This is a genomic window from Embleya sp. NPDC056575 (assembly GCF_042793325.1).
In the GTDB taxonomy this organism is placed as follows: domain Bacteria; phylum Actinomycetota; class Actinomycetes; order Streptomycetales; family Streptomycetaceae; genus Embleya.
On the sequence record NZ_JBHTVA010000036.1, the window covers coordinates 1 to 57,001 of the forward strand.

The following is a 57,001-nucleotide window of genomic DNA, read 5'->3' on the forward strand; positions in this document are numbered from 1 at the left end:
ACATGCTTTCCGTGGTGGACGGGGTTGCGGGCCGCCCTTAACCCCGACCAACCGAACCGTGACAAATTGGACTCACTCACCCCCCCCGCCGTGGCCCGACATCCTGCGATGCCGGGCCACGGAGCGTTCGGTCCAGGCACAAAAAAGGGGCGAGGAGAGATCCCATCCCTCTCCCTGCCCTCTTCAACATATAGCGCCCCCGGGGCCTTGCGGCAAGGCCCCGGCCACGCCGCAGAATGACCCACCCGGCCGGAATCCAATCTCGTGAAATGGGCGTTGTGATGATTGACGTGATCGTGGTCGGCGGTGGACCCACCGGTCTGATGTTGGCAGCCGAACTGCGGCTGCACGATGTGTACACGGTCGTCCTGGAGCGGTCGGCCGAGCCGTCCGACCACTCCCGAGGACGCGGACTGCACACCCGGAGCGTCGAGATCATGGACCAGCGCGGCCTGCTGGACCGATTCCTCGCCGTCGGTAACAAGTTCTCGACCGGCGCTTTCTTCGGCGGCATCCACAAGAAGTGGCCGGAACGGCTCGACACAGCGCACCCGTACGGCCTCACCGTCCCGCAGCCCGTCACCGAACGTCTGCTCACCGAACACGCCCTCGCACTCGGCGCGGAGATCCGGCGCGACCACGAAGTGGTCGACGTACGCCAGGACAACGACCGAGTGACCGTCGAGACAGTCGACGGAACGTTTCTGCACGCACGCTACGTCGTCGGATGCGACGGCGGGCGCAGCACGGTACGCAAGCGACTCGGGATCGCCTTTCCCGGCGAGCCCTCCACCATCGAAACGCTGCTGGGGGACATGGAGGCAGCCGACGACCCGGCGACGATCGCCGCCATCGTCACGGAAGTCCGCAAGACGCAGTTGCGGTTCGGCGCCATCCCCGACACAGAGGGGCAAAGTGGCGTATATCGCTTCGTGGTACCCGCCGAGGGGGTGGCCGAAGACCGCAGAACACCGACCTTCGAGGAGTTCAAGCAGCGACTACGCGACGTCGCGGGCACCGACTTCGGCGTGCACTCGCCCCGCCACCTGTCCAGGATCGGCGACGCGACACGGCAGGCCGCGCACTACCGGGTCGGCCGGGTACTACTCGCCGGCGACGCGGCGCACATCCACCCGCCGACCGGCGGACAGGGGCTCAACCTCGGCATCCAGGACGCGTTCAACCTCGGATGGAAGCTGGCCGCCGAGGTCCAGGGCCGGGCACCGCGGGGGCTGCTGGACACCTACCACGCCGAACGCCACCCGGTCGGCGCGAGCGTCCTGGACAACACCCGCGCACAGATGACCCTCCTCGGGACCGAACCGGGTACCGCCGCGCTGCGGAACCTGCTCTCGAGGCTGTTGGACTGCGAGGAGGCAAACCGCTACCTGACCGGGATCACCACCGCCGTCGACATCCGCTACGACGTCGGCGAGGAGGGCCACGAACTGCTCGGCCGCCGACTGCGGGACGTCGAACTCGAACAAGGCCGCCTCTACGAACATATGCACCGAGGTCGCGGCCTACTGCTCGACCGTACCGGCCGGCTGTCCGTGACGGGCTGGACGGATCGGGTAGACCACGTCATCGACCCAGGCAAGGAACCCGACGTACCGGCAGCGCTGCTGCGCCCCGACGGCCACGTGGTGTGGGTCGGCGACGACCAACGCGAACTACTCCGCCGCCTGCCCAAGTGGTTCGGCGCAGCCACGGACTGACCAGCCCACCGGCCGGCAGGCGAAGGGAACCCGCAGCTCGGCCCACCCCGGGAAAGGCCCAGGACAGGCCAACCAACCGATGTACGGACAGCGGTATCTCGCGACGTTTCCGAAGTCGCACGCCGCCACCCGACACCGAGGAGGCAGGAGGCAGGAGACGGGAAGCGGCGGCACGCAAAGGCCCGAGCACAGTACGCCAGACGAGCACCCACCCAGCAACACGCACGCTGCCGCCGTACGACACCACACCCCACCGCCCGTGAACGACAGTCAAGACGCTTTCATCTCTCCCTCCCCCTCCCCCTCTCCCTCGCCCTCCACTTCCACCTCGACCTCCAGCGCAGCCATCACGTCCCTCTCCGAGCCCGAACCCGGCGACCAGCCCAAGCCCGCCAAGGGCGTGGTGTCGAGATACCGCACCTCATAGACCCGCTCCGCGAACTTCCACCCATCCGAGGTACGCCGGTAGCGATCGCGATAGAGGGAGTAGTTCAACCCGGACCTGCCATCACGCATACGCCCAAGCTCCTGCACGTACACACGGCCGGACGCCGCATCGCCGTCCAACTGGATCGCGCCAGGGTGCACGGTCTGCACGAAGAACTCCCACGCGCCCTGCAACCGCTCGCTCCCGGCGCGGATCTCCCGCCGACCGCGCAACTCCAGGTGGGCCTCGGGAATCCGCCACACCCCGTCGTCCGCGAACAGCGACGCCAGGCGGTCGTAGTCGCGCATCATCACGGCATCGGTGAACTCGCCCCACAACGCGGCGATTTCGATGCGATCGGCGATGCTCTCAAGCTTCCGGTCGAGGTCTCTCATCGTTCTCCTCCATAGCCCTTTCGGACTTCGCGGACGATGTGACGTTCCAACCGATATGACAAAATAAGCCGCCCAAATGTCAGGCGGCGAACGCAGCCGACGTTGCGGCACAGCGCCAACGGCAGAACCATCCCAAGGAGCCCCCGAAACCCCGTTGAGCACGATCGTCGGCCCCATCTGCCCCGACCTGCCCGGCTCGACCCAGACCCGACATGAGCCCCACGTGAGCGGATGGATCCCCGAGCCACTACCCGACGCACCTGATCCGGACCTTCCAACAGGCATGGAAAGCCACGGACTTAACCGCCGCCCTGATCACCCTCCGTCCCCCCGCCCACCACCTGCACAACCGCCGGCAACAGCCTGGTCACCATGACTGCCGCCCCAACCCAGTCCCGCAGGACGACATCCCAATCCTGCGAACCGCGCTCTACGACGACGTGCGCAACGACTCGTGAGCGCAGGGCCGACCATGGCGGCCTCTAACGCCCGATTCGCAAGATTCGTGGCTCGCGGTCAACGACAACGAGCCCGGGTTCGTCCCGTTCTCCGTGGTGGACCTCACCCTCGTCGGCCTCCTGACCCAAGACTGGAAGCCCAACTCGCAGACATAGCCCACCACCCCGAGCCGAACAGCCCACCCCACGGCCCGGCTCGGCCGGCCCCAGCAACGCAATCCGCTCCACACACCTCACACCCACAATCACCCACCGCAGGGCCAATGTCCGCAAAGGACGGAAGGCGGCAGCCAGGCGCAACTACCCCCGCCGTCCTGCCAAAACGTCATCAAGGTGAGGCAGAACATGGTGGGCCCAAGCCTCGTCATGCCGCTCGGCCGCGCCCTGGTCGTAGAAACCGATATGCGTCAGACGCAGCCGCGTCCCACCCCCCTCCACAGCGGCCGCCAACTCGACGGTGACAACGGTTTCGGCTCCTGCGGTGCCTGCGGCGCCGGTAACCCAGGTCAATTCGACTAGCCGATAGGGCTCCAGGACCAGGAACCGACCGTAGTGGGGGTGAAGTTCGCTCTCGTGCCGAGTCACGAACACGTAGGGCTCACCGACAACGGCCCGCATGCGAATCAGGCCCGGCTCAGCGAACCAGGTATCGAACCCCTCGGTCCACGCCCGATACACCACCTCCGGCGCCGCCCGCATCACACGTTCGACGGTCAGCCCATACGGACGCGCGCTGAGATCGGGGCGAGGGAGGGCGCTGCTCACGATGGGTTCTCCTCATTCGAGGTGCACTTCGAAATCATCCGGCCGCCCGGTGAAAAGCCAGTCGGCAGGGACAGCCGCCATCGGCGCACGAATCCCGCTCACATGCTCATATCACCAATCAGTCGGGCAAAAACCCACAACAACCGCCCCACGCCCACCCGACCCACGACCTCGCCGACCGGCGCACCAAGACGCATGGCAATACTGGCCGAGCACGCCGTTTGCCCCCGCCGAAGCAAGCCGCTGACCTGCACCGATGCCACAGACGGCGTTCTAACGGCCAAAAAAGATCATGTGCATCGGATCATACCGGCCAGTAAGACTTCGTGGCTTACCAGCGAATTTCTGCAAATGCCCAGGTCAGACGGGGTGCCAACAGCAACGACGGCCAAATCCCCACTCAGCGCGCCCGTGGCCGGCAACGAACGGCCCGCCACGGCGCCCGAACTCGGAGCGTCGTCCTGTCAAGGAACCTGCATCGAACACACGACGCACGACCCATCAACCGCGAGCATGGATCCGCAAAGTGATCCGAACACTCCGGCGCAGCCACCCTCGCCGAGTCCCCAGCGAAGCACCCAGCGCGCCACAGCCAAAGTTCCACACAGCAGGCTCGGTCATCCCTGGCCGGCAGAAGTCCTCACCCTGGCAGGCCCGTACAGAGACGTAGCCGACCGGCCGCACGGGGAACAACGCATCGACGCGCCCAACGACTCACCAAGTCGGACTTCTGCATCGCAGACACCTTGCCCGAGCGATTCCCTGATCCCGATGGCTCCTCCCAAAACCACACCAGCTGATTCAGGCCCGGCAGCCGCTCATTCGACCCGATCAAACAGCACTCAAGCGAACAGGTTCCGGTGGGGGAGCGGAGGCCAGAACACGAATGGCACTGCCCGGCATCCACACAACAGCCCCGGATGGCACGACAACCCAAAGCCGCCGACGCCAAGCTCACCTACCACCAGAGCGGTCCCGGACCCTCCGGGGGACCACTCTCGGCACACCACCACCCAGAGGCGTGGCCACCAAAGCCCACGTTGTCGCGCACATAGCACGCGAACCTGCTTCACCAAACCCACCCACGGCACCCGCCGAAACCACCTCTTCGGCAACCAGCTCGACGTATGAACAGCACCAGACGACGATTGATGGACCCCACACCGCCCCACGCGATCCAACGCTCGGCACCACCACGCATGACGGCAGCGAGCGTTGAGCGAAAGAGCACCTCACCATCCGAGTGCCGGCTATCAGGCCTGGGAACCACAACCGCCCTACGTCATCTCCACCCAAGGAGCGTTTCCGTAGCCGTGCCGTCGTGACGCCCCACCCGTGCCGCATCCACGGGACACGAAGTCATGGCATCCCATCAAGGCATGCTCGGCAGCCCGCACGGCTGCGAGCGTCAAGTGATCTTCTCGCTGATGGCCCCGCGAGCCGAGACGACATCTGGCCTGACCCCAAGATCATCACCGCCGACAACACGACTCAACCTTCGCTGGATCGGCGCTCCGGCGACCGCGAAGGCGGATGGGAGCCAGGGACTTCGCAACCTTGACGTCAGCTTTCCGACTAGTGTTCCACAGTGCGGCGAGCCGTTCTCATGTACCAAGTATCAGTCTCTGACCTGCGAATTTCACAAGTTCACAACTCATGCAACGCAAGATGTTCGGCATCATGTAGCACCCACTGCACGCTAACTCGCACGGGTAAGTGTCCCTTGAGATGTGCGCAAGATTGTTTCTTAGACTGCATGGAAGCAGGTTCGGAGATGTGCAACGCAACATGTGTGTTCTATCGCAACGGAAGAAGTTCGTGGACTTGCAACACTAAAACGGCGGCTGTACGGGCGGGTGTGCGGGTGTCTGTTGCGGCGGGTGTTCGGGCGTATGGATGGGCGTACCTCTGTATGGGCGGATCTACGGTCGGATCGATGGATGGCTAGCTCTATCTGCGAACGGCTCGATGGCTCTGTGTTTGTTCGTATGGATCGTTGAATGTGCGGGTGTGTCTACGGGCGCATGGCTGTACGGATGGATCAGTGCATCGATGTCGCAACGGGTGTTGGTGTGGGTGTTGCTGTGTTCGGATGACTGGGCGGATGTTGAGATGGGTGGGCGGATCTATGGGTGGACGAACGAAACGATGACTGTGTAGAGCAAACAACGGACGTGCAGATGGATCTATCGCTGGGTGCACGGCTCTGTGTACGGGTGGACAGAGCGGTGTGTGAATGGGTGGGCAGATCGATCGGCGGACGTGCAGGCGGGCGTTGCTCTGGGCGCATCGATGGGTGGTCGGCTGGATCTGCGGGTGGATCTATGGCCGGACCCGTGGGCGGAACGATGGCTGGATGGCTCTGCGGGTGGCTCGAACTACGGGCGTACCGGTGGTCGGCCGTACGTACGTGTGGAGGGGTGGACGGGTAGGCGGACAGGCGGCCGGAGCGAACGAACGGCGGGCCGGTCGGCGTGCGGAACCCTGGGTGTTCCCGTGTGCGGAACGATGCGCAGGCGTTCGGTCGGACGGAGCGATCGCTCGACGGTCGGACGGACGGGTGGTCCTGCGGGCGGGCCGTTCTACGTTCGTATCGTCAGACGGGCGGCCGGAGCAGTGGGCGTTTCGGTGCAGCGGCGGGTGGGCGGGTGGCCGATCGGCTGTGTCGGCGGGTGGGCCGATCGGTCTGTCCACGAACCGCGCGGTGGGCGGCCGAATCTCCGGGCGGGCCTGCCTTGGGGCCGGTCTGCCTGTGGTGCGCTCCGACACTCCCACACACGATCCGACCACGTTCCACCGGGCGGGCAAAGCTACGGAACGCTCAGACCACGGCACGCACGAAGGCTCCATGAACGAACGCGCAGGCGTGCGGACACGACAACGACTCGGCATGCGGTCGCAACACGCGATGCAACACTGGGTGGATCCGTGGCCGGGACAGCCTCTCAGCGGCTCTGTGACGGGATGTCCGGGCGGTAGGCACACACGATCAAACGAGCGCACGTACGGCGGCTCTCGGGGCCGACAGGGCGATCCGGCGAACATCCGGCGGCACGACGGCACATAGGACGTGCGGTCCGAACGGCGCCTTACACGCCGCTCCTCACCTGCCCTGCCCCACCGCCCTCCCACACGAGACACCCCCGATGGGCAAACACGACGCCTGGCACGCGAGTGGCCGCCCGACTTCCCGCACCTCCATCGGCGGATGCGCGCCCGCCCGTACCGCCCGGCGCACAACACCGCCCGCCACAGCGCGGACGGACCGGAGACCGACCACCCGGACGACCGAGGCCACCTGGGCCACCGGGACCGCACGGCAGGCTGCCTGACGTAGAGCGGGCCGACCGGACGGGGCGAGCGCGCAAGGTTGCGTCAGGACGGACTGGCCGAAGCTCCGGGTCGGGCCCTGTTGATACGGGTGCGTCGGACGGCCGGGTCAGGCCACGTCGCGATGGCTGGGCCCGAGCGGGCGCGGACGACTCGGCGGAGTGCGGCAGGCGGGTCCGTCTGCTCAGCCGGGCCGGGCGGACCCGACGAGCGGATGCGGTCGGCCGAATGTTGCTGGCACGGCGTGACGTGGCACGGAGCGGCGCGGTCAGCGCGGCATAGCGCCTGACGGCACTGCGCGGAACGGCGCGGCACGCGGCACCTGACGGCACGGCACGGCGCGGAACGGCGCGGCACGGCGCGGCACGGCACGCGGCGCCTGACGGCACGGCGCGGCACGGTCAGCTGGTCCTCGACGTAGCGAGTAGCGCTCGGCGAACGGCAGACAGCGGTGTGATCCGTCGCGCCGTCTGGGACAGCGATACCCCATCAGTGCGCCCGATGCGAGGCGATCAAGAGGCAGCCGGCAGGAGGGAGTTGGTGCTGACACCAGCACGCAACGGGCGTGGCCTCGTCAGGGCGAGCGGGCGACGAGGTTGGCCTGTGTCACGGCGAGCGGCCGGCGAGCAAGGGGCGGCGGCCACCCGGGCCGGCAGGCAAGCAGGCGATCCATGGGTCAGGGGCGCGTAGGCCGAGCGGGCAGGCCAGGACGCAAGAGGCGGCACACGCGGCCCAAGGGCGGGCGGCCCAAGGACACACAGGTCGGGGACACACAGGTCGGGGACACGCAAGTGCGAAGCGGCGGGTTGGGCACGGCTCGGCGAAGGCAGCAGGGCGGGCTCCGACGGGCTCAGCTCGACGGGCTCAGCGAACGCGACGGCCTCGGCCCGACGGGCCCAGCTCGGCAGAACAGGGCAGGGCGGACCCGGCTCGGCCCGGCAGGGCAAAGGCAAGGGTGAACTCCGCTCGGCGATGCAGGGCGAGGCCGGGTGTTCGTGGTCTGGGGGCTCGGTTGGCTTGGTGGGGTGGGGATGTGGGCTGCCTGGACGGGTAGATCCGAAGTTCTGCTCCGCCAAAGGGACGCGAGTGTTCAAGATCGGTTTGTGACGACCGACCTGGAGACCCCCCTGACCGCACCCTACTGAGGTTTCCGGGTCCGGTTGACGGTGTGTCAAATAGGGGCATACCCGTTTTTTAGGGAATTCGGGGATGTCCCCGGCGGAGCGGGAGCGCCGGGAGAAGTCGCGGTTGCCGGCGGCTGGTTGGTTCGCGGAGGGCGTGTCGCAGGCCGAGGTGGCACGCAAGTCGGGTGTGTCGCCGCAGGCGGTGTCGGTGTGGCATCGCGCATGGCTGGACGGTGGGGTGGACGCGTTGCGCTCGGCCGGGCCGCCGGGTACCCACCGGCGGATGTCGGACGAGGGGTTCGCCGAGGTTGCGGCGGTGCCGGAGGCCGGTCCGGAGGCGGCGGGGTTCACGGGGCAGATCCGGACGCTCGCGCGGGTCGGGCGGGTGATCACGCAGGTCACCGGGGTCGTGTACGCGTCGCCGTCCGGCGTGTGGCGACTGTTGAGAGCGCACGGTTGGTCGCGTCAGCGGCCGGCCCGGCGTGCGTTGGAACGGGACGAGGAGGCGGTGACGACCTGGAGGAGCACGGTGTGGCCCCGAGTGGAACCACCGCGGAGCGGACCGGTGTGGTGATCGTGTTCGCGGACGAGACGGCTTTGTCGCTGCCGCCGCCGGTCCGCGCGACGTGGGCCCGCACGGCCGCACCCCGACCCTGCGGGTGCGGATGGGGACCGGGAACCGGCCCGGGACAGCGACTTCCTGACCGACACCGTCTGGATCACCGGCTCCACACCCGTGCCATGCGGCATGTCGCGCCCCACCGTCCAGCGGTCCGACCTGTGGGCAGGGCCGGCTACCGCTACTGCGGCTCCCGCTCCTGGTTCTTCCGGGGCCTATGTCTGTCTGTACCCGGTGTGCACGTCGACCGGCATGCCGATCCTGTGGGCGCCGGACAACCCGAAGATCGACGGGCGCGAGGTCCTGGCCGCGATGTTCGAAGCGGACGCCGAGCTGGGCATCGAGTTGCCGAGACCGTCGTTCAAGCGCGAGAGGCAGCGGTTCGGCGAGCCGATGCTCAAGAAGGTCCGCCAACTTGTCGACTCGGTCAACGACACCCTCAAAGGCCTGCTCGACCTGGAACAACACGGCGGCCGGACCTTCGAGGGCGTCGCGAGTCAACCGCTCGCTGATCGCCTTCGACCACTGATCGGGGACGACATCGGCCTTCTCGATCACCCGGCCGGCATGCCGCCGTGGGGGCTGTTGACCACCATGGGCAACGACCCTTCAACGAGGTAAGGGTGTTCGGGGAAGTAGTCGATGTGGAGGTGACCGCCGTCCTCGGCGGTGGCCATGGCATGCAGGTTGTCCGCGAGGATTTCCCTGGCCTCGTGATCACCGCTGATCACAAGGACCCGCCGTGAGGCGTCGAGTGCGATCCGAACCCCGGGGCCGGAAGCCGGCCTGACTTCGACCCCCGCCAAGGCGTCGCCGTCCAGCGGTGACGTGGAACCGATGAAGCCGTCGCCCCCGGCCACCGCGCTCGCCAGAGCGGCCAGTTCTTGCGCAGAAGCAGTGAGATCCACTTCGCCGAACGTGGGATCGGAAACCAGTCGCACGGGCGGTAGTCCTTCGAGGTCGGGCCTCCATGATGCCGCTGGAGATCGCCTGCCCTGCTCTCACCCCCGCAAGACGATCCGACGCGACCGGGGGCATCGGAGCCACTCGTCCGGGCGGTGGAAGCAGGGGGCGGGGATTCGGGGGCGGGGGTGCTGCGGACCCGTGCGGTGAGGCCCGAGGCACTGAAGCCGGGGCGCCGGGCCGAGGCGTCGGGGTCGGAGCACCGCGACCGAGGCGCCGCGGTCGCGAGGGGGTGTCTCGATATGTCGTACAGGTGGTTCGGAGAACGAGAGGTTAGGGGGAATTGGTGCGCCAAAAGAGTCTGTTGGGGTCGTAGATCGGGCCGACCAAACGGGTTAACCGGGACATACGGGTGGGTTTTCCGAGTGTCACAGTGAATTTTGGGATTCCGCTGCTAACCTGACAGACAAAACTTAGGTCGGACCCCTCAAGGACACCTTGGAGGTTCTGCCCGCTAGATCCTGGTTCGTTGCGCTTTCGGGCTTCCGGCGGAAGTATCGAGCAGCTATCCCGGAGGTACGTCGTCTTCCCTGTCAGGTTCAGTGGACGGCTCTGACAGGCCACCGGGCGGGACCCCGGCTCACGCAGGCGTTCGGCCGCTCTACTCCGAGAGGACGCGCGATGGGTGCAGTTGTGGCGGTGGCCAGCCAGAAGGGGGGTCCCGGGAAGACGACGACGACGGTGAACCTCGCGAGCGCTCTGGCCATCAACGGCTTTCACGCCCTGGTGGTCGACCTCGAGCCGCAGGCGCAGGCCGGGGTCGCCCTCGGTGTGGTGCCACAGCCTCAGCGCTCGGTCGGTTTCGCGCTCTACGCCCAGCTGAACGGCATGACGCCCGACGTGCCGGAGATGATCTTCGACCGCAGCGAACTGCTCAAGTCGTTCGAGACAACCGGCAGCCTCAGCCTCTTCGGCTCGGTGCAGAGCACGATGGTCGACGCCGAGCGCAAGATCGCCGGGATGGACTTCTCCACCACCGGGATCCTCCGCCGCATCCTCGAGCCGATCCGCCGGACTCCGACGATCATCCTGATCGACACGCCGCCCAGCGTGAGCGCCCTGTCCGCCGTCGCGCTCGCCGCCGCCGACTTCGTGGTCGCGGTGTGCGAACCGCTGTACGCGACCGTCCAGGGCGCCGCCGTGATCAAGGGGCTGACCGCCGCCACCTCCGAGCGCACCCTCGGCGAGTGTGAGCCGCGCTTCCTCGGCACCGTGATCAACAAGGCCAACGCCCCGTCCCGGCGCACCAGCGAGGACGACCAGGTCGAGCAGCGGCTGGCCGACTACGGCCTCGATCCCTTCCAGACGCAGATCCGCCGGGACAGCCGGATCTCGCAGGCGTACGAGATCGGGCGCCCCGTCTGCATAGAGCAACCGAACATCGCCGCGAGCGTTGCCTATACCGAGCTGGCCATCGAACTGTTCGACCGTGTGAAGCAGGCCGTCTGATGACCGACGAGAAGCCCGTGCCCAAGTCCAAGGCAAAAGCGAGGAAGGCACCCGCCGTTCAGTCGTCCGTCCTGGCGGCGGCGCTGCAGGACGCCATGAACGGCAGCTTCCTGAACTCGGGCACCGACTCGACGGCCGCGCTGCTGGCCCAGATGGGCGGCGGCAGTGGCGGTGGTTCCGGGACCACGTCCTCGGGGCCGCCGTTCAAGACCGCCGCGGCGGCTGTACCGGCACCGGCGGCCGAGCCCGAGCCCGAGCCGGAGCCGGTCCCCGAGGAGGCGGCGGCCCCTGCCGCGGCCGACGCGGCACCCGACTCCGCGACGGCGCCCGAGCCCGAGCCGGCGGTTGAGCCCGAGCCGGCGGTTGAGCCCGAGCCGGTACACGCCGCTGCCGCGCCCGTCGTCGAGGCCGCGCCGGCGAGCGCGGAGCCGGCTCCGGTGGTGGAGCACGTGGCGGACCCGAAGCCGGTGGTGGCTTCGGAATCGGTGCAGGCGTCGACTCCGGAACCGGAATTCGCGCGCGTGGCGGCGCCCACGGCTGCGGCCTCGGTTTCGGTCTCCTCCGTGCCTGCCGAAGTGTCGACTCCCCGACCTCGGCGGGAAGTCGAACCCGACGAGGAGCCCCTGCTCGTGCAGTTGGCGCGGCTCGAGGTGGCCCGCGAGGAGTCGGCCGCAGCGCCGACGCCGCGGTCCGCGCCGCGGTCGGAGCCGGCCTCGACCCCGGCTCAGGCTCCGGCCGCGCAGGCGGAGCGGACGTCGGACCGGGCCGCCGAGCCCGCGCCCCGAGCGGCCGCTCCGGCTCGGGCCGCCTCGTCCGCCCAGCCCGCGAAGGCGTCCGCGCCCGCGAAGGCCGCCTCGGCTCCGCGTGCTTCCCGGCGCAGCGCTCCCGCGCCCGCCGCGCCGGCTCCGGTCGCCGCCGGCTCCGCCGACGAGCAGTCGGCGCATGCCGCGCTCCTGGAGAGCTTTCTCGACGCGCGGATAAACTCCAAGGGTTGGGAAACCTGGGGATTCCGGCTCCTGCCCGACGTGAAGGCGCGTCTGGGCAAGCGGCTCACCGCCGACAAACGTTCGTCGCAGAATCGACGTCTGGCGCTGGGGCACTACCTCAACGCCGCGTTGCTGGAGCTTCCCGAGGACAACGACGAGCAGATCGAGATGATCCGCTCGTTCCTGCGGGCCAGGGGCGGTATCACCGACCCCAGCCAGTCCTCCAGCTACCGGGTCAGCCCGGCCGTGTACGAACTCGCCCGCGATCTCGACACCGAGTTGACGGCGACGGAGAAGCGCGGTCTGGTCGTGTACCTGTTCTCGGCCGCCGTCGAACTGTTCCTCGAACGCCTCGACGCCGAGGGCGCCCTCGGCCGCCCCGAGATCTTCTCGCCCCAGCAGTAATCCGCCGCCGGCGGGCGTGGAGGACTTCCGGTCCCCCGCGCCCGCCGGCGGCGTTTTCGCGTACGGGGCCGGGGGGTCGGGGCGGAGTCGAGGGACGCGGCAGGCCGATCCCCATCCGGCGACGGTCGAACTTCGCTCCCGGTGACGGCCGTACCCGTACCCGAGTCCGCGTGGCCTGCCCGTCGCCCGCGCGTTGCCGGGGCATGTTGCCGCCGCGTCGGCCCCGAACACCCCGTCCGATTCGTTCTGTTCGCCGGAATTTCAGGTGGGCCCGCCAGTCGCCGAGTCGCTGAGCGGCCTTCCTGCGGCCTCGCCGTCCGCCGGCCATCGATCAACCCGCCGGCGGCTCCACGGGCGCTCAGAACGCCCTCCGAAGCGCTCCGGAGGCCCGTTCGGCGGCCTTGGCGGCGGCCTCCCGATCCTCGCGGCAGTCGGCGCACACCCCGTCGGCCCGCAGGCCCCGGACCGCCCGGTCGCAGTCGTCGCAGGTCCCGATCGGCGCCGGCGCGGCCACCCGGTGGGCCGTCGTACCGACCGCCGCCATCGCCGTGCTCGGCTCCCGCCCCGTCCGGGCCCGGTGCGCCGCCCGCCGGTCCGCGCCGAACCGCTCGTCCGCCGCGGCCCGCCGATCCTGGTCCCGCCGGGCGCAGTTGCGGCAGGCGAAGGGGTCGCCCGCCACGCCCGCCCCGGGACCGGCCGTGGGCAGCCACAGGCGGCCGTCCTCGCAGTTCGGATCGGCGCACCCGCGCCGGGCCAGTCCGCGGCCGCCCAGCCAGCCCATCGGGCTGCGTACGGGGCCTTCCTGGGTCCGCCAGCGATCCGCCAGCCGGGCGAAGACCCGGTCCGCGTCGCCGACTTCGGCCACGGCGCGATCCACCAGCGCCGCCGCCACGACCCGCTGGCCGGTGCTCATCCGGTCCACCAGCGGCCCGATTCCGGCGAACGCCCGCGCAGCGGTCGGGGAGATGGTGGTCCGCCGGTTCGGGACCGTCACGTGTCGCGATCGACGGGGTTCCGCCGCAGGCGCCTCGTTCGCCGGGGGTGTCGTGGAGCCGGTTCGGGCGTTGTTCGCGGGCTCGGGCACGTCTACCGACGGGAGCGCCCTGCGGGCGGAACCCCCTCGGGAAGCCGCGTTCGTCTGTAGGTCAATCGGAGTGTCTTCCTTATACGTGACGGAGGTCCGAACCCCCTGCGGACCCGACGTCCATTGACCCTCCGCACCTGGGTTTTGAGCTGCCGAAATGCCGTTCTCCGACGGCTCGAACGAGGTTCGGACGACGGTTCGCGAGGCACCCTCGGACGGTGGCCCGGCAGGCGTTTCGACAACCCTGTTGACGGTTGATCCGAGGGTCGGGAACACCCCTGTTCCGCCGCCCACGTGGAAGACCGCCCCGAGGACGACCGGACGGTCGGACCGCGAGTCCGCCGAGGTCTCCCCCACCGCTCCCACCGCTCCCAGCACTCCCGCCGAGTCGGTCTCGTCCGTCCCCTCGTCCGCCTCGTCCGCCTCGGTCGCCGCACCGGCCGCACCGGCCTCGGCGATCGACTCGTCGTCGCTCCCGGGTTCGAACGGCCGGAGCGGGACCATCATGTTCCGCCCCTGCCACCCCTCCCGGCGGCCCACCTCGACCCAGCCCCATCGCTCCAGGTCGGACACCACGGCGCGGGCGGCGCGCACACTCACCGGCTCACCGATCCGGCGGCCCGACTGGTGGCGCAGCACGTCGGCGAGTTCGGCGTAGGTCAGGTGGTGGCCGCGGGCGCGGGCGTAGCTGATGACGGCGTACGCCCGGGCATGCCGGTGTGGCACCGCGCCCAGGAGCGCGACGGGCACCATCACCCACGGCTCGCCCTTTTCCGGGGCGCGCAGGCGGCGTACGGCCGAGGTTCCGGTGCCGGAGGGCTTGGTGCGGCGGACCACGGTCAGTTCCTCGCCGGCGGTGAGCTGCTTCTGCGCGGCGTACAGGGACGACGGGGCCTTGAGCGCGATGCGGCCGTCGGCCTGGGTGACCGAGCGTACGGTCAGGCCCAGGTAGCGGGCGATGGTGGTCAGGTCGGCGATGCAGCCGGGCTGGTTCGGGCCGGCGGCCAGGTGGCCGACCTTGGCGGCGAAGACGAAGGCCAGGTCGCTGTACGCCTCGCCGGTCACCACACGCAGCGGGACCTTGACCGAGGCGCGGCGGACCGAGTCCGGCATGGTCGGGTCGATGCCGCGGGCGCCGCTGACCCGAACTCGGGCCGCACGCAAGGCGGCACGCACCCGAGCCTGCATCGTGAATCCAGAGGATTCGGGCACACTTGAAGAGGGCAAGGACCTGGCTGAAGACAGCACTGGGCCTGCCTCGGGGATCGCAGGTATGATCTGCTCCTGAAGCTGGTGAAGAGAAAGAGGTATGGGCGACCCGACCGTTCGGCGCGTGGAAGTACCGGAACGGCTGGGTCTCACTGTTCGGTTGTGTAAGCGGCCGGCAGGCCTCCTTTCTCCGACGGCGCCCCTAGGGGCGCTGAGCTGCGAGCGAGTGGACTAGGGCTGGACTCCTAGGCCACTCGCTCTGCTTTTGCGGACTTTTGACGGCGTTGCCCGGCGCTCAGGCCGCACCATGCCGTCGTCCGACCTGTTCCTGTTCGGCCGCCAGGGCGCGCAGGGCCTGCTGAGCCCACGCGCCGAGGGTGAGGTACTGGTACGGCGTGTTCTCCTCGACGAACCGCAGTGCGAGTGCGGCGTGTTCACTGGGTCGAACGGCCAGGTCGGCGCCCGAGGGGTGGACGTAGAGGCCGGTCATCGGGTCGACGTCGGCGAGGTCGCCGACGCGTGAGTGTTCGATGGCCAGGTGCTCCCAGAGGCGCAGGCGTTGTGGCGTGTTGCGCGCATAGTTCTCACCCGGCCAGCTGATCCTTCGCAGGGCCTCGAAGGTGAGCAGGGGCAATACATCGCTGGGCGAGAGCACCGTCGGGTGCAGCACGTTTCGGTCCCGTGCCTCGTAGCCCACCTTGCTGGGCAGACCCGCGATGGCCGCGAGCCTTGCCACGGTCCAACGCTCCCGGGAAGTGGCCATGACCGTCCTTTCGTGTCAACGACCGAAGCCTATCGCGATCTCCGGCAAATAACTTCCTGTCAGGAGAGTCGGCGTGTCGCTCGTTGCAGTGAAGCCGGCACAACAATGGCGCAAAAGCCCAGAAAATCAGGCATTGCCGTCGTGTTCGATCTGCATGTTGGAAGATCCGCCCGCCCGCCCATCTCCTGTCACGCATGAATACCCAGGCGTCGAGTGTGTGTTCCGTCGCGTGATCCAGTGCTCGATCGAGCGTGGGTTCCGCCGTTCGGACCATCGCGAGAGCGACCGTGCGACCGATCGTGCGATCCGCCGCGACGCCCACTGCGGGGCCCGTCGTGAGAGCCGTTGTGAGAGCCGTCGCCGGAGCCATCGGCGGCTCCAGCGCGCGAGCCGCAGTTCCGCCCACTGCTCCGGCCGGCCGCCCACGACACCGCGCGTCCGTCGTTCGTGCCGCACACCCGCCCGCACACCCGCCCGTACAGCGCTGCGGATTGACGAACACGTTGGGCTGCAATGTGCCGGACATATCAAAGGACATCTCACCGCACAGCAGCACGCACAGATCCCGCTGCGGTTCGCCGGACAGCTTGCCATGCAAGTTGCAGGTCAAAGGCTATTTGAGGGCGCTGTGGAAATGGCTCGATGAAGTGGTGTGAGGGTTCGGCGAAGGCGCTTCCGAAGGCCTGAGAGAGGCATTGTGGCGGAAGTGAAAATCATCTTAAAAGGTGGTGAAGCCGGCTTTTGTAGTCATTGGGAAGAGGGAGAAGGGCCGGCCCGGGGAAGACGTGGTGGAAGGGAGGGGTGGGGTACGTCGGACCGACGAGACGGTTGGGCTGCCCTGTGGTGGGGTGGCTCGGCGTTGGCTGCGGGACTTGAGGGGTGGGGTGGGCGGTTGTGTGGTCGGGAGGAGGTGCGGCCTCCGGGGTGGGCGGGGGTGAGTGGTGGGTGTGGTTTGGCGATGTGCCCGGGGGAGGGCGTGCGGCGATTTCGGCGCCGAAGGTTGTGCCCCCGCCGCCGAAGGACCGGTTGGTTGTGTTCGGATGCCCTCCTTCGTTGTGTTCGTTCGCCCCGTTGCTGGACGTTTTCCGACCGCGATCGGGCCGGCGGGCCCGTGGCGGGTGAGCGGATGCGATGCTCTGGGCAGGGCCGCGTGGGGTGGTCGGGAGGATCGGAGTGCTGATGGCGACTGGTGGATTCGGCCCCCGGCTGGTGTTGTGGGACATCGATCACACCCTGATCGACGGTGGCAAGGTGTCGCGGCGGGCGTACGCGGCCGCGTTTCGGCAGGTGGCCGGGCGGGCTCTGGAACAACCGTGGCAATTCGACGGTCGCACCGAGATGGCTGCGGCGAGCGAGGTCCTGCGGCTGCACGGGTTGTCGCCCGAGGATGGCCTGTTGGCTGCTTTCCTGGACCTGATCGTTGCGGAACTACGGCAGCGTGAAGCCGAGTTGGCGGCGGAGGGGCGGGTGTTGGCGGGGGCGCTGGAGGCTTTGACGGCGCTGGGCACGATGCCCGATGTGCGGCAGTCGGTGCTGACCGGCAACCTGTACGCGCTCGCCGTATTGAAGATGAACGTCTTCGGGCTGGCCGACCACGTGGACTTCCGGGTCGGTGCGTACGGCGAGGACGCCTATGAGCGAATCGACCTGCCGGCCCGGGCGTTCGCGCGGACCGAGGAGCACCTGGGCCGGCGGCACGTGGGCGCCGACACCGTGATCGTCGGCGACACCCTGCGCGACGTGGCCACGGCCCGCGCGGCGGGCGCGCGGTCCGTGGCGGTGGCGACCGGCTTGACGAGCGCTGCCGCGCTGAAGGCGGCGGGCGCCGATGTCGTCCTCACCAACCTCGCCGACACGGAGGAGGTGCTGAGCGCACTGCTGGGCGGGCGCCCGGGTCGCGGCTCGGACGGGTGACGGCGGGCGAGGCGGTGCTGGGGCGGGCGGGCCCGCGCGGACGGGGCGTTGAGTGCACTACCCGGTGAGGACTCGACTCGGGTCGAGGCTTTGTGGCGAACCGGTGAGGCGGCGAGGGGGCGGTGGGGCGTACTTACGTGCGCGGACGAGGTGTTGAGTGCGCTGCCTGGTGAGGGCTGGGCCTGGGGTCGGGCTTGGTGACGGTGGGTGGGGTGGTGGTGGGCTGGGCTTGCGTTCGGGGCCGAAGCGGTGGGTTGGCTGCTTGGCGGGACCCGGTTTGGGGCGAACCCTGTGGTGGTGGCGTGGGCGTCCCTATATAGGGGAGTGGGTGTGGTGCCTGTTGGTCAGGTGCTGCGCATTGGCATCAGTAGGTAGCGGTAGTCCTGGGTGTCTTGGGTGTCTTGGGTGTTCGTTGGTGATGGGGCCTCTGTGAGTACGGTGGGCTTGGTTGGTGTGCTGAAGAGCATTCGGGCGGTTGGGGTGCGGAGGGCGGTCAGGCCGTCCAGGAGGTGGGACGGGTTGAAGGCGGACCTGGTGGGGTCGCCCGTCAGGTGTACCGGGACCGTTGCGCCCGCCTCGGCCTCGTCGGTGGTGCCGGCCTCGACCCGCAGGGCGTCGTGTTCGAACGTCAGGCGGATGGGCGCGTTGCGGGTGACCACGAGGGATACCCGCCGTACCGCCTCGATCAGCGCCGCCGTGTCGATGGTCGCCACGGCGGTGGTCTCGTTGTCGAACAGCCGGTCGTAGCGCGGGAACTCGTAGTCGAGCAGCCGCGTGGTGGCCTGCCGTCCGGCGGTGATCAGCCCGAGCAGGCCGCGGCGGCCGGCCTCCGGGCCGAGGGCCAGGCGCAGGTCCGCGCCGGCGTCCGGGTTGCGGGCGAGTTCGGCGAGGACCCGGGCCGGGACCAGGGCGGTGCGGGCGGGGTCCTCGGTGATGGGCTGCCAGGGCATGCGGCGGACCGCGAGGCGATATCGATCGGTGGCGGCCAGGACGAGCGAGTCGTGGGTCAGGTGGAGTCGGACGGCGGTGAGTACGGGCACGCTCTCGTCCCGGGACGCCGCGATCGTCACCTGCGCGACGGCCTCGGCGAAGGTGGTAGCGCCCGCCATCCCCACGGTCTCCGGGAGCAGCGGGGTGGCCGGATAGTCGGTCGGGGCCGTCAGGGGCAGCGCGAAGTAGGCGCCGGCGCAGGTCAGTCGGGCCCGACTCGCCGGGGACGGCGACGACGACCTGGTCACCCTTCTCGCGTCGACCGTGAGGTCCACCGGGTGCTCGCGGGGCAGGGATCGGGCGATCTCGGCGAGCAGTCGTCCCGGAACGAGGATCCGCCCGGGGCGGGCGACCTCGGCCGGGACCTCGATCCCGGTCGAGACCTCGTAGTTGTACGCGGAGATCGTGAGCGTGCCGCCGTCCGCCTCGAGTCGGAACGCGGCGAGGGCGGGGACGACCGGCCGGGCGGGCAGGGCGCGAACGGCCCAGGCGATGCCCTCGACGAGGCGGTCGCGTGTTATTCGAACCTTCACAACGGGCCCTTTCCGAGAACTCGACGAGGAGGATGGTCGCGTGGTGATCGAATATCTGTTCGATTCCAGGAAGGGCGACACTACCGGGGCGCTCGGACAGCGCGCCCGGATCTCGGCGAATCTCGGCGGATCGTGGTGATTTGAGGTAGGGGGGTGGCGAAGGTGGGGCCCGGCTGGGCGATTTGCTCGGCCGAGTGACTGCTCGCCCGGGCGATTGCTCGGCGCGCCCGGGCCGCGCCGGCACGACCAGGCCCCACCGGTCCGTGCGGACTCGGATGGGGCCTGTCGGCGGGTGGCCTTCGGAGTACGCGTCCCTCGGGTTGCCGCTCGGGTGGCGGCGGCCCCCGGGACCGCCGTGTGCGGGGCGGTCAACGTGTGGGGCAGGTCGAACAAGGTCGCGCCGCGTCGTCAGATCGCGGCCGCCGCGTGTTCGGCGGCCGTCCGTGCGGCGGTGACGGCCTCGATGCGCGCGGGGTGGGTGAGCCGGCCCGCCCGCTTGACCGTGCGGCCCGCGACCAGGACCGTGTCGACGTTGCCCGGATGCGCCGACGCCACCACCGCGCCCGCCGGGTCGTGTGCGGCGCCGACCATGTTGACGGTGTCCGTGCGCAGCAGGACCAGGTCCGCCTGCTTGCCGACGGCCAGTGATCCGATCCGGTCGGCCAGACCCAGCGCGGCGGCGCCGCCGATGGTCGCCATGCGCAGTACGTCGGCCGCGAACAGCCGTGTCCCGTCGGCGAGTTGGCTGGTCAGCAGGGCGGCCCGAAGCAGCGAGAACATGTCGCCCGGGGTACTGGTGACCACGTCCACGCCGAGCCCGGTGACCAGGCCCAGGGCGCGGGCCCGGTTGATCATCGGCGCGCCGTGTCCCATCTGCGCCTCGATGGCCGGCGCGATCGAGAGCGCCCCGCCCGAATCGGCGATCATCGCGAGTTCGTCGTCGGGCAGCGAGTTGCCGTGGACGTACAGCGTGCGCGCGTTGAGCAGGTCGCGCTCGCGCAGCGCCTCGATGGGCCGGCGGGCGACGGGGCCGCTGCCGACGTGTACGGCCAGCGGGATGTCGAGGTCGGCGGCCAGCCGCCAGTCCTCCTCGACGAGTTCGATGGGGGTGTACGAGGGGCCGCCGGGGGCGAGCGCGAGGGTGACCAGGTCGTCGGGGCCGTCCCCGGCGAACAGGCGTTCGCGCAGGTCGCGGACCTGCCGCGGATCGCGGGCGGCCGGGTCGAACGGCGGGTAGCCGTACCCGAACACCGCCCGGATGCCCGCCGCGCGCAGTCCGTGCACCGCCGCGTCGCCGTGTTCGGCCCGGTGCTGGACGTGGGAGAAGTCCTGGACGGTGGTGATGCCGCCGTCGAGGCATTCGAGCGCGCCGACCAGGTTGCCGGCGTATACGTCCTCGGGGCGCATCGCGGGGGAGAGCCGGCCGAGGACCAGGCCGAGGTAGTCGCCGAGGTCGCTGTCGACGGCCACCGCGCGCAGCACGGACTGCCAGACGTGGCGATGGGTGTCGACGAAGCCCGGCAGCACGATCCGCTCGCGCGCGTCGAGGACTTCGGCCCCCTCGGCGGACAGGTCGGGGCCGACGGCGGCGATCACCCCGTGCTCGATCAGGACGTCGGTGTCGGGGCGGGCGGTGACGTGCGGGTCGGTGTCGACGACGGTGCCGCCGCGGAGGAGGAGTCGGGCGGGGGCGGGGGAGGTGCGGGCGGTTGCGGGGGAGGTGGGAGCGCCGGACATGGGAGCCTCGCATCGAGTCATGTTCACTGGAAAGCTTTTTAGAAAGCTATCAGCTGTGTGTAATACGCTGTCAAGATGACCGCATCCGAGGACCGCGCGAGCGCGCTGATCAGCGCGTGGCAGGCCGAACTGCCCGACGTGCTGGATGCGACGACGGAGTTGAGCAAGCGGATCATGCTGCTCGCGGCCGACCTGGACGAGGCCACCCGCCGTGAGCTACCGGAATTCGGCCTGACCCCGGCCCAGTTCGGCGTACTGGTCGCGCTGCGGCGTGCCGGGGCGCCGTATCGGCTCAAGCCGACCGAGCTGAGTCGTGCGCTGCTGCTGTCCTCGGGCGGCACCAGCAACGTGACGAATCACCTGGTCGCGGAGGGGTTGGCCGAGCGCCTTCCGGATCAGGGCGACGGTCGGGGCACGCTGATCCGCCTGACGCCGCGCGGGGTACGGGTCGCCGAGGAGGCGGTCCGGGCGAACGCCGCCGCGCACGCCGAGGTCTGGCGCGGCGCCCCGGCGGCGGCGATCGAGGCGGCGACGCTCGCGCTGCGCGAGATCGCCGCGGCCACCGAGGCACCGCGGACCGCGGGGCGGCGGCGCGGGGCCTGACCGATCGAACATCGCTCACACAAACGGCGGGCGGACGCTGCCCGCAAGGCGGGGCGCCACTCGCAAGCCGGCCGCCGCCTGCCCGCTCAGAACGGAGCCGGTGGGTCCTTCGGACGCGGCGGGGGCGGCGGCTGGCGCGGGATCGGCGGCGCCACGGGTTGCGTCGAGTCGGGAACCGGGCCGGACGTGGCGACTTCGGGGTGGGTCGGCTGGACCGCGTACAGCGGGTGCATCGGATGCATGGGGTGCGCCGGGTGCATCGTCGGCGGCACGAGGAAGGCGTATTCGCGCTCGATCTGGAACCCGGTGATCCGGGCCACGACAGCGATGGCCATGCCGGCCGCGATGATCATCAGGAGGAAGGCCCAGCCCGCCGCGGTGTCCGCGGTGCGGTAGGACTCGTGGTAGGCGACCCACGCGTCGCTGCCGGTCATCGCGTCGCCGCCGTCGCTCTCGCGGCCGGTCAGGCCGATGGCGAGGAGGGCGTTCGCGGCGAGATAGGTCGCCCACCAGGCCCAGAGCAGCGCATGCCGCCCCGGAGTGGCGCCGCCGCGCATCGGCGCGCGGGGATCGCTGGCCTTCCAGATGTCGTGTGCGATCAGCGGCGGGAACCACAGGTTGACCACCGGGCAGAACCAGCCGCCGATCGCCCAACCGCCGGACAGGCGCTGTACGGACGGCGGGAACAGGTCGACATTGCGCCGCGCGCGATGGAACCAGACCACGAAGACCACCGCGCTCGCGACCATGGCCAGGGTCGCGAGTCCCCACCACACGGCGATGGAGTGGTTCGCCCCGTCCGAATCGGGCGCGGACCACCTGCTGCGCAACACCTGGTCGACCAGGCTCGCGCGGTGGAAGAACGCGATGGCGGCGAGCAGACAGGCGACGGCTGTGACGCCCAACAGGACGTAGAGCGCGATGGCCGGCCCGCGCAGCGACCGAAAGATCGGCTCGGGTCGAAGCCGCGGATCCCGCATCGGCGTCCCGACGGGCCCGAAGTGGGCGAAACGCGCGTCCAGGGCGGCGTCGGTGGGGGCGCCGGGCGGGGCGTACTCGCGATGGCCACAGTTGGTACAGCGATCCGGCAACGTCGATTGGGCACCGCAGGCTGAGCACAACACGAGTTCGTATCCCCCGTCGACGGTCCTCGGCACCGACCGGACGAGCCTGGCGGGCGACGGCCTCACAGCCGACCGCCCCGACCGCGCCGACGACGCCGCGTAACGGGCATCATGCCGTGAGTACCTTCCCATGTCACGATCCGGGGACCTGCGAATACGCGAGGTGATGGGCGTGGCGACAACACCGGCACACCGCACCGCGCTGTGCCGCGCAGTGCCGCGCGGCGGGGTGGGGCGTGCACAACGACACGGGTGGTTGGGGGTACGGTCGGGGGGTGATCGGGACGTGGTGGGATGTGCTGCTCGTCGGTGGGGCCTCCGGGGTCGGCAAGAGTCGGGCGGCTGCGGAACTGGCCTTGTCGGCCGGGGCGTTCGTGGTCGAGTTCGATGACGTGGTCAGTGCGGTGCAGCACATCACGACGGCCGAGGGGCATCCCGGACTGCATCTTTTCGACGGGATCGCCGATGTCGACGGGCTCGGTGCCGATCGGGTACTGGAACTCCAGGTCGCCACCGCCCGAGCGCTGGAGCCCGCCGTCGTCGGCGTGGTGCGCAATCGGCTCACCGTCGATGTCCCGGCGGTGGTCGAGGGCGACTACCTCACGCCGGCCGCCGTGGCCCAGGCCATGCGGGAGGGCGTCGAGGCCGGGCGCAGCGTGCGGGGGGTGTTCCTGCACGAGGACGACGGCGCCCGGATCGTCGCCAACTACGGCGAGCGGGAGCCGGAGGGCGGGGTCCAGGCGCAGCGGGCGGAGGTCGGCGTTCGATACTCGCGGTGGCTGGCGGAGGAGGCGGCGCGGTACGGGCTGCCCGTCGTCGAATGCCGGCCGTGGGGCACCTTGACCGAGCGGATCGGGCACGCCGTGGCCCGGGCGGCGGTGGGGAACGCGGGGCGGGTCGGGCGTTTGGGCGGTGGGGTGAGGTAGGAAGGGATGGCGGCGGCGTTCGAGCGCTTCGTGTCCGCGCCCGGCGTCGTGGCGCGCGTCGAGGCAGGAACCCCTCACCGGATCACTTCGGCAGCATCCCCCGCAGATGCAGCGCCAGTCGGATTTGCAGCTCTCGATCGGGCTCCCGCCAATCCGCGCCGAGCAAGGACGCGATGCGGTCCAGCCGTTGTGTCACGGTGTTGATGTGTATGTGCAGCACCTTGCGCGTCCGCGCCAGGCTGCGCCCCGAGTCGAAATACGCCGCGACGGTTCGGGTCAACTCCGCGCCGCGTGTGGCGTCGTAGTCCAGCAGCGGGCTCAGGGTCGTGTGGACGAAGCCGGCGATGTCCTTCGTATCCGCCAAGAGCACGCCCAGGAAGCCGAGTTCGTCAGCCGAGGCGCCCTGCCCGGACCGGCCGAGCGCGTGCAGAGCCGCGACACAGCGGCCGGCCTCGGCGTACCGATCGACAATCGTGTCCAGGTCCGGTGCCGGACCGGCGGCCCCCGCCGTCGCGGGGCGCCCGAGCGCATGGCCGATCTCCGTCGCCGCGCGCCGCGCGCTCGCCGAAGGGTCCGTTTCGGGAAGCAGCAGGACCACGCCTTCGTCGATCTCGCCCGCCATGCCCGCGGATGTCGCGGCCAAGTGCCAAGCCGCCGAAGCCACCCGCGAACGGTCGGCGCCGGGTACCTGAACCACCACGACGACGTGCGGCCGGTTCAGGTCCGCACCAAATCGTGCCGCCCGGTCTGCGATCGCCCTCCGGTCCCGCGACGGGGCCGCAAGGATGTCGCGTACCAGCTCTCCTGCGAGCCGGTGCTCGGCCTCGTCCGCCGAGCGTCGGAAGAACAGGAGCAGCGCGACGATCATGGCCGCGCGCTCCAGAGTGCGCATGTCCGACGCCGTCGAGTCGGGCGGGTTGCTCTCGCCGCGACGCACCAGTACGCCGAACCATTCGGTGCCGGCGGCAACCGGTACCACGTCGACGTTGCCGACCCGCGCCCCGCGCCCGGTGGCCAGCGCTCGCGCGCGGGCTGCCGCGAAATCGGGGTCGGCGGCGTCCATGGCGCTTCCGGCGTCGGGGCCGAGCAGCACGGACGCGTCGCCGCCGACGAGTTCGCCCACCGCTCGGACGACGTCGTCCACCCCGGCGCCCGCAAGGACGAGCCCGGTGAACCGGTCGTGGGCGGCGGCGGCGCGTTCGATCGAAGCGCCGTGTGCCCGGGCTCCGGCGTGCGCGTCGGCCAGCTCGGCGATCGCGGACCGTGTTTCGGCGAGCAGATTCGCGTTGTCGATGGCGACGGACGCGTGGGCTGCGAGCGCGGTCAACAGTGACACTTCACCCGGACGGAACACGCGCGGACGGCGGTCGGAGGCCCACAGCACGCCGATCACCGTGTCGTCGACGACGAGTGGCACCGCGAGCATGGCGACGAGCCCCTCGTCGCCGACTCCCTCGTCGAGAGGAGAGGTATGCCGAAAACTGGTGTCGGCGAAGTAGTCGGCAGTGACGAACGGGGTGCCGCGTTCGGCGACCAGGCCTCCGATGCCATCCCCGATCGCCATACGCAGCTGCCGGAACCGTGGTGACACGGCGCCCGCGGTCACCCGGAGGTACGTGTCGCCCGCGTCGGTGTCCTGCAGCGACAAGTACGCGGTGTCCGAGCCGAGAAGCGAGCGCGCCCGGTGCACGATCGCGGACAGCACCGCGTCGACGTCTCGCAGCGCGGCCAGGTCGCCGATGGTCTCGTTGAGGGCGGCGAGTTCGGCTTCGCGGCGGCGGTGCTCCCGAAGGGTGTCGCGAAGCCGCATCGCGGTCGCGTATGCGGCGTCGACCTCGGTGAGCAGAGCAGGGCCGATGTCGGCGGCGCGGACGCTGTCGACGACAGCCTCGAACTCGGCCGCCGGCGCCTCGTCGTGCAGGAGGGTGAACAGAGCGCGCACGGCGGCCGTCGCCGCAAGAGCGTCCATCGGGTGATTATGCACATGAACGCCCCGGGGGTCTTCAACCGCTGCGATCGGCATGCGCGAGGGTTCGGCTCCCGCCCGCCCCGCACGGCGCCTCGGGATCACGCCGAGTGGTCCGTCGCTCCGGCGTGGCGGTTCCACCCATCACATCGCCGCGGGGTGTGGGTGCCTTGTCCATATCCGCACCGCGGTCGCGGCCCTACCGTCTTCGACCATGGACAAGACATGGGCATCCGCCGCCGAGGCGGTCGCCGACATCCCCGACGGCGCGACCGTCGCGGTCGGGGGGTTCGGACTGTGCGGCATCCCACACGACCTGATCCACGCACTACTGGCTTGCGGGGCGGGGGGACTGCGTGTGGTCTCGAACAACTGCGGCGTCGATGACGGCGGTCTGGGCATCCTGCTGGCGGCACGGCGGATCGCTCGGATGACGTCGAGCTACGTCGGGGAGAACAAGGAGTTCGCGCGCCAGTATCTGGAGGGCGAACTGGAAGTGGAACTGGTCCCGCAGGGAACGCTGGCCGAACGACTCCGGGCGGGCGGCGCGGGCATCCCGGCGTTCTACACGCCTGCGGGGGTGGGCACGGCCGTCGCGGAGGGCGGACTGCCGTGGCGCTACTCCGCGGACGGAACCGTGGAGGTCGCCTCGCCGGCCCGGGAGACCCGCCTGTTCGACGGCGCGGAATATGTGCTCGAGGAATCCGTCACGACCGACTTCGCGTTGGTGCGCGCGGCGGTCGGCGACACCCATGGCAACCTCGTCTTCCACTCTTCCGCCCGGAACTTCAATCCGCTGGTGGCCGTCGCCGGGCGTATCACCCTGGCCGAGGTCGAGGAACTGGTCCCCGCGGGTGCGTTGGACCCCGATCACGTGCACCTTCCCGGTGTCTTCGTCCAGCGTGTGGTTGCGGTCGCCGACCCGGGCCTGAAGCGCATCGAGAAGCGCACCACGACGCTTGCGACCACCAGGGCGGAGAACTGACATGGCACGCACCCGTGAAGAGATAGCCGCCCGAGCGGCACGCGAGTTGGCCCCGGGCAGCTACGTCAACCTGGGCATCGGGCTGCCGACGCTCATCCCCGACCACCTGCCGCCCGGCGTCGACGTCGTACTGCAGAGCGAGAACGGGATCCTGGGCATCGGCCCCTACCCGGAGGAGGACCGGGTCGACCCCGACCTGATCAACGCGGGCAAGGAGACGGTGACGACCCTGCCCGGAGCGTCCTTCTTCGACTCGGCGTTGTCGTTCGCGATGATCCGCGGCGGCCACATCGATACCGCGGTCCTCGGCGGCATGCAGGTCTCCGCGGCGGGGGATTTGGCGAACTGGACGGTGCCCGGACACATGGTCAAGGGGATGGGCGGCGCGATGGACCTCGTGCACGGGGCCCGCCGCGTCATCGTCGTCATGGAGCACACGACGCGCGAGGGCCGACCCAAACTCGTGCAGCGCTGCACCCTGCCGCTCACCGGACGCGGTGTGGTGCACCGGGTGATCACCGACCTCGCCGTCGTCGACGTGACCCGCTTCGGCCTGCTTTTGGTGGAGACGGCCCCGGGAGTCACCGTAGCCGAGGTCGTCGCGGCCACCGACGCACCCCTGACGGTCGCCCGCGGCATGATCCGGCCGGACGCAGTCCCCGACGTATGGCTTCTGGGGCCTTGACGACCGATGTCGTCCGTCGATGGCGGACGTCGGCGATGACGAACCGCCTCGGATCGTGGGGTCGAGCGCGGTGCCGGCGGCCTTCTGAGATCCGACCGATACCAACTGGGATCATCATCGCTAGGATGGCCGGGTGAAGTATCTGCCGGCGATCCTCAGCACCGATCACGCGGGTTTGAACGCCACGGAGCGCGCTTACCTGGCGATCAAGCGGCAGATCATCGAGCTCGAGCTGCGGCCGGGCGCACACGTCACCAAGACCGACCTTTCGCGCCTGGCGGGTGCGGGCACCATGCCGGTCCGGGAAGCGCTGACCCGTCTCCAGCGCGACGGCTTGGTCCAGGCGCTGCCCCGATCGGGGTACCGCGTCCTGCCGGTGACCCTGAAGGGCACCCGGGACCTGTGTGCGTTCCGGCGGCTCCTGGAGACCGAGGCCGCGGGTCTGGCCGCGGAGCACGGCGCTCCGGAGCCGAGCCTGGACCGCCTGGAGAAACTGCTGGGCGCGTCCTACGAGTTGGGCGACGCGGCCGGCGTCGACGGCTTCTTGCGGGCCAACTTCGAGTTCGACGCCATCATCGCCAACTGCTGCGGCAACGACATGCTGGCCCAGTCGATCGTCCGTGCCTTCGACGAGTTGGAACGTGTCCTGCGGATCACCTTGAAGTCGCTGCCGTTCTCGGCAACGGCCGCTCACCAGCGGCGCGCCGTTTTGGAGGCCATCCGCGAGCGCGACCCCGCCGCCGCCCGCGCGGCCATGAGCGCCCGTACGCGGACCTCGCAGGAGCACATCATCGGCGCGCTGCTGTCCAGCGATTCGATCACCGGGGCCAGTATCCAGGTGTCCTGACGGGTGACGACGAGTTCCCCGGGCGTTCCGGAACCGTTGACAGAAGGTTTTCCCAGTGGTGAACTGAGATCTCAGTTGGAGAATTAGCGATCTCAGCGTTGGGTGAACCGGCCCCGACACAACGGTGCCCGTCGCGGCCGTTCGATGCCTTCGAAGGGAATCACCATGCCTGTGCCACGCCTGCCGGCCCTCGAACTCGCCGAACGTGTGCTCGACGCGTCGGGGTCGTGTGCCGACCTGATCCCCATGGGCGGCGTCCCGGTGCTGCCGATGCCCGCACACGTCGTCGAGGCCGCCCGGATCGCGGCCGGTCAGGTCTTCCCCCGCCGGAGCCGGGGCTCGGCCGAACTGCGCCGAACGATCTCCGATCACCTGCGGATCACCTTCGGAGTCGACGCGGATCCGGAGACCGAACTGCTCATCACCCACGGAGCGCAACACGGCATGAGCCTGGCCCTGCGAGCCCTCCTGGACCCGGGCGACGAGGTCCTCGTGCCGGCCCCCACCTACTTCTTCGACGGCATGATCCGGTCGGCGGGAGTCCGCCCGATCTATGTGCCGTCGGAGGAGAAGCGCGGATGGGACCACGACCCCGCGGCCGTCGAGGCCGCCGTCACTCCCGCCACCAGGGCGCTGCTGATCTGCAATCCCAACAATCCCACCGGCTACCTTCCCCGTCGGGAGCGGCTTGAGCAGCTTCTGGACGTGGCGGCGCGCCACGGCCTGATCGTTTTGGCCGACGAATCCTACGAGCGTTATGTATGGGACGGCCCGGGCTACCGGCCCCAGATGTTGCTGCGCGAGCGCCATCTCGACCTGGTCACGGTGACCAGCCTCAGCAAGAACCACGCCTTCACGAGTTGGCGGGTGGGATACGTGAACGCTCCCGCCCACCTGTTGGAACCGATCCACCGTGCACTCGAATGGGACGTGATCAACGTGGGCGACGTCGCGCAGGCCGCCGCGGTAGCCGTCCTCACCGGGCCGCAGGACTGGATCGAACCCTTCTTCGCGACCCTGCGCTCGCGGCGCGACCTACTGGTGGCGGGCCTGGCCCGGGCGGGCCTGAAAACTTCGCCGCCCGACGCGGGAGTGTTCGCCTTCGTCGACTTCGGCCCGCTCGGCGTGGTCGGCCGCGCACTGGAGGACCTGCTGCTGTCGCATGGTGTCACCGCTCTGGCGGGCGATGCCTTCCAGGGCCCGGCCACCCATGCCCGCGTGCTGTACGGCGGGAGCGCGGGCGCCCTCGCCGAAGTCACCGACCGGCTGGCGTCCCTGACCGCAGGTGTCCGCCGCACCTGAGCCCCCGCCGGAGTGCGATCCCGGCCGCTTCCTGCCCCGCCCCCACCGAGGGCACACGCTCTGTCTCGCAAAAGATCTCAGATGAAAGATTTGAGATCGCAATTCCGTGATCCACGCATCCGCCTGCGAGACGTCCGCGTCACCCAGGTCCACCCCGAAGGAGCCGAACGTGTCAGGAGCACCCACGACCGGTCGCGACGAAGGCTGGCGCGTCAGTGCCGACATCGGCGGCACTTTCACCGACGTCATCGCCCTCGGGCCCGACGGCCGCGTCGTGCCCGTCAAGGTTCTCTCCACTCCGCCCGACTTCGGCACCGCGGTCCTGGAGGGGACGGCCGCCGCGCTCGGTGACGCGGGCGTCGAGACGCGTGAGGTCCACGCGATGCTGCACGCCACCACCGTGGCCACCAACGCGATCCTTGAAATGCGCGGTGCGCGCACCGCGCTGGTCACCACCAAGGGCTTCCGGGACGTCCTGGAACTCGGCCGCCTGCGCCGCCCCCTGCTGTACGACCTGTCCTGGCAAAAGCCCGTGCCGCTTGTGCCGCGCCGCCACCGCTACGAACTGCACCAGCGCATCACCGCGAACGGTGAACTCGGGCCCGCCGCGGACAGCGCCGAGGTGGCCGACCTGGCCGATCGCATGCGTGCGGCGGGCATCGAGGCCGTCGCCGTGTGTTTGATCAACTCCCATGTCCGCCCCGATGAGGAACAACGTGTCGCGGCCGAGCTGCGCGAACTGCTGCCCGGCGTGTACGTCACCGCCTCCGTCGACATCTCACCGCAGATCAGGGAGTTCGAGCGCACCAGCACCGCGGTCGTGAACAGCTACGTCGGGCCGCAGGTGCACGACTACGTCAGCGCGCTCGGCGACGGGCTGCGCGCGGCGGGCATCACCGAGCCCCTCATGATCATGCAGTCCAGCGGCGGCCTCCTCGACGCGGCGTCCGTGGTGCGACGGCCCGTCCAGATCATCGAGTCGGGCCCCGCCGCAGGCGTCATCGCCGTCCGGAAGCTCGCCCAACTGATGGGCCTGGACTCCGTCGTGGCGTTCGACATGGGGGGCACCACCGCCAAGGCCTCGCTCATCGAGAACGGGGAGCCTTTCGTCGCGGCCGACTACGAGGTCGGCGGAGGAATGAACCTCACCAGAACCATGGGCCGGGGCGCCGGCTACACCGTGCGGGTGCCTTCCATCGATATCGCCGAGGTGGGCGCCGGCGGCGGCAGCATCGTCTCCGTGGACGCCGCGGGCTCCCTGAGGGTCGGTCCCGAAAGCGCGGGATCCCGGCCCGGCCCCGCGTGCTACGGCAACGGCGGGGACCATCCCACCCTCACCGACGCCAATGTCGTCCTGGGCTACCTCAGTCCCCGATCCATCGCCGGCGGCCGGGTGGCGATCCGTCCGGACCTCGCCGAGAAGTCCCTCGACACCGTCGCCCGACAGTTGCACATCGACATCCCCACCGCCGCGCGCGGCGCCTACGAGGTCGCCGTCTCCAACATGACGAAGGCCGTCAAGGCCGTCACGAGTGAACGCGGCCGCGACCCGCGCGACGCGGTCATGGTGGCTTTCGGAGGAGCGGGCCCCCTCTACGGTGCCGCTCTGGCGAAGGAACTGGGCATCGACACCGTCATCGTTCCCGTGCACACCGGCCTGTTCAGCAGCCTCGGCCTGCTCGTGGCCGACACCTCCCGCGAGTCGGTGGTACCCCACCGCCCCCAATGCGACGAACCCGGCGTGCTCACCGCCGAGTTCGACCGCATGGCCGAGGACGTCACCCGGGCGCTGCGGGAAGCCGCGCCGGGCGCGGAGGCCGATGTGCGGCGGGTCCTCGACATGCGCTACCGCGGCCAGCGGTTCGAACTCCCGGTCGTGATACCCAACGGCACCGTCACACCCGCCCTGATGGCCGGAGCCCGCGCGCGGTTCCACGCCGAGCACCGCCGGACCTACGGTCGCGCGGGTGGTGACGAACTGATCGAGATCGTCAACATCCGCGTGCGGGGCACGGTGCGCAACCCCATCACCATCGACCGCGCGCTGCGTCTGCCCCCGCGGCACTCCCACCCCGCCCATTTTCGGGCCTGCCGCTTCGACCGCACGGAAGACACCCCGGTCATCGCCCGCGCCGAACTGCCCTCCCACCGCGTGCCCGGACCGCTGGTCATCGAGGACATGGACTCGACGACCCTGGTGCCGCCGGGAGCCACCGCGCAGCGCGACAGCCTCGACAACATCGTCATCCGCTGGACCACCGCCACCAAGGAATCGTCATGAGCCCGCACCCCATCCGCGACGCCGCCACGTTCGAGGTGTTCCGCAACGCGGTAACAGGACTGTCCGACGAGATGGCGATCACCATCCTGCGTACGGCCCACTCGCAGATCGTCGCCTCCAGCATGGACTTCTCGGCCGCGCTGTGCGACGCCTCCGGACGCGTCATCGCCCAGGCCAACACCTGCCCGGTGCACCTCGGTTCCATACCCGAGGCCATGAGCGCCGTCCTGGACGCGTTCGGGGACACCGTCCGTCCCGGCGACGTCTACCTCCTCAACGATCCGGATCTGGGCGGTATGCACCTGCCCGACATCTTCGCTGTCGGTCCGGTCTTCACCGATGAGCAGGAACTGATCGGCTACTCGGTCACGGTCGTCAACCACGCCGACGTGGGCGGCTGGGCCGCCGGATCGATGGCCGTGCAGTCCACCAGCATCTTCGCCGAAGGCGTCCAGATCCCGCCGTCCCGCCTGGTGGAAGGGGGCGTACTGAACGAAACGTTCCTGGCCCTGATCCTGCGCAACGTACGCGAGCCCGGCCTGCTGCGCGGTGACCTCGACGCGCAGCTCGCCGCCTGCCACGCCGGCGGCGAAGGACTGAAGGATCTTGCCAGGCGCCACGGGACCGACGAATTGGCCGCGCTGATCGACGAACTCCTCGACTACTCCGAGACCCTCCTGCGTGCCGCGGTCACCGAAGCCCCCGACGGCAGCTACACGTTCGAGGATCACATCGACGACGACGGGCTCGGCTCGCCCCCCATCCCCTTCCGCGTCACCGTCGACATCGTCGGCGACGCCCTGCACCTGGACTTCACCGGATCGTCCCCGCAGGTCGCCTCGGCGCTCAACGCCACCGCCTCGTTCACCAAGTCCGCCTCCTACGCCGCCATCCAGGGAGCCCTCGGATCCGACATCCCGGCCAACAGCGGCTTCTACCGCCCCTTCACGTTCGTCATTCCCGAAGGCAGCATCCTCAACGGCAGACGGCCCTCGGCCCGCGGGGCACGCGGCCTGGTCGCCTACCGCATCATCGATACCGTCCTGGGCGCTCTGGCACCGGTCTTCCCCCACCGAGTCCCCGCCGCCGGCGACGGCGGCCCCGACTCCATCGCGATCGGCGTCACCGAGCAGGACGGATCCAGCGCCGTCCTGTGGGACGTCCTGTGCGGCGCCTGGGGGGCCAGGCCCGACCGCGACGGGGTGGACGGCGTCAGCCCGCTCGGTGCGAACCTCGCCAACACGCCGATCGAGGAGCTCGAGCAGTCCGGGCACCTTCGCATCGACGGTTACGGCTATCTCCCCGACACCGGCGGACCGGGCAGATGGCGCGGTGGCCTGTCGACCTTCCGCGACATGACGATCCTCCACCCCGAGGCCTCGGTACAGATCCGTTCGGACCGGCGCCGGCACCTCCCCTACGGCCTTGCGGGAGGAGGACCGGGGACTCCCTCGTCCAACATGCTCAACGCCGGGACGCCGCAGGAGCGGATCCTGCCGACCAAGGTCATCCGGACCCTGGTCGCCGGCGACCGTCACCGCCACGTCACCGCCGGCGGCGGAGGTCACGGCAGCGCCCTGACCCGGGAAGTCGACCGGGTCCTGCAGGACGTGCTCGACCAGAAAGTGACCGTCGCCGGCGCGGCCCGCGACTACGGCGTGGTCATCACGCCCACCGGCACGGTCGACACCGCCGCCACCCGGGAACTGCGCTCCGCTCACCACCGCTGAGCGGCCGTCCTCGCGTGCCCGGCCGCGCCCCGGAGCATCCCCCGCACCACGCCTGAGAAGAGGTCACCGTCATGGCCGAGGTCACCGTCCCCGCCCCCACCGACAGATCCGTGCGCCGGCTGTGGCGCAAGGTGGGCATACGCATCATCCCGTTCATCGGAATCGCCTACGTGATGAGCTACATCGACCGCGCCAATCTCGGCTACATGGCCGCGCCCCTCAGCAAGGACCTGGGCATCTCCGGATCGCAGATGGGACTGGCCTCCGGATTGTTCTTCATCGGCTACGTCCTTGTCGAGGTGCCGAGCAACATGATGCTGCGCCGGTTCGGGGCACGACGGTGGATCACGCGCATCCTCGTCACCTGGGGCGCGGTCACGATGGCGACGGCCGCGGTGCAAAACGTCGGCCAGCTCTACGCCATGCGGATCCTGCTCGGCTTCGCCGAAGCGGGGCTGGCCGCGGGCATCCTCCTGTACCTGACCGGCTGGTTTCCGCGCAGGTACCGGTCCTGGGCCCTGTCGGCGTTCTTCATGATGATTCCGCTCTCGGGCATCATCGGCTCGCCCCTGGCCGCCGCCCTCCTGTCCTGGGGGCAAAGTCTCACCGGACTGGCCGGATGGAGATCGCTGTTCCTGGTCGAGGGGGCCATCACCCTCCTCGCCGGAATCCTCGTCTTCACGATGCTGCCCGACCGGCCCCGCGACGCCAAGTGGCTGACGACGGCCGAGAAGGAAGCCATCGAACGCCGGCTCGCGCAGGAAACATCCGAGCGGGAAGCGCGTGGCGCGCTGTCCAGCGTGCGCCAGGCCCTCACCAGCGCGCGGGTCTGGACACTGGCGCTGGCCTTCTTCGCCATCGTCTTCGGCCTGTACCCGATCGCGTTCTTCCTCCCCACGATGATCTCCACCTTGACCGGCAGCATCTCCGGCATGTCGAACGTCAGCAGTGTGCTGCTGGCCGGCATCCCGTCGGCGTTCGCGATCATCGCCATGGCGGTCTGGCCCAAGGTCGCCTCGGGCATGTCGGCGGTGTCCTCCACCGTGATTCCCATGGGAGTCGGAGTCGTCGGCCTGGTGACGGCCACGTTCACGCACAACAACGTCGTCTTCATCGCGTCGTTCTGCCTCAGCGTCTCCGGTATCTACACGGCCATGCCCCAGTTCTGGCGGCTGCCGCCGCTGTCCCTGACCGGCGCGGCCGCCGCTTCGGGCATCGCCGTGATCAACTCGGTGAGCAACATCAGCGGCTTCGTCGGCCCCTACTTCACCGGGTTCATCGCCGACACGACCGGCAGCTACACCTACGCTCTGCTGACCATCGCGCTCATCATGGTCGCGGGCGCGGCAATCCTCCTCACCGCCGGGCGCAAGGCGGAGCACGACGGAACGACTCGTCAGGTGCTCCCTTTGTCCGAGAAGGAGAAGATCGCGTGATCGTGCCGGCGCGACCCTTGTCCCGATTCGCCGCCGCGCAGGCCGGTTCGGCCGGTGCTCAGGCGAGTTGCAGGCGGTCGATCAGGCCGGCCGCGGTGAACGCCTCGACGAGGGCGGTGCGGCCCTCCGTGAAGTGGCCCCAGCTGTCGAAGTGGACCGGGACGACGCGGCGCGCGCCGAGGATGGCGGCGGCCTCGGCGGCCTGGGCGCTGTCCAGGGTGAGCAGGGCGCCGTCGAACAGCGGGGTGCGGGCGGCGCCGGCGAAGAGTACGGCCGTGTCGATCGGGCCGACCCGGGCCGCGATCTTCTCGACCACGGGCAGGGACGCGTTGTCGCCGCTGACGTAGACGGTCGGGAGGTCGGCGGCGGTCAGGACGAAGCCGACGACCTCGCCGGTGACCGGCTCGCAGCCGTCCGGGCCGTGCTGGGCGGGGGTGGCCGTGACGGTCACGGTGCCGCCGCCGGGGCGGGGGACGTCGATCGTCGCCCAGGGGGCCAGCGGGCGGGCGGTGCCGCCGAGGCGGTCCGCGCCGCCGGGGGTGGTCAGTACGAGCGGGACGTCGGCGAGGAGCGCGCGGCCGGAGTGGTCGAGGTTGTCCGGGTGTTGGTCGTGGGAGAGCAGGACCACGTCGATCGGGCCCAGGTCCGCCGGGTCGACCGAGGCCGGGGCGGTCTTGGTGAGGACGCGGCCGTCGCCGACGGGGTACTCGCCGGGGGCGTCGAAGGCGGGGTCGGTGAGGAACGCGAGGCCGCCGTACTCGATCAGGGCGGAGGGGCCGCCGAAGACCCGAATGGCGATCTGCTCGTTGGTCGCGTCGAAACCGGTCACTGCACACCTCACGGATAATGATTGTGTTTGCCGTGAGAAAAGCTAGCCGATTCTCACGGAGAACGGCAAGCCTTAACATGAGACTCATGAAGGAGACCTCGCCGGCCGCGTCCGCCGAGCCCGCCGCCGCCCGTCCCGTGCCCTCGGGTCCCCCACTCGCGCCGGGTGCCGAGCGGTACCTGTCCCTGGACCTGGCGAACAGCGATCTCGCCGTCCCCGGCGGCCGGGACGTGGATCTGCTCGGCACGCCCGAGTCGGCGAGGCAGTGGCTGGTCACGCGCGAGCTGGCACCGGCGGAGGCCGTGCTCTACGACGTGTGCGCGGGACGCCTGCGGGCGCTGCGCGACGCGGTGCGAGCGCTGCTGTCGGCTCGGGTCGAGGAGGTGGTGGCGCCGGCCGACGCGGTACGCGCGGTCAACGACGCGCTCACCAGCGCGCCGTCGGCCGCGCTGCTGCACTGGGACGACGTACACGGCCCGTACCGCGCCCAGGCGCACCCGATCGACCGGATCGTCAACCACGCGATCGCCGTGCTGGCCGCCGACGCCGCCGACCTGCTGACCGCGCCCGACGCCGCGCGGCTCACCCCGTGCGGCGCCGCGCCCTGCCGCCGCTTCCTGGTTCGTACGCACGCGTCCCGGCAGTGGTGCTCGACACGATGCGGCGATCGGGTCCGGGCGGCGCGGGCCTATGCGCGTCGGACCCAGGGGAAGGCGGACTGACGGCGGGCGGGACCGGGGGTGGTCGTGGGCCGGGTCAGCGAGCCGCGCGCGGCGTACGGTTCAGCAGGTCGTGGGACAGGCGCAACAGGTCTGCTCGGCGCAGGACTTCGCCGGCCGAGCCCGGGATCGGCACGTGCAGCCGGTCGGTCCAGCGGGTCGGGATGGCCGCGAGGCCGTATACGGCTCCGGCGAGCGCGCCGGCGACCGCGCCGACCGTGTCGGTGTCGCCGCCGAGGTCGACGGCGGCGCGCTGTGTGATGTCCATGCGGGCAGCGTAGAGGTCGACGCGCGGGGCGGATTCGAGGGTGTGCGATGGTGCCGGGCGGTCGGGGTCGTTGTGGTTCGCGCTACGGCGTGGACGGTGCGGGGGAGCGCAGCACCACGTAGGTGGGGCCGAGGTGGGTGTGGATCCGGGTCAGGTGGGTGGGGGAGGGGTCGATCAGATAGCGGTGGGTGGCGGCGGTCAGCAGGGGGAGGTCGACGGAACTGTCCGTGTAGGCGTGGGTGATCGGACCGGTGATGCCGGCCGCGCGGATCCGCTCGACCTTGCGCACGCCCCGGCACGCCGGCAGCGGCCGCATGCCGGTTCGGCTCGCGGTGAGCCGGGAGGCGATCACCTCCACCGGGGCCAGGCCGAGTTCGCGGCAGATGGCGGCGGCGAGGGGTTCGGCGCAGGACGTCGCGATGACGACGCGGTCGCCGGCGGCGAGGTGGGCTCGGGCACGGTCGAGGGTGTGCGGGATTCGGTTGCCGTCGGATGTGCGTTCGGTGGCGAACTCCGTTGCGAGGGCGGCGAATCGGTGCGGGGGCAGGCCGATGGTGGCGAGTCGCAGGAGCAGGGCGAAGGCGCGGCGGCGGGTGGGGTGGAGGGCGTACAGGGGGGCGAGTATCGGTACGCACAGGGTCGCGGCGACGGTGCGCCAGGGGGAGCGGCGCAGCAGGGCGCGGGTGAAATGGGTGAAGGAGTCGCCTCGGACGAGGGTGCCGTCGAGGTCGAAGACGGCGATGGGGCGGGGCGTTGGTGGGGGGTGGGGCATGGGGCGCTCCTCGGGTGGGGTGGTCGTGGCGGCGACGGGGTCGGGCGGAGCGGCCGGGTGTGGCCGGTGGCGTGGAGCGTACGGCGGGTCGCGGCCGGTGGTCGGCCGACGTGGCCCATGCCGTCGACGAGTCGGCCGGTACGCGGACCGCGTCCAACCCCTCGCCGCCCGGGTACTACCCACGAAGAGCCGAGCGCGTAGTCCCTGGTGGGATGCCGGACTTTGGTCCGCGTGTGGGTCGGTTGGTCGTGGGTGGGTGGGGGCTTGGCATACAACCTTCGGTTGTGGGGTGGGTGCTGGGTTGTTGTTTGAAGTCGGGGGTCGTCGGTCGCTTTGATGTCTGGAGTCGGTGCTTGGGAGTTCGGGTGGTGAGGGGTGGGCGCGGGTGGCGGGTGGGCGGGATTTGGGGCGCGGGTTCCGGTGGCTCTGGGGGGCCTATGCCGTCAGTGCGTATGGGACGGCGTTCGGATTCGGGGCGTTTCCGCTGATCGCGGTGCTGGTGTTGCACTCGGGGCCGGCTCAGGTGGCGGTGTTGGCCGCTGCCGGGCGGGTGGTGGGGGCGGTGATCGCGGTGCCGCTCGGGCCCTGGGTGGAGTTTCGTCGCAAGCGGTCGGTCATGGTGGCGATGGACCTGGTTCGGTTCGCGGCGCTGACGAGCGTTCCGGTTGCGTTCGTGTTCGGCCGGCTGAGCTTTGTACAACTTCTCGTGGTTTCGGTGGTCGTGGCCGCCGCCGATATCGCGTTCAAGGCGGCGAGCGGGGCGTATCTGAAGTCGCTGCTGCCGCCGGCCGACCTGCTCGTTGCGAACAGCCGGTTCGAGTCCACGAGTTGGACCGCGATCACGGTCGGGCCGCCGCTCGGTGGGGCCGCGATCGGCTACTTCGGTCCGGTGACGACCGTGCTGGCCGACGCGGTCAGCTATCTGGTGTCGGCGCTGGGCATTCGTGCCATCGGCGGTGCGGAGTCGCCTCCCGAGCGGACCGGTGCGCCCCGGTTGCGGGCCGGTGATCTGCTCGACGGGTGGCGCCACATCCTCGGTCATCCCGTATTGCGGCCGCTGTTCTTCAATACGGTCGTGGTCAACGGGTTGATCATGGCCGGTGAGCCGCTGCTCGCCGTACTCCTGTTGGGTCCCCTCGGGTTCGAACCGTGGCAGTACGGGCTGATGTTCGCCGCTCCGTGTGTGGGTGGGCTGGTCGGGGCGCGGTTGGCGCGGCGACTCGTGGCGCGGTTCGGGCGGCGTGAGGTGTTGCTCGTGTCCGGGGGGCTGCGCGCGTGCTGGCCGGTGGGGCTGGCGTTCGTCCGGCCCGGGGTTTGCGGGATGGTGCTCGTGATTGTTCTGCAGTTCGGCTTGGTGGCTTGTTGTGGTGTGTTCAATCCCGTACAGGCCACCTGTCGACTGGAGCACACCGATCCCGACCGCGTCGCCCGCACGCTGACCGCGTGGTCGGTCGGCAGTACCGCCTCCATCGCCGTGCTGACCGCGCTGGCGGGCGTGCTGGCCGCCGCCGCGGGCACCCGCACCGCGATCGCCGTCGCCGGGATGCTGCTTCTGGCGACCCCGCTGCTGCTCCCGGGGCGCGGGGAGCCGCCGGGCGGCGAAGCCATCGAACCGGCGCGTGACGAAACCGCCGATCCGGCAACCCACGAAGCCGCCGACCGGGCGCCGACAGGCTCGGCGCCCGGTCGCACGCACAGCGACCACGCATCGTCGGAAGGGAAGTCCCCCGCGTGACCATGCTCAACCCCGTACAGACCGCCCTGCTCGTGCTGGACTACCAACCCGCCATCCTGGCCGCGCTGCCCGACGGGGAGGATGGCGGGCAGCGCGCCGCGCTCCTGGCTCGTGTGGAAGGGATCGTCTCCCACGTGCGGGCCGCCGGCGGTACTGTCGCCCATGTCCGGGTCGGCTTCACCGCGGCCGATTGGGACACGATTCCCGCCGCGAACAAGTCCTTCGCGCCGGTGGCCCGATACCGGCTCATGCACCACGAGGACCCCGCCGTCGCCATTCACCACCGGCTGGCTCCGCGCGACGGCGATATCGAGGTCCGCAAGGTGCGCTACGGCGCGATGTCCACCACCGACCTGGATCGGCGCCTACGCGAGCGCGGTATCGACACCCTGGTCGTGGCCGGCGTCAGTACCGGCGGCGCCGTGTTGTCCACCGTCGTCGACGCGGCCGACCGCGACTATCGGCTGTACGTGCTCTCCGACGGCGTCGCCGACCCGGATCCCGAGGTTCATCGCGCCCTGCTGGAGCACGTGTTCCCGACCCGGGCCCACGTCGTCGACACCGCCGAGTTGCGCGCCCTGCTGCGGGCCGGCTGAGCCCGCCGTCGACCCGATCCGCGGTCGGGAGGCTCGCGCCGCGGCGATGCTCCCGGCCGGGGCGGGCGCGGCCCCTGTGTCGCTCCGCCGGCGCCGGCGTACCGTTCCGCCGCCCATGTCAGTACGCCACCGTGAAGCGCGCGCGGTGGTGGCGCGGGTTTTCCGCCTCGTCGACCAGGGCCACGGCCAGGTCCTCCATCGAGATCGCGGAGACGCCGTCGTCGTCGACCAGGAGTTCGTCGCCGCCGACGCGGAAGGTTCCGGTACGGGTGCCCGGTTGCAGGTGGGCCGGCGGGCTGAGGTAGGTCCAGTTCACCGCGGAGTCGGCGCGGAAGACGTCGAACTGGGCGTTGCAGGCCAGGGCGATGCCGCGCCACGCGGCGGGGACGAACCTCGGGTCGTCGACCGCCATCGTCTCGCTCGTGCCCGGGACGCGCAGGCTGCCCGCGCCGCCGACGGTCAACAGCCGTACGTCGGTGCCGGCCAGGCCGGACAGCAGCGCCTCGGCGGTGGCGGCCAGCTCCCGTTCGCTGCCGAGGGGTGGGCGGGTGGCGCTGATCACCAGGTCCTGGTCGGCGCCGAGGGCGGCGACGTCGTCGGTGCGGGCGGCGTCCCCGATCCGGGCTTCGGCGCGGGGATCCAGGTCGGGGAAGCGGGCCCGGTCGCGGACCACGGCGGTGACCTCGTGGCCCCGCAACAGGGCTTCGGAGACGACGCGACTGCCTACGCTGCCGGCTGCTCCGAACACGGTGATGCGCATGGTGGGGTGTCCCTTTCCGGGATGCGGTCGATTCCTTAACGCTAAGGGAAATGTACCTCAGCGCTAAGGTAAATGCGAGGGGCGTCGCCACCCGCTTCGGCGGCCGGATTCGGCTAGCCTGACGCCGTGGCAGATCACGTCGACCTTGTGCTGGAGCAATGGGGTACGCAGCGCCCCGATCTGGACGCGTCACCGATGGCGGTGCTCGCCCGACTGTCTCGCGCCGCGCGCCTGGTCGGCACCGAGCTGACCCGGACCTTCGCCGAACACGGGCTCGACGCCTCGTCGTTCGACGTACTGGCGACCCTGCGCCGCAACCCGCCGCCGCATCGACTGAGCCCCACCGAGCTGATGCGCTCGTCCATGGTCACCTCGGGCGCGATCACCCAGCGGCTGGACCGCCTCGAGGCGCGCGGCCTGGTGTTCCGCAGCGCCGACGAGTCGGACGGCCGCAGCGTATTGGTCGCCCTCACGGACGCGGGCCGGGAACTGATCGACGAGGTGCTGCCGGCACACATCGAAACCGAACAACGCCTGCTCGCCGCGCTCACTCCCAAACAACGATCCGCCGTCGCGGACGGCCTGCGGGCGCTGCTGGAATCACTCGGCGACGCGAGGGGGTGAGGGCGGCGCGGACACGCCGAGGCGGAGGCGGGGTTGAACGCCGCGCCGAAGGCGGGGCCTGAACCCGACCGGGCCGTGCCCGAACCGGGCCGAACACCCGGCGAAGGCGGAAGGCGTGGGGTGTGCGGAAGGCCCGGCGATGGCCCGATGTCGAACGCCTGGGCGACGCGTGTCGGCGGGACCTGCCCAACCCCGGACGCCGAGCCGGAGCCCGTCGGCCGCGCCCGGCCGCGCGGCCTCCCCGGCCCCCGCCTCCCGGTTCCCGCGCCGCCGGGATCGCGAATGGAACGCCCGTCGAACGGATAGCAGTACGCGCATGGTTCTTCACACGCGTTCCGTGCAGGTCGCAGCGTCCACCGACCAGACGTACATGGTCTTGTCGGATACCGACAGGCTCCCCGAATACCTCCCGCCGGTGACCGCCGTCCGGACCACCTCGGCCCACGCGGTCGTGGTGACCGCCGGCGAGGCCGCGCAATCCGTCGCGGCCGAGGTCGACCTGGACCGGGACGGCCCCGGCACCCGCATCGAATGGGCGGTGCGCGGTACGCCGTACACCGGCATCGTGATCGTCCAGGACGGCCCCAGCGACATCGACAGCATCGTCACCGTCATGGTCGAGGACGGCCGGGATCCGCTCGACCCGGGCGCGGTCGAGGGCGAGCGCGTCCACGACTCGGCCCAGTTCGGCGGCAAGAAGGGCGGCGAGGCGTTGTCGGTGGACGCCCTGACCCGACACCGGGCAGCCGGCGCGGACACCGACCTCGCCGTCGGCGACATCCTCGAACGCGGCCTCGACCACCTGCGGATCTACCTCGAGACCGGCCGGCGGCAAGGCTGACGCCGCAGCCGCCCCACCCCGCGCCCGCGCCCCCACCCGCCCCGAGCGAGCCCCCGGCCCACCGCCCACCGCTCGGGGCGCGCTCGTGCCCGGCCGGTGCCTCGACGGTGGGGCGACTCCCAAGCCGGGTAAGCGGGTTGCCCAACCATCCGGCCATTCGCCGTGTTCCCTGAGGCTTCTTCGGGCAATCGGCCAAACCCGACCATCCGGGAGGGTCGGCGCGAGTAGGTTCCGACCAGGAGCACCTGTTCGGCTGCCCGGGGACGTGAGGAAGGATCGGCGATGCCACTCACCGCCTCCGGCACCTGTTACACCTGTGAGCGCCGCTTCGTCGAGGAGACCCTGACCGACGACTACCGCTTCAGCCGTGCCATCGCCGCCGCGGCGGTGCGGTGGGGCCGGGGCCGGGGGTACACCTTCCAGCCGTAGGTTCGCGGCGCCGGGGCCGGCCGGCTCACCACACCCGCGGACGGACCAGGCCGACGCGCGCCCCCGCGGCCCGTGGTGGGTGCGGGGAGTCGTCGGGTGCATGCTCACCGTTGTCCTGATTTGGGGCCGTCTTGATGCACCCTTGACACCTCCCTTCTCCGGGCTTAATTTTCTCTCACTCTGAAATATTTTCACTCTGAGAGGTGAACATGGCGGAGACGGCGGATGCCCGATGGGCCAACCGTTCCAGCCTGCTCGCGGTGTTGCTGGCCGGTGGGCAGCACAGTCGCGCGGGCCTCACCCAGCAGACCGGGCTCAGCGCCGCCACCGTGTCCCGGGTGGTCGAAGGGCTGCTGGACGAGGGCCTCGTCCGTGAGGGCGCCGTGCTCCAGACCGGCCGGCGGGGCCGCCAGGGCGTGGTGATCGAGGTCGCCGCGGAACGCGGTGTCGCGGTCGGGGTCGACCTCGGCGGCACCACCTGCCGGTTCCTGGCCACCGACCTGCTCGGCCGCTCGCCGCGCTACCACGAGGAGCCCACGCCCCGACACCTCGCCGCCGACCACCTCGCGGACTGGCTCGCCGAGCGGGTCCGCGCGCTGTACACCACGGCCGGGACCGCCGCCGCGCCCGACACCAGCCGGCCCGCCGCCGCGCCCGACGTGCTGCGCGCGGGCGTGATAGGTCTGCCCGGAGCGGTCGCGGCCGACGGGCTGGACGTACGCGGCGCGACCAACCTCCCGCAGATCGAGGGTGACCTGTTCACCCGCCGGCTGCGCCGCGCCCTGGAGGGCACCGTCGTGTTCGGCAACGACGCCGACCTGGCCCTGGAGGGCGAACTCCGGCACGGCGCCGCGCGCACCGCCGACACCGCCGTGATGTTCACCGTCGGTGCGGGCTTCGGCGCGGGTGTGGCCGTGGATCGGCACATCCGGGGCGGACCGACCGGCCTGGTCGGCGAATTCGGCTTCCTGCCCGTCGACTCCGACGACCACACCGTCGAGGAACTGGTCGGCGCCGAGGGATTGATGCGCGCCGCCCGCGAGGCCGGACTCGACGTGGCCACCGCCGCCGACGTCTTCACCGACACCGCGCCGGCCGCCCGCGCCGTGGTCGAACGCTTCGAGCGCGCCCTCGGCATCGCGCTGACCGCGGTCACCATCGCGTACGAGCCCGAACTGGTTGTCCTCGGCGGCCGGGTCTCCGCCTCCATCGACGCCGCGATGACCACCCGGCTGCGCGAGCGGGTCCGCCGACGATTGCCCGCCTGCCCCGAGCTGGTGCACTCCGAACTGGCCGACCTGGCAGGCGCGTTGGGCGCGGTGTCGCGCGGCCTCACCGCGTTGCGCGTGCGCTTCGACGTCGCGCCCGACGCGGCGGCGGCGGTCCGAGCCGACCTCGACCTCGCGGCCTTGCTGACGCCACGGGCGCACTGAGCCCGACCCCCACCCCACAGGCGCGCGTCCCCGCCCTCCCCGCACCCCCGGGGCCCGTCCCGCCCCACCGAACCGCCTGGAGTACCACCCATGTCCACCGCACTGCCCTCGCCGCCCGCGAGCCCGAACCCGAAAGGCGGGTCGCTCCGCCGCAACACGCTGTCGGTGTTCGGCGCCGTCGCCATGTGTATGGCCTTCATGGGCCCCGCCACCAGCGTCGCGTTCAACACGCCGCCCGCCGCGGCGGGCGCCGGGTACGCGCTGCCGCTCGCCATCGTGCTGGCCATGGTCGCCAGCCTCCTGGTGGCCAACACCATCGCCGCGTTCGCCCGCAAGCTCCCGGCGGCCGGCTTCGCCTACACCTACAACAGCCACGGGTTCGGCAAGTCCGGCGGCTTTTTGTCCGGGTGGCTGCTGCTGCTCACCTACGGCATGGTCGGGCCGATGTTGTTCGCCGCGCTCGGCGGGTACAGCCACGACTTCCTGGACGCCCAGTTCGACATCCGGGTGCCGTGGCAGGTGATGTCGTTGGCGTTCGCCGCCGTGGTGTGGGGCGTCAACTCGCTCGGGGTGTCCAGTTCGGCGAAGACCGCGCTGATCTTCCTGGTCCTGGAGGTCGGCGTACTGCTCGGCCTGGCCGGGGTGATCCTCGGCGACGGCGGCGACTCGGGTCTGTCGGTGGCGCCGTTCAACCCGGCCAACTCCATCGACGGTTTCAGCGGCCTGGGTACCGGCATGCTCTGGGGCATCCTGATGTTCATCGGCTTCGAGTCGGTGGCCACCCTCGGTGAGGAGGCGCGCGGCGCCAAGCGCAGCATCCCGCTGGCGCTGTTCACGGCCGTCGCGGTGATCGGCACCTTCTACGTGCTGATGGCCTACTCGACCTCGATCGGCTTCGGCTCCGCGCACGGCTCGGACCTGGCCGGCGACGCCGCGCCGCTGACCACGCTGGTCGACCGCTACTGGGGCGTCACCTGGATCCTCGCGCTGACCGTGATCGTCAGCCAGTTCGCCAACGTCGTCTCCGGCTCGAACGCGGCCGTGCGGGTGTTGTTCTCGATGGGCCGCGAGGGGGTGTTGCCGCGTTTCCTCGGCCGCACCAACGAGCGCCACGTGCCGCAGTCGGCGATCACCGCGTATCTGGGCTTCTCGCTCGTGTTCGCGCTGGCCCTGGGCAGCGGCTTCGGCGGCGACCTCGGTCCGCTGGGCGTGTACGGGTTCGCCGGCACCATTCTCGGACTCGGCATGGTGGTCATCTACATCCTGATGAGCATCGCGGTGATCCGGTTCTACCTGCGCGAACACCGGGGCGAGTTCGCCCTGTTGCGGCACGGGATCCTGCCGGGCGCGACGGTGCTGTTGATGCTGCTGCCGATCTACGGCCAGCTGTGGCCGGTGCCGGATCATCCCAACAACCTCGTGCCGTACGTGATCGTCGGCTGGATGGTGCTCGGCGCCGCGTATCTGGTGTGGGCACACCGCTCGCGACCGGAGGTGTTGGCCGCGATGGGACGGGTGTTCGAGGACGAATCGGGCGACGACACGACCGGCGCGACGGACGCTTCGACCGCGGCGTCTCGGACCGCGCCGACGGGGGTGGTGCCGGTGTCGACCGGCCGGACCTGATCCGTACACCGTTCAGCTCGCCCGCACCCCGCCCGCGCCGAGGAGACCCGATGTTCCTGGACCGACTGCTCGCCCACAACCGCCCCCTGATCGACGCCGTCGTGACGGCCCATCAGGCCGGCGAACTGCTCGCCAACACCTACGTGGTGGACCTGGACACGGTCGCCCGCAACGCCGCCGCCATCGCCGACGCGGCCCGGGCACGCGGGTTGTCCACCTACGTGATGGCCAAGCAGTACGGGCGCAACCCCGACGTGACCCGCACCGCGATCGAGGCCGGCCTCGGCCCCGTCGTCGCGGTGGACACCGCCTGCGTGTCGGCGGCGGTGCGCCACGGGCTCCCGGTCGGCCACATCGGACACCTCGTGCAACCGCACCGGGGCAGCGAGGACCTCGTGGTCGGCGCCGACCCCGAGGTGGTCACCGTGTTCTCGCTCGACGCCGCGCGCCGTATCGGTGCGGCGGCCCGACGTCGGGGCGGCCCGCCCGTGTCGGTGCTGCTGCGGGTGCACGGCGAGGGGGACCGGTTCTACTTCGGCCACGGCGGCGGCTTCCCGGCCGCCGACGTGGAGGCCGCCGCGCGGGCGGTGCACGCCATCGAGGGAGTCGCGGTACACGGCGTCACCACGTTCCCGGCCCTGCTCGCCGACGCGGACAACCGGCGGATCGCCGCCACGCCGAACCTGACCACGCTCGTCACGGCCGCCGAACGCCTGCGCGCGGCCGGGTTCGACATCCGCCAGGTCAACGCGCCCGGCACCACCTCGGCGCGCTCGCTGGCCATCGCCGCCGACGCCGGGGCCACGCACGTCGAGCCGGGCAACGCGATCCACGGGACCACGCCGCTGCACGTGTTCTCCGAGGACGCCCCGGAGCAGCCGGCGATCGTGTACGTGAGCGAGGTCTCGCACGTGGACGGGGACGACGCGTACACGTTCGCCGCCGGGCACTACATCGACAAGGTCCTCGGCGACTTCCGGCTCACCGCGCTGGTCGGCCGGGACGCGGAGACCGCGACCGAGCGGGTGGCGCGCGTGGACACCGCCCCCGATGGGGCGATCCACTACTACACGGTGCTGCGCGAGGCCCGGCGTCTGGACATCCGTCCGGGCGACACGGTGGTGATGTGCTTCCGGCCGCAGGCGTTCGTCACGCGGGGGCGCACCCAGGCGGTCGCCGGGCTGCACACGGCCGGAGCCGCGCCGGTGTGGGGGAGCAGGTACGACGCGGAGGCGCGGGTCGTGGAGGACGCGTCGTGACGCGTGGTGCGCGTGCGATCGTCGCGCTGGACATCGGCGGCACCAAGACCGCGATGGCCACGATCGATGCCGCCGGGGTGATGTCGGCCGGGCGGCGGGTGCCCACGCGCGCCCCCGGTGAGGACATGGGGCGCGCGTTCGATCGGCTGCTCGGGGCGGCCCGGGACCAGGTCGCGGCGGCGACCCGGGGCGGACGGCACGAGGTGGCGGCCGTGGGCCTGGTGTGTCCCGGGACGGTGACCGCGGCCGGGGTGGAGCTGTCGCCGAACCTGCCCGGCATCGAGCGGGTGGACGTCCTGGGCCGGGCCCGGGAGGCGTTCGGGGCGCTGCCGGTGGTGGTGGCCAACGATGTCAAGGCGGCGGGGCTGGCCGAGGTGCGCTCCGGTGCGCTCGTCGACGCCGATCCGGGGTTGTTCGTCAATCTGGGTACGGGCGTGGCCGCCGCGCTGACCGTCGGCGGCCGGGTCGTGGGCGGCGCGCGGGGCGTGGCCGGCGAGATCGGCTACGCGCTGGCTCCCGGCCGCCCGGACGAGCCGGACCTGGAATCGCTGATCGGCGGCGGTCCGTTGCTGGCTCGCACACAGGCCCTGTACACGCTCGGTGGCACCGGCCCGGCCCCCGACGCGGCGGCGATCCTGACCTCCGCCGATCCTCGGCTGCGTGCGGTCGCCGACCGGGCGCTCGACGTACTCGCGGGCCATGTGCTCAACCTGTACCTGGCCCTGGATCCGACCCGGATCGCCCTCGGCGGCGGGTTGATGGCCGCGGCCGACCGGGTCCTCGACGTACTGCGCGGCTTCGTCGCCAAGCACGCACCCGGCGCCGTCGCCCCGGACGAGGTGATCGTCGCGGCGCGGCACATCCACGACGGCGCGCTGCGTGGCGCCGCCGCCCTGGCCTGGGACATCGCCCGCGGCGAACGCCCGAAGTGGGCGCTGGTGACGCGATGAGCCCGACCCGCCGAACCGCCCTTCCCGAACCGATCGACCCAGCGCGGACCCAAGCAAAGCCGACCGAGGCAAGGCCGACCGAAGCGAAGCCGACCGAAGCGAAGCCGACCGAAGGGACCAACGCCATGACCCCCGCGACCCCGAACACGCCGACCACCGACCACCCCGCCGCCCCCGGGGCGGTGATGGCCGCCGAGATGGCCGAACAGCCCGACGTCCTGGGCCGGTTGGCCGCCCGCCTGCCCGAACTCGGCGAGGCCGTCCGGGCCGCGCTGCCCACGCCGCTGCTCGGGTCGACGCTGATCGCGCGCGGATCCTCGGACAACGCCGCCGTGTTCGGCCGCTACCTGTACGAGCCGGCGTCCGGTCGCCCGGCGGGCCTGGCCGCGCCGAGCCTGGTGACCCGCTACGGCGCGCGCACCGACTACTCCGGCTACCTGGTCACCGCGCTGAGCCAGTCGGGCCGCACCCCCGAGATCGTCACGGCGGTCCGGGCCGCGCGCGCACAGGGCGCCAGGGTCGTGGCGATCACCAACGAGGCGGACAGCCTGCTCGCCGCCGAGGCCGACGTCCTGGTCGCCACCGACGCCGGCACCGAGATCGCGGTCCCGGCGACCAAGACCGTCACCGCCCAACTCCTGGCCGTGGTCGGCATCGCGCTCGCCCTCGGCCCGCTGCCGCCGACCGTCGCCGATCTCGCCGACCTGGCCGAACTCCCCGACGCGGTACGCCGGGTGCTGGCCGACGCCGACGCGTGCGAGCAGTTGGCCGCCGACTGGTCGCACCACGACCGCCTGGTCGTGGCCGGCCGGGGGCTCGGCGGCGCGGTGGCGTTGGAGGGGGCGCTCAAGATCCGCGAGACCTCCGGCGTATTCGCCGAGGGCATCTCGGTCGCCGACCTGCTGCACGGCCCGATCGCCGCACTGGGCGACCGCGTTCCGGTCCTGCTGATCGATCTGGGCGGCCCCACCGCGCCCGACATCGCCCGACTGCGCGAGCGCCTGGTCGCCGACGGCGTCCCGCACGCGACGGTGGCCCCCGAACTCGGCGGCCTGCGTACGGAAGCCGCCCGGGCCATCGCCACCACCGTGCATCTGCAGAATCTGGCCCGCGCGTTCGCCCTGCGCCGAGGGGCGAACCCGGACGCCCCGGCGGGCCTGGCGAAGGTGACGCCGACGACCTGACGCGTCCGGTTCGCACATCTCGTCCGCGCGAATCTCGTCCCGCGAACGCCGAACCGTTCGAGGCCCTGGTACGTATCTGACTATGTGGTGTGTTGTCACTCGGCCATTCCCGACAACACCCGCGAGGCCAGGAAACAGCCGGATCGGGGGGCGGTCGCTCGGAGGACAGGGATCCGGGCGATCGCACGGTTCGCGGGAATCGAGGAGAGCGAACAAGCATGAACGGGGACAGCGGGGAACTCGGGCGATCGGCCACGGACTTCCGCGGTTCGGGGGAACCCGGGGAAACGACGGAGCCGGCCCGACGCCACGGCGACCGGACCGAGGGCGGCATCCGGTCGGCGCACGGCGGTACACCGACCGGGCGCACCAACGGCGTCAAGCCACCCGGCACGGGACGGCCGACGACCGGCGCCATCAACGGGGTCGAGCCACCGACCGGGTCGGCCGTCGCCGGGGCGGTGGGCTCGCATCAGGGGCGGGGCGAGGAGGGCGGTCGCTGAGCGGGGGTGATCGGGCCCGGCCGGTTCCGGGCGTGCGGCAGGTCGACGGCGTGCGCCAGGTCCACGGCGAAGTGCCACTGTCCGTCCTGTAGTTCCGTGTAGCGCGGGTTCGCAAACGCCGCGTACAGCGCCTTGCGGGCGGCCCGGTTGTCGATGCGGATCTGGGCGTGCAGGACGCGTACCCCGGCCGCCTTGGCCAGGGACGCGACCTGCCCGACCAGCCGGGTGCCGAGGCCGTTGCCCTGGTACCGGTCGCCGACCAGGGCGGCGATGTCGGCGTGGCCGGGCTCGTCGTCGAGTCCGTACTCGGCCCAGCCCACGATGCGGCCCCCGCTGTGGGCCACACACGCGTCCCACCTGCCGTGTGCCCGGGCCTCGGTGATGTGGGCCCGGTACCAGTCGGGGATCGTGGCACTCGCCGCGCCGAATCGCGCGGCGAGTGCTTTCGGCGAGAAGTACGCGGCGGCTCGCCCGAGTTCGTCGGCATCGTCCGAGCGCCACGGGCGCAGGCGCACGATGTCGGCGGGGGCTTCGGGAACTACGCGGGTCATGACGGTCACGGTGATCAGCTCCGAGTGCGGCCGGTGATGCCGAGGGCGTGATGCGGGTCGGATGGTCCGATCGAAGGCAGCGCGGCGCTGCGCCGTCCGCCGCGGGAGTGCGCGACATGGCTGACTTTCCTGGAGTATAGGTAGCATCGGTCTGGCTATACAAGGTGATAGTCGGGGGTGGGTACGATGGGCTCATGCCGGTTGTCATGGAGGGCGCGCTCGCCGATCTCGGCGCGTGGAAGACCGACCACTGCTCGCTGGTCAAGGCGCTGGAGGTGGTCGGGACCCGCTCCGCGCTGCTGATCCTGCGCGAGGCGTGCTACGGCACGACCCGGTTCAGCGGCTTCGCCGACCGCATCGGGATCACCGACCGCGCCGCCGCCCAGCAGTTGCGGCGCCTGACCGAGGCCGGCCTGCTCGCCAAGCGCCCGTATCGGGAGGAGGGCGGTCGTACGCGTGACGAATACGTGCTCACCGACATGGGCCGCGAACTGTTCCCGGTGATCGTGGCCCTGATGCAGTGGGGCGATCGGCACCTCCAGGACGGCACGGCGCCGCTGCACTACGTCGACCACGAAACGGGCGTGCCGGTCCACGTCGAACTCCGCACCGAAACCGGCGACACGCTCGAACTGGAACAGGTCGGCATCCGCAGGAATCCCGCCTGGCGGGCCCCGAAGCCGGCGCCGCAACCGGACACGGCTCCCTGACCGGCCGAGGGTCGGGGTCGTACCGTGGTGGGCATGCGCGTTCTGCTGGTGTCCGACACCCATGTCGCCCGTCGTGCCAGGGCCGTCCCCGAGCAGGTGCTGGTCGAGGCGGCGGTGGCCGACGTGGTGATCCACGCGGGGGACTGGGTCGACGTCGACGTACTCGACCTGTTTGAGGCGTCCTCGCATCGGGTGGTCGGGGTCTACGGCAACAACGACGGCGCGGACCTGCGGGCGCGGCTACCGGAGGTGGCCCGGGTCGAACTCGGCGGCGTCCGCTTCGCCGTCGTCCACGAGACGGGCCCGGCCGAGGGCCGCGAACGCCGGTGCGCGGCGCGGTATCCCGACACGGACGTCCTCGTGTTCGGACACAGCCACATCCCGTGGGACACGGTCACGGACACGGGGCTGCGCCTGCTCAATCCGGGCTCGCCGACCGACCGCCGCCGCCAACCGCATCACACGTACATGACGCTGACGGCCCAGGCGGGCCGGATCAGCGACGTCGTGCTGCACAACCTCGACTGACGCCCACCGGGTGGCCGCCGCGCTTTCCCGATCCCGAACGGGCCGTTGCCGCGCTAGCTTGGGATCGGCATGGGTGAGTGCCACCTCCCAGGGTGAGAGGTACGCGGTGAGCGGACTCGGGGACAACGTTCGGCGGTATCGACGGGTGGCCGGGCTCAGCCAGGAGCAACTGGCGGAGGCGGCGGGCCTGGGCGTGTCGACGGTCGCCAAGGTCGAACAGGGCGGCGACGTCCGGATCGCCACGCTGCACGTGCTCGCGCGAGCGCTGGATCTGCCCACGTCGGCGCTCTTCGCGCCGTCGGTGCCCAAACCCGTGCGCGACGAAGTGGGCTCCCGCATCCAGCTGATCGCGCTGCGCCAGGCACTCACGCCACCGGTCGGCCTGATCGACCGCGCCGACTCCGCCGAGCTCACCCCGCGGCGCCTTGCCGCCACCCGGGCCCGGATCGATCGGGCCCACGAGCTGTATCAGGCCGACCGGTACGAGTCGATGGCGGACGAACTCCCCGCGATCCTGCGGGCGGTGCCCTCCGCCGAGGGGCCCGAGGGCGTCGGCGAGGTGCGGGTGGCGGCCCTGCACGCCGCCGGGAAGTACCTCACCCAGGTTCGCCAATACGACCTCGCCTACCACGCGTTCTCGGAGAGCATCCGCGATGCCCGGGCCATGGGTCGGGCACACCTCGCGGCCACCGGTGTGGGGGGTCTGTGCTGGCTGCTGCTGCGCCAGGGGCGCTTCGACGAGTGCGAACACCTGGCGGCGGAGACGGCCGACGGCATCGAGCCGCGCCTGTCGAGGGCCACTGCGGGCGAGATCGCGGTGTGGGGCGAACTGCTCCAGCGAGTCGCCGCGGCGGCCGTGCGCAACAACAACCCCGATGTCGCCCGGGAGGCCCGCCGCATGGCCGGCACCGCAGCCACCGCCGTCGGCGTCGAACACACCGACCGCAGCGTGCACTGGGGATCGTTCGGCCCGGTCACGGCCCATCTGAAAACCCTTGAGGACTTCGCGGTCGTCGGCGACCACCGCGGACTGCTCCGGGGCGTCGAGCACACCCCGAAGCCGATCACCGGTCCGCCCCCGAGCCCGAACACGCAGAACCGGCACCGCCTGGACATTGCCCTGGCACAGGCGCACGTCGGCGAATTCGGCGAAGCGATGACCGAAATGCGGACCGTCCTGCAGGCCGCGCCGGAATGGGTTCGCCACCAGAGCCTGGCCCGAGACGTGGTCCGACTGATCCTGAAAAAGCGCAAGCGCACCTTGACCACCGACATGCGCGAATTGGCCGATCACCTCCGTGTGACCGGATGACTACCGCGTAACGCGGTGGCTCGGCGCCGGCCCCACCGAAACCGGCGCGCAGCATGTCTGGTTCCGGGCATGTCGGTTTTCTACCGTCACGAGCACTGATCGCCGAAGCTCGGGAGCCGGACCATGACGACCCTTGTCCCCACACGTCTGCTTACCGCCCAGTCGCGCTGGGCCTACCCCTCGACCGAGCGCAGCGTCGGCGAGGCTCGCCGCGTCGTCGGGCGGGTGTTGGCGAAGGCCGAGGTGCCGGAGGCGATCTCGTACGACATCCGGCTCATCGTCACCGAGCTGGCCACCAACGCGGTGCGGCATTCGGGGTCGGCCGAGTTCGCGGTGGAGGTGTTCCTCGTGGAGAGCGTCGGGGATCACGCGCGGCCGAGTGTGGTGGTCGTGCGGGTGTCGGATCTGGGGCGGATCGGGCGGGAGTACGACTACATCAACCACCCCGCCGGTGCGCGGACCGCGCTGTGTCCTCGCTCGCCCGGGACCGATGCCGGCGCGGAGCGGGGGTTGCTGCTGGTGGATCGGCTGTCGTCCGCGTGGGAGGTGGCGTTTTGCTCGCTGGAGAAGCGGGCCCGGTTTCGGTGTGACGACTGGATGGACCGCGACTGCGCGGAGCACGGATTCGGGCCGGACCATACGACGGTGACGGCGCTGGTCTACCTGGAACGGGCGCCTTCGGGGGCTTGGGCGCGGCGCGGCACCAGTGCGGTGCCGCGCTGAACCCGGATCAGGGCGGCGCGTGAACCCCCAAGGATCAGCGCGGCGCTGCATTAGCTTTGGGGCATGACCAAATCGCTCTCCGCCGCCGTCCGGGGTCGATCGTGGCCGGGGGTCGGGGTGCCGGTGCGGGTGGGGCGGCGCACGCTGGTGCAGTCGGTCTACCTGCTGACCGCGCCGCTGTCGGCCGTCGTCGGGCTGTTCGCCGCGCTGGGCGGGGTGTTCTTCGCGGCGCTCGGGCTCGTCCTGCCCGGTGGCGCGCCGCTTGTGGCTCGTGCGCTCGCGCCCGCGCGGTGGTGTGCCGATCTGGAGCGGTGGCGGATCGCCAAGGTGCGTGCCGCCGGTCGCGGGACCGCGCGCGCCGAGCCGGCGGCGACCGCGTCCGGCGCCGGATCCGGGCCCGGGCCGTGGCTGGATGCCGCCCACGCCGTGGTGTTGTTCCCCATCACCCTGGTCACGGCGCTGGTGACCGCGCTGTGGTGGTTCGTCGGGGTGGCCTGTGCCACGTGTGCGCTGCGCTACGACTACGCGGCGTCGGAGCAGCTGCGGCCGTTGTCCCTGAACGCCGGCGGCGGGCAATCGCACGTCACCGTGAGCCTCGGGCTGCTCTCGCCGGTCGATCGGGTCGCCTTCGGGACCACGGTCGGCCTGCTGCTCCTGTGCACCCTGCCGCTGGTCACCCGCGCCTTCACCACCGCCCAGACCGGCCTGGGCCAGGCGCTGCTCTCCGACGCCTTTGCCCTGCACCGCCGCATCCGCGGCCTCGAACAGGAGCGCGACACCGCTCGCGCGCAGACGGTCGCCGCCGTCACGGCCGAGGCGAGTGCGCTGCGCCGGCTCGAACGGGACATCCACGACGGCCCGCAGCAGCGCCTGGTCCGCCTGGCCATGGAACTGGGCCGGGCCGAGCACCATCTCGACCGCAGGCCGGAGACCGCCCGCGCGGCCCTCGCCGACGCGATGGCCCACGCCCAGGAGGCGCTGGACGAGCTGCGCGCCCTCTCGCGCGGCATCGCTCCGCCGATCCTGGTCGACCGCGGCCTGCCCGACGCGCTCGCCGCCCTGGCCGCGCTGTCCACCGTCCCCGCCGACCTGGACATCGCCGCGCCGGGCCGGCGACTGGACGCCGGCGTCGAGACGGCCGCGTACTTCGTCGTGGCCGAGGCCCTGACCAACGTGGCCAAACACAGCCACGCGCACCGGTGCGTACTCGGACTACGGCACGACGGGGGCGACTTGACGGTGTGGGTGAGCGACGACGGCATCGGCGGCGCGGCCGTGGCCAAGGGCCACGGACTGCGCGGCCTGGTGGAGCGGTTGCTCGCCGTCGGCGGGCGGTTGCGGGTGGACAGCCCGGCCGGCGGCCCGACGACGATCACCGCCGTACTGCCATGCGACTGACCCCGGACCCGGCGCCGGGCCAGGCGTCGGACCGGGCGTCGGACCGGGCGCCGGATCGTGCCGAGCGCCGCCCGCTGCGGATCGTGGTGGCCGACGATTCGGTTCTGCTGCGCGAGGGCCTGGTCCGCCTGCTCGTCGAGGACGGTCACCGGGTGGTGGCCTCGGTCGGCGACGGACCCGCCCTGGTCGCGGCGGTGCTCGAACACCGGCCGGACGTGTCGATCGTCGACGTACGGATGCCGCCGACGCACACCGACGAGGGCCTGCGCGCGGCGATCAGCGCCCGCTCGCACGTGCCCGGCGCGCCGATGCTGATGCTCAGTCAGTACGTGGAGGCGTCCTACGCCGGTGACCTGCTCGCGGACGGCTCGGGCGCGGTCGGCTACCTCCTCAAGGACCGGGTGGCCAGGGTCGAGGAATTCCTCGACGCGCTGGACCGGGTCGCGCACGGCGCCACGGTGCTCGATCCGCAGGTCGTCGCCCAGCTGCTGGCCGCGCGTCGCCGGGACGACGGCGTGAGCGCGCTGACCGCCCGCGAACGCGAGATCCTGGCGCTGATGGCCGAAGGCTGCTCGAACACGGCGCTCGCCCGGCGGCTGGTGATCTCCGCCAGTGCGGTGGAGAAGCACATCGGCAACATCTTCGCCAAACTCGGCCTGCCGGCCGACGACGACGCCCGGCATCGCCGGGTGCTGGCCGTACTCACCTATCTCAGGGGCTGAGCCCCGGGCGACGCGTCGACCGCCGTGCCCGATTCGTCCCGGAGGTGTGGCCTGCCATACCCCCGGGTGTCCGGCCTGCTCCGATGACCGCGGGGCGCAGCTGCGGAAGCGTGGTCGGCATGACAGCAACGCCTCACCTCCCGGGCCGGCGGCGGCAGCGTCCCGCGGCCCCGTCGCGATTGGCGGGCATGCCCGCGCGCGCGCTCGCCCTCCTCGTCGGCGCCGTAGTGGCCCTGATCGCCGCCCTGTTCGTCGTTCCGCCCGTCCTGGCCGAGCACATCGCCGGCGACGGCTCCGTCGATCAGGACAACCTCGCCGCGTCCTTCCGCGCGGCGTTCGTCGAGTACTGGCGCGCCGGTCGGCGCGACTTCACCCCGGGCATGGACCGAGCGGTCGACTACTGGTTCCGATTCCACGTCGTCAAGGCGGTGATCGCCGCGATCCTGCTGGTCGTGGTCGTCGCGCTCGGCATGCTCGTGTGGCGGGCGTTCCTGCGGGCGCGCGATCTCGGTAAGGGACGCCGGGCCGGCCTCGCGGCGGCGGGCGTGTTCGTCACGATGCTCGGGGCCGGCGCGCTGGCGACGGCGATGGCCAACATCCAGGGCGCGGTGGCGCCGTTCTCGTCGCTGTTGACGCTGCTGCCGAGCGGCGCGGCCGAGGGCGAACCGGGCGACACACTCCGCCAGGTGCGGGAAGCCCTGGCCGCCCCCTCGGGCGAGGGCGAGCGCACCCCGCCCGCCCTCGACCTGATGATCGACGACTTCGCCCGCTACCACGCGGCGTTGGCCGTGGTGGCCGCGCTCGTGGCGGTCGTGCTGATCGGGCTCGCCGTGCTGGTGTGGCGGCGGTTCGCCGCGACCGGGGCCGCCGATCGGCGCGCCCGGCGCCTTTTGGGGTGGTTCGGGGTGCTCGCGGTGGCGTCGACGCTGGTCGTGCTCGTGGTGGTGATGGCGAACGTGGGCACCACGGCCGACCCGAAGCCGGCGCTCGCGGCCTTCTTCGACGGCGGGTGGTGACGGGCGTCGGTCCCCGTCCTCGTCCTCAGTCCTCGTCCAGCTCGCTCGCCCATTGCGCCGACCACTCCAGCAGCGGATCGAGGGCGGCGACGAGCCGGGTGCCGGTGGGGGTGAGGGTGTAGCGGCCGGTCGGGTCCCGGGCGGCGATCCGGGTCTCCACCAACTCGCGCAGGCGGTTGTCGAGCACGCTGGAGGACATGTCGTCGCACCGGCGTTGCAGGGCGCGGAAACCGGCCGGTTCCCGGCTCAGCTCCCAGATCAGGCGCAGGATCCAGCGCCGGCCGAGCAGGTCGAGCGCGGCCATCGGGGCCCGGCCCGTGGTCGACCCTCGCACCGGGCTTCCGGGACGTGGGACGCCCGCCTCGTCGTGCCGGTCCACGGCCGCCTCCTTGTGCTTCGCTTTCGAAAGCAGCATAGTGCTTTCGAAAGCGAAGCACCCGAGTGGTCGGTCGCCGAGGCGCACGAGCGGCCCACGCCGAAGCGTCCGAGCGGCCGTCGTGGCCGATGGAGGAGCACGCCCATGTCGCGGATCACGCCGTTGTCCCCGCCCTACGCCCCCGAGACCGAGGCGTCCCTGGCCCGCTGGATGGGCGCCGCCGGGAACCGTGAACCCCTCGCCCTGTTCCGGGTCCTGGAGCACCACCCCGACCTGGCCTCGCGGATGCGGGTGCTCGGCTCGGGGCTGCTCGGGCACGGTACGCTGCCCGCCGCCGAGCGCGAGACCGTGGTGCAGCGGGTGTGCGCCCGGGCCGGCTGCTC

At 71.1% G+C, this 57,001-nt stretch carries 48 protein-coding genes and 1 pseudogene (1 of these 49 cut by a window edge); 34 read left to right on the top strand and 15 right to left on the bottom strand.

The annotated features are described in order from the left end of the window. Positions 1-281: 281 nt before the first annotated feature. A complete protein-coding gene (locus tag ACFRCG_RS26770) occupies positions 282-1,718 on the top strand; it encodes an FAD-dependent monooxygenase (protein WP_380035934.1) in 1,437 nt (478 codons plus the stop codon). Positions 1,719-1,988: 270 nt separating this feature from the next. Here the strand turns inward: ACFRCG_RS26770 and ACFRCG_RS26775 are convergent, their stop codons facing one another. Both ACFRCG_RS26775 and ACFRCG_RS26780 read right to left on the bottom strand, forming a co-directional pair. Beyond that, positions 1,989-2,540: a nuclear transport factor 2 family protein gene (locus ACFRCG_RS26775; protein ID WP_380035937.1), complete on the bottom strand. Its 552-nt coding sequence runs from the start codon at positions 2,538-2,540 to the stop codon at positions 1,989-1,991. 758 nt (positions 2,541-3,298) lie between these two features. Continuing rightward, positions 3,299-3,763, bottom strand: coding sequence for an SRPBCC domain-containing protein (locus ACFRCG_RS26780; RefSeq protein ID WP_380035940.1), 465 nt, complete (start codon positions 3,761-3,763; stop codon positions 3,299-3,301). 4,539 nt (positions 3,764-8,302) lie between these two features. On the opposite strand from ACFRCG_RS26780, the gene ACFRCG_RS26785 reads away from it, so the two are divergent. After that, a complete protein-coding gene (locus ACFRCG_RS26785) occupies positions 8,303-8,791 on the top strand; it encodes a winged helix-turn-helix domain-containing protein (protein ID WP_380035942.1) in 489 nt (162 codons plus the stop codon). 297 nt (positions 8,792-9,088) lie between these two features. Next, complete coding sequence (locus ACFRCG_RS26790) at positions 9,089-9,457, top strand: hypothetical protein (RefSeq protein WP_380035945.1); 369 nt, start codon at positions 9,089-9,091, stop codon at positions 9,455-9,457. Here the strand turns inward: ACFRCG_RS26790 and ACFRCG_RS26795 are convergent. Then, positions 9,391-9,777, bottom strand: a complete 387-nt coding sequence (locus tag ACFRCG_RS26795; protein WP_380035948.1) for a hypothetical protein — start codon at positions 9,775-9,777, stop codon at positions 9,391-9,393. The two genes, ACFRCG_RS26790 and ACFRCG_RS26795, sit on opposite strands and share 67 nt — an antisense overlap. A gap of 643 nt (positions 9,778-10,420) precedes the next feature. On the opposite strand from ACFRCG_RS26795, the gene ACFRCG_RS26800 reads away from it, so the two are divergent. Together ACFRCG_RS26800 and ACFRCG_RS26805 are read left to right on the top strand one after the other, a co-directional pair. Continuing rightward, positions 10,421-11,248 carry a ParA family protein gene (locus tag ACFRCG_RS26800; RefSeq protein WP_126636840.1) on the top strand — a complete coding sequence of 276 codons (828 nt, stop codon included), beginning with the start codon at positions 10,421-10,423 and terminating at the stop codon, positions 11,246-11,248. Next, a complete protein-coding gene (locus tag ACFRCG_RS26805; RefSeq protein ID WP_380035952.1) occupies positions 11,248-12,639 on the top strand; it encodes a hypothetical protein in 1,392 nt (463 codons plus the stop codon). The genes ACFRCG_RS26800 and ACFRCG_RS26805 overlap by 1 nt, the downstream gene beginning before the upstream one ends. Positions 12,640-12,997: 358 nt before the next feature. Here ACFRCG_RS26805 and ACFRCG_RS26810 read toward each other — a convergent pair whose 3' ends face one another. Beyond that, a complete protein-coding gene (locus ACFRCG_RS26810; RefSeq protein WP_380035954.1) occupies positions 12,998-14,899 on the bottom strand; it encodes a hypothetical protein in 1,902 nt (633 codons plus the stop codon). 328 nt (positions 14,900-15,227) lie between these two features. Further along, positions 15,228-15,695 carry a hypothetical protein gene (locus tag ACFRCG_RS26815; protein WP_020554288.1) on the bottom strand — a complete coding sequence of 156 codons (468 nt, stop codon included), beginning with the start codon at positions 15,693-15,695 and terminating at the stop codon, positions 15,228-15,230. Positions 15,696-16,874: 1,179 nt separating this feature from the next. Between ACFRCG_RS26815 and ACFRCG_RS26820 the strand changes: the two genes are divergently transcribed. Next, entirely contained in the window at positions 16,875-17,609 is a 735-nt protein-coding gene (locus ACFRCG_RS26820; protein WP_380035957.1) for an HAD family hydrolase, read from the top strand. A gap of 344 nt (positions 17,610-17,953) precedes the next feature. Here ACFRCG_RS26820 and dnaN read toward each other — a convergent pair whose 3' ends face one another. Both dnaN and ACFRCG_RS26830 read right to left on the bottom strand, forming a co-directional pair. Then, positions 17,954-19,132 (bottom strand): DNA polymerase III subunit beta, encoded by a 1,179-nt coding sequence (gene dnaN / locus ACFRCG_RS26825; RefSeq protein ID WP_380035960.1) that lies wholly within the window; start codon positions 19,130-19,132, stop codon positions 17,954-17,956. Positions 19,133-19,540: 408 nt separating this feature from the next. Then, positions 19,541-20,869: an amidohydrolase family protein gene (locus ACFRCG_RS26830; protein WP_380035963.1), complete on the bottom strand. Its 1,329-nt coding sequence runs from the start codon at positions 20,867-20,869 to the stop codon at positions 19,541-19,543. A gap of 75 nt (positions 20,870-20,944) precedes the next feature. On the opposite strand from ACFRCG_RS26830, the gene ACFRCG_RS26835 reads away from it, so the two are divergent. Then, positions 20,945-21,472, top strand: a complete 528-nt coding sequence (locus tag ACFRCG_RS26835; protein WP_380035966.1) for a MarR family winged helix-turn-helix transcriptional regulator — start codon at positions 20,945-20,947, stop codon at positions 21,470-21,472. An 86-nt stretch (positions 21,473-21,558) separates the two neighbouring features. Here the strand turns inward: ACFRCG_RS26835 and ACFRCG_RS26840 are convergent, their stop codons facing one another. Continuing rightward, the gene (locus ACFRCG_RS26840; protein WP_380035969.1) at positions 21,559-22,629 is read right to left on the bottom strand and encodes a DUF4328 domain-containing protein; all 1,071 of its coding nucleotides are present in this window, start codon (positions 22,627-22,629) and stop codon (positions 21,559-21,561) included. Positions 22,630-22,871: 242 nt separating this feature from the next. Here ACFRCG_RS26840 and ACFRCG_RS26845 point away from each other — a divergent pair, with 242 nt between their 5' ends. Continuing rightward, positions 22,872-23,522: a hypothetical protein gene (locus ACFRCG_RS26845; RefSeq protein ID WP_380035972.1), complete on the top strand. Its 651-nt coding sequence runs from the start codon at positions 22,872-22,874 to the stop codon at positions 23,520-23,522. A gap of 82 nt (positions 23,523-23,604) precedes the next feature. Here ACFRCG_RS26845 and ACFRCG_RS26850 read toward each other — a convergent pair whose 3' ends face one another. Then, the gene (locus tag ACFRCG_RS26850) at positions 23,605-25,491 is read right to left on the bottom strand and encodes a helix-turn-helix domain-containing protein (protein ID WP_380035974.1); all 1,887 of its coding nucleotides are present in this window, start codon (positions 25,489-25,491) and stop codon (positions 23,605-23,607) included. A gap of 211 nt (positions 25,492-25,702) precedes the next feature. Here ACFRCG_RS26850 and ACFRCG_RS26855 point away from each other — a divergent pair, with 211 nt between their 5' ends. The 7 genes from ACFRCG_RS26855 to ACFRCG_RS26885 all read left to right on the top strand — a co-directional run bounded on the left by ACFRCG_RS26855 (position 25,703) and on the right by ACFRCG_RS26885 (position 34,754). Beyond that, on the top strand, positions 25,703-26,473 hold the full coding sequence (locus tag ACFRCG_RS26855) for a CoA transferase subunit A (RefSeq protein ID WP_380035977.1): 771 nt from the start codon (positions 25,703-25,705) through the stop codon (positions 26,471-26,473). Position 26,474: 1 nt separating this feature from the next. Then, positions 26,475-27,158, top strand: a complete 684-nt coding sequence (locus ACFRCG_RS26860; RefSeq protein WP_380035979.1) for a CoA transferase subunit B — start codon at positions 26,475-26,477, stop codon at positions 27,156-27,158. A 133-nt stretch (positions 27,159-27,291) separates the two neighbouring features. Continuing rightward, on the top strand, positions 27,292-28,005 hold the full coding sequence (locus ACFRCG_RS26865; RefSeq protein ID WP_380035982.1) for a GntR family transcriptional regulator: 714 nt from the start codon (positions 27,292-27,294) through the stop codon (positions 28,003-28,005). A gap of 165 nt (positions 28,006-28,170) precedes the next feature. Next, positions 28,171-29,307, top strand: coding sequence for a pyridoxal phosphate-dependent aminotransferase (locus ACFRCG_RS26870; protein WP_380035985.1), 1,137 nt, complete (start codon positions 28,171-28,173; stop codon positions 29,305-29,307). A gap of 169 nt (positions 29,308-29,476) precedes the next feature. Beyond that, complete coding sequence (locus tag ACFRCG_RS26875) at positions 29,477-31,588, top strand: hydantoinase/oxoprolinase family protein (protein ID WP_380035987.1); 2,112 nt, start codon at positions 29,477-29,479, stop codon at positions 31,586-31,588. Continuing rightward, on the top strand, positions 31,585-33,318 hold the full coding sequence (locus tag ACFRCG_RS26880) for a hydantoinase B/oxoprolinase family protein (protein ID WP_380035990.1): 1,734 nt from the start codon (positions 31,585-31,587) through the stop codon (positions 33,316-33,318). The genes ACFRCG_RS26875 and ACFRCG_RS26880 overlap by 4 nt, the downstream gene beginning before the upstream one ends. Before the next feature lie 71 nt (positions 33,319-33,389). Beyond that, positions 33,390-34,754, top strand: a complete 1,365-nt coding sequence (locus ACFRCG_RS26885) for an MFS transporter (protein WP_380035993.1) — start codon at positions 33,390-33,392, stop codon at positions 34,752-34,754. 58 nt (positions 34,755-34,812) lie between these two features. Here the strand turns inward: ACFRCG_RS26885 and ACFRCG_RS26890 are convergent, their stop codons facing one another. Beyond that, complete coding sequence (locus ACFRCG_RS26890) at positions 34,813-35,583, bottom strand: MBL fold metallo-hydrolase (RefSeq protein WP_380035996.1); 771 nt, start codon at positions 35,581-35,583, stop codon at positions 34,813-34,815. An 86-nt stretch (positions 35,584-35,669) separates the two neighbouring features. Here ACFRCG_RS26890 and ACFRCG_RS26895 point away from each other — a divergent pair, with 86 nt between their 5' ends. Then, a complete protein-coding gene (locus ACFRCG_RS26895) occupies positions 35,670-36,305 on the top strand; it encodes an ABATE domain-containing protein (RefSeq protein ID WP_380035999.1) in 636 nt (211 codons plus the stop codon). A 34-nt stretch (positions 36,306-36,339) separates the two neighbouring features. On the opposite strand, the pseudogene ACFRCG_RS26900 reads toward ACFRCG_RS26895, so the two are convergent. After that, positions 36,340-36,555 (bottom strand): annotated as a pseudogene (locus tag ACFRCG_RS26900) (ADP-ribosylglycohydrolase family protein); the annotation flags it as partial. A 97-nt stretch (positions 36,556-36,652) separates the two neighbouring features. After that, complete coding sequence (locus ACFRCG_RS26905; RefSeq protein ID WP_380036002.1) at positions 36,653-37,342, bottom strand: haloacid dehalogenase-like hydrolase; 690 nt, start codon at positions 37,340-37,342, stop codon at positions 36,653-36,655. A 385-nt stretch (positions 37,343-37,727) separates the two neighbouring features. Between ACFRCG_RS26905 and ACFRCG_RS26910 the strand changes: the two genes are divergently transcribed. Together ACFRCG_RS26910 and ACFRCG_RS26915 are read left to right on the top strand one after the other, a co-directional pair. Next, the gene (locus ACFRCG_RS26910; RefSeq protein ID WP_380036005.1) at positions 37,728-39,077 is read left to right on the top strand and encodes an MFS transporter; all 1,350 of its coding nucleotides are present in this window, start codon (positions 37,728-37,730) and stop codon (positions 39,075-39,077) included. Positions 39,078-39,079: 2 nt separating this feature from the next. Continuing rightward, positions 39,080-39,673 carry a cysteine hydrolase family protein gene (locus ACFRCG_RS26915; protein ID WP_380036171.1) on the top strand — a complete coding sequence of 198 codons (594 nt, stop codon included), beginning with the start codon at positions 39,080-39,082 and terminating at the stop codon, positions 39,671-39,673. 118 nt (positions 39,674-39,791) lie between these two features. On the opposite strand, the gene ACFRCG_RS26920 is transcribed toward ACFRCG_RS26915, so the two are convergent. Beyond that, complete coding sequence (locus ACFRCG_RS26920) at positions 39,792-40,433, bottom strand: NAD(P)-dependent oxidoreductase (RefSeq protein ID WP_380036008.1); 642 nt, start codon at positions 40,431-40,433, stop codon at positions 39,792-39,794. Positions 40,434-40,559: 126 nt separating this feature from the next. Between ACFRCG_RS26920 and ACFRCG_RS26925 the strand changes: the two genes are divergently transcribed. The 8 genes from ACFRCG_RS26925 to ACFRCG_RS26960 all read left to right on the top strand — a co-directional run bounded on the left by ACFRCG_RS26925 (position 40,560) and on the right by ACFRCG_RS26960 (position 48,779). Beyond that, the gene (locus tag ACFRCG_RS26925; protein WP_380036010.1) at positions 40,560-41,057 is read left to right on the top strand and encodes a MarR family winged helix-turn-helix transcriptional regulator; all 498 of its coding nucleotides are present in this window, start codon (positions 40,560-40,562) and stop codon (positions 41,055-41,057) included. A gap of 316 nt (positions 41,058-41,373) precedes the next feature. Continuing rightward, the gene (locus tag ACFRCG_RS26930) at positions 41,374-41,898 is read left to right on the top strand and encodes an SRPBCC family protein (RefSeq protein WP_380036013.1); all 525 of its coding nucleotides are present in this window, start codon (positions 41,374-41,376) and stop codon (positions 41,896-41,898) included. A 282-nt stretch (positions 41,899-42,180) separates the two neighbouring features. Then, a complete protein-coding gene (locus ACFRCG_RS26935; protein ID WP_380036016.1) occupies positions 42,181-42,327 on the top strand; it encodes a hypothetical protein in 147 nt (48 codons plus the stop codon). A 209-nt stretch (positions 42,328-42,536) separates the two neighbouring features. Beyond that, positions 42,537-43,760, top strand: coding sequence for an ROK family transcriptional regulator (locus tag ACFRCG_RS26940; RefSeq protein ID WP_380036173.1), 1,224 nt, complete (start codon positions 42,537-42,539; stop codon positions 43,758-43,760). Between the two features lie 90 nt (positions 43,761-43,850). Continuing rightward, positions 43,851-45,386, top strand: coding sequence for an APC family permease (locus tag ACFRCG_RS26945; protein ID WP_380036019.1), 1,536 nt, complete (start codon positions 43,851-43,853; stop codon positions 45,384-45,386). A gap of 50 nt (positions 45,387-45,436) precedes the next feature. Continuing rightward, on the top strand, positions 45,437-46,645 hold the full coding sequence (locus ACFRCG_RS26950; protein ID WP_380036022.1) for an alanine racemase: 1,209 nt from the start codon (positions 45,437-45,439) through the stop codon (positions 46,643-46,645). Then, on the top strand, positions 46,642-47,595 hold the full coding sequence (locus ACFRCG_RS26955; protein ID WP_380036025.1) for an ROK family protein: 954 nt from the start codon (positions 46,642-46,644) through the stop codon (positions 47,593-47,595). Before ACFRCG_RS26950 ends, ACFRCG_RS26955 begins: the two co-directional genes overlap by 4 nt. 125 nt (positions 47,596-47,720) lie before the next feature. Further along, entirely contained in the window at positions 47,721-48,779 is a 1,059-nt protein-coding gene (locus ACFRCG_RS26960) for an SIS domain-containing protein (protein WP_380036028.1), read from the top strand. Between the two features lie 472 nt (positions 48,780-49,251). Here ACFRCG_RS26960 and ACFRCG_RS26965 read toward each other — a convergent pair whose 3' ends face one another. Further along, entirely contained in the window at positions 49,252-49,833 is a 582-nt protein-coding gene (locus ACFRCG_RS26965; RefSeq protein WP_380036030.1) for a GNAT family N-acetyltransferase, read from the bottom strand. Between the two features lie 194 nt (positions 49,834-50,027). On the opposite strand from ACFRCG_RS26965, the gene ACFRCG_RS26970 reads away from it, so the two are divergent. The 7 genes from ACFRCG_RS26970 to ACFRCG_RS27000 all read left to right on the top strand — a co-directional run bounded on the left by ACFRCG_RS26970 (position 50,028) and on the right by ACFRCG_RS27000 (position 56,242). Further along, positions 50,028-50,543 carry a winged helix-turn-helix transcriptional regulator gene (locus ACFRCG_RS26970; protein WP_380036032.1) on the top strand — a complete coding sequence of 172 codons (516 nt, stop codon included), beginning with the start codon at positions 50,028-50,030 and terminating at the stop codon, positions 50,541-50,543. 33 nt (positions 50,544-50,576) lie between these two features. Next, complete coding sequence (locus tag ACFRCG_RS26975; RefSeq protein ID WP_380036034.1) at positions 50,577-51,071, top strand: metallophosphoesterase family protein; 495 nt, start codon at positions 50,577-50,579, stop codon at positions 51,069-51,071. A gap of 73 nt (positions 51,072-51,144) precedes the next feature. Beyond that, positions 51,145-52,383, top strand: a complete 1,239-nt coding sequence (locus ACFRCG_RS26980) for a helix-turn-helix domain-containing protein (protein WP_380036037.1) — start codon at positions 51,145-51,147, stop codon at positions 52,381-52,383. Positions 52,384-52,506: 123 nt separating this feature from the next. After that, positions 52,507-53,106: an ATP-binding protein gene (locus ACFRCG_RS26985; RefSeq protein WP_380036040.1), complete on the top strand. Its 600-nt coding sequence runs from the start codon at positions 52,507-52,509 to the stop codon at positions 53,104-53,106. A gap of 63 nt (positions 53,107-53,169) precedes the next feature. Continuing rightward, positions 53,170-54,504 (top strand): sensor domain-containing protein, encoded by a 1,335-nt coding sequence (locus tag ACFRCG_RS26990; protein WP_380036043.1) that lies wholly within the window; start codon positions 53,170-53,172, stop codon positions 54,502-54,504. 74 nt (positions 54,505-54,578) lie between these two features. Continuing rightward, positions 54,579-55,226, top strand: coding sequence for a response regulator (locus ACFRCG_RS26995; protein ID WP_380036175.1), 648 nt, complete (start codon positions 54,579-54,581; stop codon positions 55,224-55,226). A 119-nt stretch (positions 55,227-55,345) separates the two neighbouring features. After that, positions 55,346-56,242, top strand: coding sequence for a hypothetical protein (locus tag ACFRCG_RS27000; protein ID WP_380036046.1), 897 nt, complete (start codon positions 55,346-55,348; stop codon positions 56,240-56,242). A gap of 25 nt (positions 56,243-56,267) precedes the next feature. Here ACFRCG_RS27000 and ACFRCG_RS27005 read toward each other — a convergent pair whose 3' ends face one another. Further along, a complete protein-coding gene (locus ACFRCG_RS27005) occupies positions 56,268-56,657 on the bottom strand; it encodes a winged helix-turn-helix transcriptional regulator (RefSeq protein WP_380036049.1) in 390 nt (129 codons plus the stop codon). Positions 56,658-56,762: 105 nt separating this feature from the next. Here ACFRCG_RS27005 and ACFRCG_RS27010 point away from each other — a divergent pair, with 105 nt between their 5' ends. Then, positions 56,763-57,001: the beginning of a carboxymuconolactone decarboxylase family protein gene (locus ACFRCG_RS27010; protein WP_380036051.1), read on the top strand. Its footprint extends 313 nt past the window's final position; 239 of the gene's 552 nt are visible here — the first part of the coding sequence; it begins with the start codon at positions 56,763-56,765; its stop codon lies beyond the right edge, outside the window.

Excerpts from the sequence above, each read along its gene's own strand:
- ACFRCG_RS26770 (WP_380035934.1), top strand. The coding sequence starts at position 282 with ATGATTGACGTGATCGTGGTCGGCGGTGGACCCACCGGTCTGATGTTG.
- ACFRCG_RS26775 (WP_380035937.1), bottom strand. The coding sequence starts at position 2,540 with ATGAGAGACCTCGACCGGAAGCTTGAGAGCATCGCCGATCGCATCGAA.
- ACFRCG_RS26785 (WP_380035942.1), top strand. The coding sequence starts at position 8,303 with ATGTCCCCGGCGGAGCGGGAGCGCCGGGAGAAGTCGCGGTTGCCGGCG.
- ACFRCG_RS26790 (WP_380035945.1), top strand. The coding sequence starts at position 9,089 with ATGCCGATCCTGTGGGCGCCGGACAACCCGAAGATCGACGGGCGCGAG.
- ACFRCG_RS26800 (WP_126636840.1), top strand. The coding sequence starts at position 10,421 with ATGGGTGCAGTTGTGGCGGTGGCCAGCCAGAAGGGGGGTCCCGGGAAG.
- ACFRCG_RS26805 (WP_380035952.1), top strand. The coding sequence starts at position 11,248 with ATGACCGACGAGAAGCCCGTGCCCAAGTCCAAGGCAAAAGCGAGGAAG.
- ACFRCG_RS26815 (WP_020554288.1), bottom strand. The coding sequence starts at position 15,695 with ATGGCCACTTCCCGGGAGCGTTGGACCGTGGCAAGGCTCGCGGCCATC.
- ACFRCG_RS26820 (WP_380035957.1), top strand. The coding sequence starts at position 16,875 with ATGGCGACTGGTGGATTCGGCCCCCGGCTGGTGTTGTGGGACATCGAT.
- ACFRCG_RS26830 (WP_380035963.1), bottom strand. The coding sequence starts at position 20,869 with ATGTCCGGCGCTCCCACCTCCCCCGCAACCGCCCGCACCTCCCCCGCC.
- ACFRCG_RS26835 (WP_380035966.1), top strand. The coding sequence starts at position 20,945 with ATGACCGCATCCGAGGACCGCGCGAGCGCGCTGATCAGCGCGTGGCAG.
- ACFRCG_RS26850 (WP_380035974.1), bottom strand. The coding sequence starts at position 25,491 with ATGGACGCTCTTGCGGCGACGGCCGCCGTGCGCGCTCTGTTCACCCTC.
- ACFRCG_RS26855 (WP_380035977.1), top strand. The coding sequence starts at position 25,703 with ATGGACAAGACATGGGCATCCGCCGCCGAGGCGGTCGCCGACATCCCC.
- ACFRCG_RS26860 (WP_380035979.1), top strand. The coding sequence starts at position 26,475 with ATGGCACGCACCCGTGAAGAGATAGCCGCCCGAGCGGCACGCGAGTTG.
- ACFRCG_RS26870 (WP_380035985.1), top strand. The coding sequence starts at position 28,171 with ATGCCTGTGCCACGCCTGCCGGCCCTCGAACTCGCCGAACGTGTGCTC.
- ACFRCG_RS26880 (WP_380035990.1), top strand. The coding sequence starts at position 31,585 with ATGAGCCCGCACCCCATCCGCGACGCCGCCACGTTCGAGGTGTTCCGC.
- ACFRCG_RS26885 (WP_380035993.1), top strand. The coding sequence starts at position 33,390 with ATGGCCGAGGTCACCGTCCCCGCCCCCACCGACAGATCCGTGCGCCGG.
- ACFRCG_RS26895 (WP_380035999.1), top strand. The coding sequence starts at position 35,670 with ATGAAGGAGACCTCGCCGGCCGCGTCCGCCGAGCCCGCCGCCGCCCGT.
- ACFRCG_RS26905 (WP_380036002.1), bottom strand. The coding sequence starts at position 37,342 with ATGCCCCACCCCCCACCAACGCCCCGCCCCATCGCCGTCTTCGACCTC.
- ACFRCG_RS26915 (WP_380036171.1), top strand. The coding sequence starts at position 39,080 with ATGCTCAACCCCGTACAGACCGCCCTGCTCGTGCTGGACTACCAACCC.
- ACFRCG_RS26920 (WP_380036008.1), bottom strand. The coding sequence starts at position 40,433 with ATGCGCATCACCGTGTTCGGAGCAGCCGGCAGCGTAGGCAGTCGCGTC.
- ACFRCG_RS26930 (WP_380036013.1), top strand. The coding sequence starts at position 41,374 with ATGGTTCTTCACACGCGTTCCGTGCAGGTCGCAGCGTCCACCGACCAG.
- ACFRCG_RS26935 (WP_380036016.1), top strand. The coding sequence starts at position 42,181 with ATGCCACTCACCGCCTCCGGCACCTGTTACACCTGTGAGCGCCGCTTC.
- ACFRCG_RS26940 (WP_380036173.1), top strand. The coding sequence starts at position 42,537 with ATGGCGGAGACGGCGGATGCCCGATGGGCCAACCGTTCCAGCCTGCTC.
- ACFRCG_RS26945 (WP_380036019.1), top strand. The coding sequence starts at position 43,851 with ATGTCCACCGCACTGCCCTCGCCGCCCGCGAGCCCGAACCCGAAAGGC.
- ACFRCG_RS26950 (WP_380036022.1), top strand. The coding sequence starts at position 45,437 with ATGTTCCTGGACCGACTGCTCGCCCACAACCGCCCCCTGATCGACGCC.
- ACFRCG_RS26960 (WP_380036028.1), top strand. The coding sequence starts at position 47,721 with ATGACCCCCGCGACCCCGAACACGCCGACCACCGACCACCCCGCCGCC.
- ACFRCG_RS26965 (WP_380036030.1), bottom strand. The coding sequence starts at position 49,833 with ATGACCCGCGTAGTTCCCGAAGCCCCCGCCGACATCGTGCGCCTGCGC.
- ACFRCG_RS26970 (WP_380036032.1), top strand. The coding sequence starts at position 50,028 with ATGCCGGTTGTCATGGAGGGCGCGCTCGCCGATCTCGGCGCGTGGAAG.
- ACFRCG_RS26975 (WP_380036034.1), top strand. The coding sequence starts at position 50,577 with ATGCGCGTTCTGCTGGTGTCCGACACCCATGTCGCCCGTCGTGCCAGG.
- ACFRCG_RS26985 (WP_380036040.1), top strand. The coding sequence starts at position 52,507 with ATGACGACCCTTGTCCCCACACGTCTGCTTACCGCCCAGTCGCGCTGG.
- ACFRCG_RS26990 (WP_380036043.1), top strand. The coding sequence starts at position 53,170 with ATGACCAAATCGCTCTCCGCCGCCGTCCGGGGTCGATCGTGGCCGGGG.
- ACFRCG_RS27000 (WP_380036046.1), top strand. The coding sequence starts at position 55,346 with ATGACAGCAACGCCTCACCTCCCGGGCCGGCGGCGGCAGCGTCCCGCG.
- ACFRCG_RS27005 (WP_380036049.1), bottom strand. The coding sequence starts at position 56,657 with ATGCTGCTTTCGAAAGCGAAGCACAAGGAGGCGGCCGTGGACCGGCAC.